We start from the raw sequence: 56125 nt of genomic DNA, 5'->3' as shown, positions 1-56125 counted from the left end.
CAGAGCGTGGTGGTCATTCCTCATTCTTACCATCCGCACCAGACACGGCCCACCGCATTGAGCGGAATCTCCACACCACGCCAATCAATCGCGCGACTACCTGGGCCAGCTGCCCGACCCAGATGCCGGCGAGCCCCCATCCGAATGCGCCAGCGGCCAGGATGATCGGCAGCGCCACACCAAGCAGCGAAAACAGCGTGAGGTTGCGCAAGAACGCGGCGTCGGCGGCACCGAGGAGCACGCCGTCGAGAGCGAAGACCGCCCCTCCAACCAGGATCATCCCGATGAGCAGGAACCAGGGCACCCGGAGCGTATCTACGACTTCCGGGTCGGACGTGAAAATGCTCTGGATCGGCACAGCGAATACCGCGAACACGGCAGACAGCGCCACCGCGAAGATCATGGAGTATTTCAGCGCCTGTAGCCCAACGGCGCGCGCCTGCTGCGCTCCCCCGCGGCCCAGCGCGGAACCGGTCAGGGTCTGCGCCGCGATGGCCAGCGAGTCCAGCACGAGCGTGAGGAAGTTCCACAGCTGCAGCATGAGCTGGTGCGCCGCCAGCGCCACCACCCCGATCCGACCCGCGACAGACGCGGCGGCCAAAAGCGAAACCTGGAAGGACAACGAGCGCAAGATCAAATCCCGCCCTAGCACCAGTTGGCGCTTGATCACGCTCCACCGTGGCGTCCAGCTGCCGCCATACCTGGCGTTTTCTCGCACCAGCACCACCACAAACAGCGCGGAGGTGATGCCCATGCCGATCACGTTCGAGACAGCCGAGCCGACCAGGCCGTAGCGCCCCACCAAGATCGGCAGCAGTATCGCGCCGGGGACCAGCCCGCACAATGTCAGGTAAAACGGTAGCTTCGTGTTCTGCACCCCGCGCATCCAGCCGTTGCCGGCCATGATCATCAGCGTCATCGGCACCGCGATGACCGCCACGCGCATCCATTGCGCCGCACGCACGCTCGTGTCGTAATCGTTGGCGAGTGCTTGGGCGAGGGGTTGCGTGAACAGCCCGACAATGAGCGCCAGCAGCGTGCCGACGCCTAAAGCCACCCATGTGGCTTGCACACCCTCAGCCACCGCTTTGTCGCGCCGCCCAGCGCCAAAAAATCGCGAGCTGCGCGCGGTGGTGCCGTAGGACAAAAACGTCAGCTGCGTCGTCACCGTCGATTGGATCGCGGCACCCGCGGCGAGTGCGGCGAGTTGGGCGGTGCCGAGGCGGCCCACCACTGCGGTGTCCAACAGCAGGTAGAGCGGGTTCGCCGCCAAAACACCGAGGGCAGGCAGGGCGAGCATCAGGATCTCGCGGCCCATCGAACGTTGTTTTGCTGGTTGCCAGTTACTCATCGGGCTCCGGGAAAGCGTCGAGAAGCTTGCGGATGACCTCGTTGCGGGTGCCGGTGGCGGAGTAGCCTGCGGCCGCCCAGTGGCCGCCGCCGCCGAGCTGCTGCGCGACGGCGGAAACGTCCACCACCACCGAGCGAAGCGACATCGCCCAGTGTTTCGGCGCCTGTTCTTTGAGCACCACGCCGACATCGGTGCTTTCTAGCGAGCGGGCGTAATCGATGATGGACTCCACCGCCGTCTGGCTCATGCGCGAGTGGATCCCCGCGGGGATCGTCAACACCGCAACGGACAGGCCCTTCGTGGGCACAATCTGGGTTTTCGCCAGCACCTCGCCCATCAGCTGCATGTCCACCGGCCCCATGGTGTCCATCAGGTCGAGCGCGATCTGACGGGTGTCCAGCCCGTACTCCATGAGCTCAGCCGCGAAGACATGCATGCGCGGTGTGCCCCAGCGGAAGCTGCCCGTGTCCGTGACTAGTCCCGCGTACAGGCCGTAGGCGATGTCCGGGTCCAGCTCCACGTCGAGGTAGCCCAGCAGTTCGCGGACCATCACCGTGGTGGATTCGCTCTCCGCAATGACGTTCATGCCGCCGAAGCCGGGGTTGGTGTTGTGGTGGTCGATCACGATGACCCGCGAGGGGTCGTCCATGATCGCCGGCATGAGCGAGCCGGTGCGGTCCGCAGAGGCGCAGTCCACGGTGACCACGAGGCCGTCGTCAGGCAATGGCTCACCATAAACTATGCGGTCCACGCCCGGGATGGTGCGCATGTTCGCCGAGTGCGGCAGCGGCTGGCCGATGTAGACCTGCACGTCCTTGCCCAGCTTCTCCAGACCAAACGCCAGCGCACAGGCGGAACCGATCGCGTCCGCGTCAGGCTTGATATGCGCGACCACCGAAATCTTCCCGGCTGCGCGCACACGGGAGGCGGCGGCCTTGAACTGCGCCGCCGCCTCCGGGAGGTATACCGGTGGCGTGTTAGACATCGTCACCTGTGCGCTTGTAGGGGTCGCTCTCGCCCGCCGGCTTTGCGTTCGCGCGCAGTTTCGCCAGCTCCTCATCGCGGGCGCGGGCCCGGTTGAGCAGCTCCTCCATGTGAGCGGAGGACTCTGGGACGGTGTCGCGCTCAAAGGAGATCGTCGGGGTAAAGCGCACGCTGAGCTGGTCGCCCACGATCTTGCGGATCTGCCCGCGGGCGCGGTGCAGCGCCTCGGCGGCCTGGTCGTAGTCGGGTTCGTCGTTGATGTCGCGGCCGCGCACCGTGTAGTAGATGGTTGCGTCGTGCAGGTCGCCGGTGACGCGGGTGTCGGTGACAGTGATCAGCTCCAGGCGCGGATCTTTGACTTCACGTTCGATCGCGGATGCGACGATCGTCTGAATCTGCTTTGCCAGGCGCTGTGCGCGAGGGTTGTCAGCCATGCTCAACTCCTTTGTCCGAAACTTTCAATAGTGTAACCCCCGCCCTGCGCAGGTTCGCGCGGAGCGGGGGTTGGCGTCGCTAAGCAATTGCTTTGCGACGGTGGTCACGCGGCAGAGCTAGTCGCGCGGGACCTCGACCATCTCGTAGGTCTGGATGATGTCGCCCACCTGGATATCCGGGTAGGACAGCACCATGCCGCACTCGTAGCCCTTGGCCACCTCGTTGACATCGTCCTTCTCGCGGCGCAGCGACTCGATGGTCGCGTCCGGGGTGATGACGTTGCCGTCGCGGACCAGGCGCAGCTTCGCGCCACGCTTGACCTTGCCTTCGGTGACCATGCAGCCGGCGATAAGGCCGACAGCGGAGGCCTTGAAGATCTGGCGGATCTCCGCCTCGCCCAGGTCGCGCTCCTCGTAGATCGGCTTGAGCATGCCCTTGAGAGCGTTCTCGACTTCCTCGATGGCCTGGTAGATCACCGAGTAGTAGCGGATTTCCACACCCTCGGCGTTGGCCTCCTCGGTGGCCTTGCCGTCGGCACGGACGTTGAAGCCGACGATGATCGCGTCCGACGCCGCTGCGAGAGTGACGTTGGTCTGGGTCACGGCACCGACGCCACGGTCGATGATGTTGACCTGCACCTCGTCGTCGACCTCGATCTTGAGCAGGGCCTCCTCCAGGGCTTCCACCGAACCGGCGTTGTCGCCCTTGAGGATGAGGTTGAGCTGGTTGCGTTCCTTGAGCGCCTGATCCAGGTTCTCCAGGGAGACACGCTTCTTCCGGCGGGCCTGCATCGCCGCACGCTGGCGGGCGTCGCGCTGCGCCGCGATCTGGCGGGCAACGCGGTCGTCCTCGACCACGAGCAGGTTGTCGCCCGGGCCGGGAACACCGTTGAGGCCCTGGACCTGGACCGGACGGGACGGGCCCGCCTCTTCCACGTCGTCGCCCCACTCGTCGACCATGCGGCGCACGCGGCCGAAGTTGCCGCCGACGACGATGGAGTCGCCGACACGCAGCGTGCCGCGCTGCACGATGACGGTGGACACCGGACCGCGGCCACGGTCCAGGTGGGACTCGATGGCCACACCCTGGGCATCCATGTCCGGGTTCGCCGTCAGCTCGAGAGCAGCGTCCGCGGTGAGCAGCACTGCCTCGAGCAGGTCGTCGATGCCGGTGCCCTGCTTCGCGGAGATGTCGATGAACATCGTGTCGCCGCCGTACTCTTCCGGCACCAGGCCGTACTCAGTGAGCTGGCCGCGGATCTTGTCCGGCTGAGCCTCCGGCTTATCCACCTTGTTCACCGCAACCACGATCGGCAGCTCCGCCGCCTTGGCGTGGTTGATCGCCTCGACCGTCTGCGGCATCACGCCGTCGTCCGCCGCCACGACCAGGATGGCCAAGTCCGTGGACTTGGCGCCGCGGGCACGCATGGCGGTAAACGCCTCGTGGCCCGGGGTATCCAGGAACGTGATCTTGCGAGGCTGGTCTTCCAAGGTGACCTCGGTCTGGTACGCGCCGATGCCCTGGGTAATGCCGCCGGCCTCGCCGCGACCCACGTTCGCTTTGCGGATCGAGTCCAGAAGACGGGTCTTACCGTGGTCGACGTGGCCCATGACGGAAACCACTGGCGGGCGGTGCTCAAGCGCCTCTTCGCCGCCTTCGTCCTCGCCGAACTGCAGGTCGAAGGACTCGAGCAGCTCGCGGTCCTCGTCCTCAGGCGAGACGATCTGCACCTCGTAGTTGATCTCGGCGCCGAGCAGCTGCAGCGTGTCCTCGGACACGGACTGCGTCGCCGTCACCATCTCACCCAGGTTAAACAGCGCCTGCACCAGCGACGACGCATCGGTGTTGATCTTCTCCGCCAGGTCGGACAGGGTCGCACCTTGGCGCAGGCGGACGGTCTTGCCGCCGCCGTCGGGAAGACGAACGCCACCGATGACGTTCGGCTTGTGCATCTCCTCGTATTCAGCCCTCTTCTGGCCCTTGGACTTGCGGCGCTTGCCGGGTGCACCACCCGGACGGCCGAATGCGCCTGCGGTGCCGCCGCGACGGCCGCCGCGACCGCGGAAACCGCCACCCGGTCCACCGAAGCGTGGGCCACCCGGGCCGCCGCCACGGCCACGACCGCCACCGCGACCACGGCCACCCGGGGCGGCCGCCTTCGACGGCATCTGTGTCGGGGACGGACCTGCAGGCATGTCCGCCGGGGATGGACGGGAGCCGCCGCCCTGACGTGCGCCGCCAGGACGCGGGCCGCCCTGGCCCTGGCCGGGACGGCCGCCACCCGGACGGCCACCACCCGGACGCGGCGGACGCTGACCGCCGCCGGAGTTGGACGAGAACGGATTGTTCGCTACACGCGGACGGCCCGGCTTCGGCACCGGACGCGGCATAGCGCCCGGGGTCGGCGCGCCGCCCTTCGCGCCCGGCTTCGGTGCACCAGGCTTGGGCGCACCGGGCTTCGGTGCACCGGGTTTAGCTGCACCGGGCTTGGCGGCCGCGGGCTTGGGCGCACCCGGTTTCGGGGCACCCGGCTTCGCAGCCGCAGGCTTCGGCGCACCAGGCTTCGGGGCACCCGGCTTCGCAGCCGCGGGCTTGGGCGCACCGGGCTTCGGGGTACCAGCCCCCGGAGCCGGCTTATCGCCCGCCGGCTTCGCCTGCGCAGCTGCGCCGGGCTTCGGGGAGGCAGGCTTCGGAGCCGCTGCCTTCGCACGGTTCTGGCCCGGCTTCTTCAGCGGCGGCTTCTTCGGCGCAGACTCGGCCTTCTTCTCGTCGGCAGCGTCGTCGCCGCCGGCCTGCTTGGCGTAGTGCGCCTTCATCTTCTTCACGACGGGCGGCTCGATAGTCGACGACGCCGTCTTTACAAACTCGCCCTGCTCCTTGAGCGTGGCAAGCAGTTCCTTACTTGTTACGCCGAGCTGTTTCGCCAACTCATGAACGCGTAGCTTTCCGGACACGTATCTCCTCTTCGTTGTTGCTAGGAGCAGTGCCCTTCCGGCTACCTGCCCCTAGACGTGGTCAGTGACATTCATCGCTGATGCTGCTTCATCGTTGCGTACTCATCAGTGTTCAGTCTTTCCTTTTTCGTCTGGGTCGTTTACCTCGTCGCAATTGCTTTGCGACGACGCAAGGTACGTACGTACATGACCTAGGTCCACCGCAGTGGACAGACGGAGCGCCCGCCCGAAGGCACGGCGTTGTTCCGCCAGCTCGACCGCATCCATAGAGGGCGTGATCCACGCTCCCCGACCAGGAAGTTTCCTGCCCGGGTCTGCGAGCACCCGCCCTGGCACGTCCGGATCGGCAACGACCCGCAGCAGCTGGGTATCCGGCTGCGCGGTGCGGGTAGCGATGCAGGTTCGGGTGCGGATCGGCTGCTTACGAGCAACACCCATCCGCGTCCCTTCCTTTCTCGCACGATCGTCGTCGCCGCACCTGAACGTGCGGACACAAAAGCCGTATAACACTGTACGCCAAAACCCGCTGGATCTATATTTCCAGCGGGTTTCCTGGTTACAGCGGTGTAATTCCCTACAAACTACTCGGCCGCGTCCGCGTCGGAGCGGATGTCGATCTTCCAACCCGTCAGACGCGCCGCGAGGCGAGCGTTCTGGCCTTCCTTGCCGATAGCCAGCGACAGCTGGTAATCCGGCACCGTCACGCGGGCCGCCTGCGCCTCGAGGTCCAACACCTCGACGGAGACCACCTTCGACGGGGCCAGGGAATTGCCGACGTACTTGGCGGGGTCCTCATCCCAGTCGATGATGTCGATCTTCTCACCGCCGAGTTCGGACATGATGTTGGTCACTCGCGCGCCACGGGGGCCGATGCAGGCACCCTTGGCGTTGACGCCCTTGACGGTTGCGCGCACCGCAACCTTGGAGCGGTGGCCCGCCTCGCGGGCGATGCCGACAATCTCCACGGAGCCGTCCGCGACCTCCGGCACCTCGAGCGCGAACAGACCGCGCACAAGTTCCGGGTGCGTGCGCGACAGGTTCACCTGCACACGCTTGTCGCCCTTGTTCACGCCCACGACGTAGGCCTTGATGCGGTCACCGTGCTTGAGCTTTTCACCCGGGATCTTCTCCGCCGGCAGCAGGATGCCGTCCTGCGGGTCCGCTTCGGTGCCCAGCTGGACGATGTTCAGACCGCGAGCCTCCGCCTGCGCGTCGCGCTGCACGATGCCGGAAACCACCTGGCCCTCGAAGCCGGAGTACTCGTCGTAGACGCGGCCAGCTTCTGCCTGGCGCAGGCGGCCCTTGATGGCGTCGCGCACGGCGACGGAGCCGATGCGCGAAAAGTTCACCGGGGTGTCGTCGTACTCGGAGACAACCTCCCCTTCGGCATCCAGTTCGCTGACAATCACGGCCACATCGCCGGTTTCAGTGTCGATGTCGACGCGCGCCTTAGTGCTGTCCTCCCCCTTGGCAGCGACGTCATCCTCCTTGAACTCGCGGTAGGAAAACAGCAGCGCGTTCGCGATGGTCGCCAGCAAATCCTCCATGGCGATCCCCTGCTGTTCCTCGATCGCCTTCAGCGCGTTCAAGTCAATATTCACTTGTGTTCCTTTCCTTCCGCCGCAGCGGCCTCAAGCTCTTCAAACGCCCGATCCGCCAGCTCCGTTTCGGCTGCCGGCGGGGCATTGAACTCAATTTCTACCACTGCTCCCGACAATTCAGAAACCGGCGAAACGCGAACCTCCTCCCCCTTTTTCGTCGCACGTACCAGCGCCACCTGAGTCTCCTCCGCGTTTATCGGCCCCACACGCCACTTCTCCCCGCCCACCTTGACCTTGCGGCCGCGGTTGCGGCGGAAGTGCCGCGCCTCAGTCAACGGCAGGTCCACGCCCGGGGTTGTCAGCTCCAGGGTGTATCCCGCGCCGAAGCTGACCTCACCGCGTTCCTCGGCGTCGTCGAAAAGCGTAGAGAGCTCCTTGGACACCTCCTCAAGGTCGTCGAGCGTCGGGTGCTCGTCCGAATCCAGCGCTATGACCACCTGCGACTTCTTGCCCGCCTTGACCGTGCGGATCTTCTCAATGTCCATGCCGTAGGTGCGCGCAACCGGTTCAACCATGCGCTCGATTGCCTCGTTCGTGGGAAAAGCCATGCCGACCAACCTAGCGTGTAACGTGCAGCGCGTGAAGAAACTCCTCCTGCTGCCCGCCGCCGCACTCTTGCTCACCAGTTGCACCGTGATGGACGTCGTGGGGCCGCGCGCGAACGGCGAGATCATGTCGCTAGCGAAGCAGGCCTCCGCCGACTGGGTTTTCGGGGACCCTGCGCAGGAGCAGTGGCGCGAGATGCGCAAGAAGCAGAGCGAGGAGCTGAAGAACGAGGCGCTTCGTTTGTGCGGGCTGGACGCGCAGGGGCAAACGCCCGCGTCGTGCGACGTCGGCTACGGCGACACCGACCTGCCCGCCGAAGGTAATGCGGAGGCGGTGCTCGAGCACACCGTTGCCGCCGCCGACAAGGTTCCGGATGAGTCGGTCGACCTTATCGTCGCCCAGGCTATCGACGCACTCACGCTCTCCCCCGTCGACCTCGAGCCTGTCACCGAGACTGTGTCGGACGCCGCGGATACGGAAACGGCCCGCGACATGCTCGCCCGGGAGAACGCCGTCTACTACGGGCTGGGTCTCGCGCTCTCCTACGCCGACTCTGACCTCCGCGAGCGCATCGGCGTGCTGCGCGAGGCGTCCCACGAGCGCACCGCGGCACTGACCCGCGTGCTGGATGTCGCCGACGGCGAGGCGTTGGTTCCCGCCGCCGGCTACGAGTTCGCCGAGGGCTACACCGAGCCCACGAACGCAGAGGAAGCCGCCCAGCTGGTCAAAACCATGCAGAGCGACCTGGTCAAACAATGGCGCTACGCCGCCGCCCACGCTGAGTCCGCGGTCTGGCGCGAGGACGCCATCAGGCTGGCCGCCCACGGCCAGCGGGTCTAGCCGAGGCGCTCGGCGACGAGCTCCTGGACCTTCTCCACGATCTCGTCGGCCGGGACCTCCAGCGTCTCGCCGCCGCGGATGCGCAGCTCGACAATGCCGTCGGCGAACGCGCGGCCGAGGATGACAATGAACGGCATGCCGAGCAGTTCGGCGTCCTTGAACTTCACGCCCGGGGACACCTTCGGTCGGTCGTCGAAAAGCACCTCGAGCCCGGCGTCAGACAGCTCGGCGGCGATGCGGTCGCCCGCCTCAAGGGCTGCGGCGTCCTTGTTCGCCACCGCGACGTGCACCTGGAACGGGGCAATCTCCACCGGCCAGACCAGACCCTTGTCGTCGTGGCGCTGCTCCGCAACCACGGCGAGCATGCGGGAAATGCCGATGCCGTAGGAGCCCATGGTGGGCACGGCGCGCTTGCCGTTTTCGTCCAGGATCTGCACGTCCATTGCCTCGGTGTACTTGCGGCCGAGCTGGAAGATGTGGCCCAGCTCGATGCCGCGGGCGAGCTCGACGGTGCCGTTGCCGGACGGCGACGGGTCACCGGCCTTGATCTCGGCGGCCTCGATGTAGCCGTCGACGGTGAAGTCGCGGCCGGCGACCAGGCCAACCACGTGCCGCTGCGGAGCGTCTGCGCCGGTGATCCAGGCGGTGCCGTCCACCACGCGCGGGTCCGCCAGCAGCCGCACGCCATTGGCAGCAAGCGCGCGGGGGCCGACGTAACCCTTGACCAAAAAGTCGCTCTTGGCAAAGTCCTCGTCGCTGGCCAGCTCGAAGGTCGCCGGCTCAAGCGATGCTTCGAGGCGCTTCTCGTCCAGCTCGCGGTCGCCCGGGATCAGCACACCGACCAGCTGCGGCCCCACCGGCTCGCCGTTGTCATCTACCTGACGCGGGTCGTTGACCTTCACCATCATGCACTTGAGGGTGTCGGCGGCTTCGGCGGAGCGGCCGTCGACAAGCACGCCTGCATCCTGCGCCCACTCCACGAGCGCCGCGATGGTCTCGGACGCCGGGGTGTCGTGCTCGACCGCCTCCGGCAGGCCCTCAATCGAGCGCGGCTCGGACGCGACCGTGGTCACGGCCTCGACATTCGCGGCGTAATCGCCCGCGGTGGAGACGACGAAGGTGTCCTCGCCGTTGTCGGAGTACGCGAGGAACTCCTCGGACGCGGAACCGCCCATGGCGCCAGAGGTTGCCTTGCAGATCTCGTAGCGCAGGCCCACGCGGTCGAAGATGCGCTGGTAGGCCGCGCGGTGGTTGGCGTAGGACTGGTCCAGGCCCTCGTCCGACATGTCGAAGGAGTAGCTGTCCTTCATCACAAACTCGCGTCCGCGCAGGATGCCGGCGCGGGGACGCGCCTCGTCGCGGTACTTCGTCTGGATCTGGTACAGCGTGACCGGGAAGTCCTTGTAGGAGGAGTACAGGTCCTTCACCGCGGTGGTGAACATCTCCTCGTGCGTGGGACCGAGGAGCATGTCAGCGCCCTTGCGGTCCTTCAGGCGGAACAGGTCGTCGCCGTATTCGGTCCAGCGGTTGGTGGCCTCGTACGGCTCGCGCGGCAGCAGCGCCGGGAAGAGCAGCTCCTGGCCGCCCATCGCGTCCATCTCCTCGCGCACAACGCCTTCGATCTTGCGCAGCGCGCGCAGGCCCAGCGGCAGCCAGGAGTACACACCCGGCGCGGCGCGGCGCACATAGCCTGCGCGTACCAGCAGTTTGTGGCTGGGCACCTCGGCGTCGGCGGGATCTTCGCGCAGCGTGCGCAGGAACAGCGTGGACAGGCGTGTAATCATGGTTTGGCAGTTTACCGCTAGGGTTTTGCGCATGCTGATCGTGCTCCCGCCTTCTGAGACCAAAGCGCCCGGCGGCACCGACGCGGCCATGTCGCTGTCGTTTCCTTCCCTCGACGCCGTGCGCACATCGCTTATCGACGTCCTCACGGCCACCGACGTAGACACCCAAATGTCCGAGCTGAAAGTCCCCGCCGGCAAGCGCGCGGAGGCCGAGGAGAACTTGAGTTTGCGCACCGCGCCGGTGATGCCGGCGACCGAGCGCTACACCGGGGTGCTCTACGACGCCCTCGACGCATCGACCCTGTCTGATGCAGCCCTGGCACGCCTGGCCGTGGGCTCCGCGCTGTTCGGGGTGGTGCGCGCGGGCGACCTGATCCCCCGCTACCGGGTTTCCGGCGGCTCCAAGGTCGGCGGGAAGACGATGAAGGCGTGGTGGGGCACCCTGGTCAGCGATGCGCTCAGTGAACAGGGATTCGTGGTGGACATGCGCTCCGGCGCCTACCAGCAGCTCGGGCCGGTGCCGGGAGCGCTGACGGTGCGCGTGGAGCAGGCCGACACGGGCAAGGTGGTCAGCCACTTCAACAAGCAGTACAAGGGCGAGCTGGCCCGCGCGCTGGCGCCTCACGACGCCACGTGCGCCGACGACATCGTCGACATCGCTTCCGCCGCCGGCTTCGACGTTGCGCTCGACGGCACCCTGCTCACTATGCGTGTGTAGGTTGAGCTCCATGCCATCCCACTACCGTCGCTACGGCCTGGCGGCGCTGATCTACGCCGCCGGGTTCGCCTACATCCTGCTGCGCTGGGACGCGATCCCCGACCCGGTGCCGATACACATCGGCCCCACCGGAGAGGCGGACGGCTTCGCGCCGAAGACGCTGCTCAGCACGACGCTGCTAATGATCGTCGGTGTCGTGTTATCAGCGGTGATGCCGCTGTTTCTGCCGCCGAGATCGCTTGCCCGGCACACCGTCGACGTCCCGGCCGACGGCGCGTTGCCGTTTTCGGAGACGGTGGCCCGGCGCGTCGAGAAGCTTTGCGACGCCTCCGCAGTCATCGTCTCCAAAATAGTCCTCGCGATGGCCGCACTATTCGCGGTGATGAACATTGCCATGGTCGTGCCGGACGTGAGTCTGCCGTTCTGGCTGGAGATCGCGCTCTGGATCGGCTTCACCGTCTACGTAGTGGTGATCGCGGTGCGGATGACCTCTGCGAAGGACGGCATCGAACCGGACGCTGAGGAGCAGTCGCGCAACGAGCAGCTGCGCTACCAGGGCGGGATGGGCACCTACTCGGCGCCGAACGACCCGATGGTCGCCGCGGCGCTGCCGTCGAACCCGGGCAAGATAGCGGTGAATACAGCGCACGCGCCTGGCAAGCGCTACGTGCGGCGGGTGGTGGTCGGCATAGCTTTGATCCCCATAGTGTGCGTGGCGCTGTCTTTTGCGGTGTAGCTCGGTCCTGCGCTAACTCGCCGCCTTCTCAACCAACTCCGCTAACGCGAGAAGCCGGCGCACATCAGCCACAAACTCATCTTCTCTGAACAACAAATCGACCGGCGATGGACGCAGTAGCTTGACGCCCGCCTTCAGCAGGTTCTTTTCACGGCGTCGTTCTTTCCGCAGCGTCTCGTCGGTGGGATTGAACGTCACTCCGTCGTATTTGTAGTCGCCGTCTATCTCCGTCACGAACATCCCGCGACGAAGATCCACCTCATAGCCGGCAAACATGCCGTTGACGATCCAGTGCTCCGCCACCCGCTCGATCAGAATCGCTCTTCCGTAGGACTCGAACGGCGAGCGCGAGTTGTCCACCGCGAACCTCACTACTTTCCGCAGCGTGTCAATGCCTCGTACCCTGCCAAGCTTCTCCATCTCGGCCTCGACCGTGTCTCTGTCCGCGTAGAACTTCAGTATCCAGTCCATGGCGACGAGCCCTTCCCGGAAACCATGTCGCAGCGCGATTTCGAACGCCGTGGTCAGTTCATCCGTGGCACGCAGTGTGTCGAAGCGCCGGATTGTCGCTGGCCGTTTCCTTGCCCGGTGATAGACCGTGTTCGCTGGATGCTGCTTCTTCGGCGGCGCTTTGCCGTTTGGCAGGAGTAGTTCCACTGGCTCGTTGACCTCGGTCGTCACCACCCACATATCCAACGCCCTTGCAGCTGATCGCCCGGCCAACGCTGCTTTCCTGGCGGCTTTCCCCGCAGCGACAGCCTGGATCCACCGCCTCTCAAAGAACGCGAGCCCCGAGAAGTCGGCCCGCGACATGCAGTGCTTCGATGACAGAATCACTGCACCTGCGTTGTCGTTGTCTTTATCCCGATGGCGCAGCTTGCGCACAATCTCTGCTTGTCTCCCCCGATCCATGCCGCGATCCTGACAGAGATTCACGCAAAATGAAATGACTCTCGCTCATCTGTGGATAACTCGCCGCCATCGTTATCCACAGCTCAGGTACTTGGGAACCTCCCCAGGCAAAAGACGATATCGGCATTTACCGTCCCTGCCCGACCGCGACCAGGGCTTTTACCGCCGCGTCGGACCTAAATGCCGATATCGGCGTTAACACCGCCCCGTGACCCCCGCCCCACAGGTACCGTCGCACCCATGACCGCCTCCTCCACCATCGACACCGCCCGCGCCCTTATCGCCGACGCCTCGCACATCGAGGTCTTCACCGGCGCCGGCATGAGCGCCGACAGCGGCATCGCCACCTACCGCGACGCCCAGACCGGCCTGTGGGAGAACGTGGACCCGCAGGACATGGCGTCCATCGACGCGTGGCACGACGATCCCGACACCATGTTCGCCTGGTACCTCTGGCGCGCCCACCTCGCGCAGCAGGCGGAGCCGAACGCGGGCCACGTCGCCGTCGCCAAGTCACCAAAAACCACGGTGACCACCCAAAACATCGACAATCTCCACGAGCGCGCGGGCAGCAAAGACATCGTCCACCTGCACGGTTCGCTATTCGATTTTCGCTGCTCGCTTTGCGACGAGAACTTCGCCCAGCCCATCGACCTCCCCAAAGAACCCGTGGCTGCGATTACTCCCCCGTCCTGCCCGGAATGCGGCGGACCAGTGCGCCCAGGCGTGGTCTGGTTCGGCGAGGCACTGCCGGAGGCCGAGTGGAAGGAAGCGGAGCGCCGCATGCGCACCGCTGACGCGCTGGTGATCGTGGGCACCTCCGGGGTGGTCTACCCCGCCGCCGGCCTACCGCTGATGGCGCACGCCCGCGAGATTCCCATCATCGAGGTCACCCCCATGCGCACGGACCTGTCGCACCTGGCCGACGTGGTCATCGAGGACACCGCCGCAAACGCGCTGCCCGCCCTGCTGCCCTAGCGGCTGGCGCGGAGCACCGTGAAGGTCCTATCGCGCGCGACCTGCTCCACGGACGTGAAGCGGCGCTCCACCTCGCCGCGGTAGCGCAGGTGGGAATTGTGTACCAGGTACAGCGCCCCGCCGGGGGCGAGCAGACGCGCGGAGGCGTCGAGGAGGTGCTGCACGAGCGTCGCATCGACGGTGGTGCCGTCGTGGAACGGCGGGTTCAGCGCGATTGTGTCGAAGGACGCGTCCGGCAGCCGGGATCCAGCGTCGTCCCACGTCGTCTCCAACCCGATGGCGCGGGCGGAGAGCACCGCATCGGCATCCGCGTCCGTGGCAACGCCGCCCAAGCCCCGGGTGACTGAACCGTTGCCGCAGCCCAGGTCGAGCAGGCTGCCGGGCTCGGCGGGCAGGCAGGAGCGAAGCAGCTCCCCGCCCCGGTCCGGCTTAGCGCCGGAGAAGACTCCGCCGACGGCGACGAGGCCGTCGTAAAGCTTTGGCTCATACGACACCTCACGGGGGCCGGAGGCGACAAGGCAGCGGAACTTGCCGCGGCCGAGCGAGGCAGCAACGTCGTCGAACGACTCCGCCAACGTCGCGTTCATGCTGCGTGCGAGGTGCTTGTTGTTCGCGCCGAGCACGACACGCACGTCATCGAAGCCTGCGCCCGCGATAGAGCGCGCGAGGTAATCCAGCCGCGCCAGGGACTTCGGCATCTCGCCGACCGCAACGGCAGACCCCGTCGCCCCGGCCAGGTACTCGTCCAAGCGCACGTCGCCGGCTACCTCAGCCCCGAGCGACCGGGCCTGCTGGCTACGTGTGTAGTCCGCGTCGCAGAACACCACCGGCGCGCCCGCAGCGACCGCCGCGCGGGTCAGGTCCAGGGTCGGATCGTGGCAGATGAGCACGGTCCTTTGACCACCCTCAGCCGCGCCGAACGCGACATCCCAGATCAAGCTATCCAGCGTGCGCAAGGCCTGCGACCTCCCCCACCACGTACACGGCCGGCGCGGCGACGCCCTCGGCTTCCACCACGTCGGCCAAGCTCGCCGCGGTGGCAAAATACACGCGCTGCGCGTCCGTCTCCCCCTCCTGGATCACGGCGGCGGGAGTGTCCCCGGACAACCCGGCCTCCACCAGCGCCGCCGTGATCTCCCGCACGTTGCGCACGCCCATGACCACCACGATCGTCCCGCCGACGCGGGCCAGCGCACCCCAGTCCACCAGCGACTTCTCGTGGCCGGGCGGCAGGTGCCCGGAGACCACCGTGAACGCGTGGGTGACCCCGCGCTGGGTCACCGGCACCGACGCCGCAGCCGGCACGGACACCGCAGAGGTCACGCCCGGCACCACCGAGCACTCCAGCCCGGCCGCCGCGCACGCCTGCAGCTCCTCGAAGCCGCGGCCGAACACGTACGGGTCGCCGCCTTTGAGCCGCACGACGTGCTTGCCGGTGCGCGCGTAGGCAACCAGCATCTCGTTGATGCGCTCCTGCGCCACCTGCTTCGCGTACGGCAACTTCGCCACGTCCACGACTTCCTTGCCGGTCAGGTCCAAGAAATTCTCCAGCTCAGCGGAGGGGCCGAGGTGGTCGGCGAGGATGACGTCGGCAGCCTCGAGTGCGCGCAGTCCGCGGATGGTCAGCAGGTCCCACGCGCCTGGGCCGCCGCCTACGAGTGTGATGTGGCCGGTAGTCATAGCCAATCAGTTTAGGGTGGAGCCATGAATCAACCCCAGCTCGCCCACACGCTCGCAGATGCCCTGCCGGAGCTCGCGCACACAGAGCCCGGCACGGAGTTTGAGAACCCGCAGCTTGTCGCGCTCAACGAGCCGCTTGCGGAGGAGCTCGGCCTCGACGTCGCGTGGCTGAAATCTGACGACGGCCTGAAATTCCTCTCCGGCGGCACAGGCGGCCACGCCATGGCATACGCGGCGCACCAATTCGGCCAGTTCGTGCCATTGCTTGGCGACGGCCGCGCCCTGCTCCTCGGTGACACCGCCGGGTATGAGATCCAGCTCAAGGGCTCAGGTCTGACCGCGTTTTCGCGCCCGGGCACGGACGGGGTGGGCGCGATCGGGCCGATGCTGCGCGAGCACCTCGTCTCCACGTTCATGCACGCGGTCGGCGTGCCCACCACCCGGTCGCTGGCCGTGCTGTCCACCGGCGGCACTGTGATCCGTCAAAACGGCGCGGTCCCAGGCGGCATTGTGGTTCGCGTGGCCAAGAGCCACCTGCGTGTGGGCACGGTGCAGTACGCGGCGACGAAATCGGAGGAGCTGACCCAAAAGGTCGTCGCTGCCGCGGGCTTCTCAGACGCCGAGGAGATGCTGCGCACCGTCACCGGCCGCCAATTCGACCTGGTGGCGCACTGGATGCGCCTGGGTTTCGTCCACGGGGTGATGAACACCGACAACGTGGCGCTGTCGGGCGAGACCCTCGATTACGGCCCGTGTGCGTTCACCGAGCGTTTCGACGGCACCGCGAGCTTCTCCTCCATCGACCGGCAGGGCCGCTACGCGTTTGGCAACCAGCCCAACATCATCGCCTGGAACATGGCGCGGCTGGCGGAGGCGCTCTACCCGCTGCTCGGCGCGGAGAAGGTCGACGCCTACGTCAAGACTGTCCAGCCAGCCTGGGACGAGGCCTGGGCGAAGTGGATCGGCGGCGACCACGACGGGCTCAACGCCGCCGCCGACATCACCACCTACAACCGCGAGCACGGCATGAACGGCGCGCCAGGGCCGATCTTCATCCCCCGCAATCACATGCTGCAGGAGGCTATCGACGCCGCCGAGCTCCGCGGCGACTACACCGCGTACAACGAGCTACTCGCCGCGGTGAGTGATCCGTACAACGAAAAGGCCGGGCCCGAATGGATGGCCCGGCCTGAGGGACAGCTGCCCTACGTCACCTTCTGCGGAACGTAAACACCGCTCCCCCTGTAGCGCAACGCAGTCGCGCTACAGCGCGTTTTCGCCCGTGTCCAGCCCCAGCGTCTTCTGCGTCCACGCCCACTGCTCGTCGTAGGCGTCCTTGTCGCGCTTGAGCGACTTGCCGTAGGTGGGGAACATCTCGTGCAGCTTGTCGGCCCAGTCGATCATGTGCTCGCCGAAGCAGCGCTCCAGCAGCTCGATCATGGCGGCCGGGGTGATGGATGCACCCGGGGATGCGCCGAGCACGCCGGCGATGGTGCCGTTCTGGTCGTTGACCAGGGCGGTGCCGAACTCCAGGGTGCCGAAGCGCGGGAACGCGGCCGGCTTGATCACCTGCACGCGCTGGCCGGCGACCACGACTTCCCAGTCCTTGCCGTCTGCTGCCGGGTAGTACTCGTGCAGCATGTCCACCTTGCCGTCGAAGTCGCGGAAGACTTCCTGCACCAGGTACTTCACCAGCGCGATGTTGGTCGCGCCGACGCCCAGGTAGGACGGGATGTTGTCCAGGCGGATGGACTTGAACAGGTCCAGGTAGGTGCCTTCCTTGAGGAACTTCGGGCTCCAGCCGCCGTAGGGGCCGAACAGGAGGGATTCCTTGCCGTCCACGACGCGCAGATCCAGGTGCGGCACGGACATCGGCGGGGCGCCGACCTTGGCCTTGCCGTAGACCTTGGCCTTGTGCTGCTGCACCAGTTCCTGGTTGTCGGTCTTGAGCCACATACCGGAGATCGGGAAGCCGGCGTAGCCGTGGACCTCGGGCACGCCGGCCTTGCGCAGCAGGTCGAGTGCGTAGCCGCCGGCGCCGACGAAGACGAAGCGGGCGCGCACAACCTGCTTGTCGCCGGTGTGGACGTTTTTGACGGTGACCTTCCAGAAGTTGCCTTCGCGCTTGATGTTGGTCACTTCGCGGCCGTAGCGGATCTCGGTGCCGTTGTTCTTGGCGGCGTCGAGGAACTGCTCGGTCAGGGAGCCGTAGTTGATGTCGGTGCCGGCGTCGGTCCAGGAGATGGCCACCGGCTCGGCGTCGAAGTCGCGGCCCTGAGACATCAGCGGCAGCTTCTCCGCGAAGGTCTCGCGGTCGTCCGCGAACTGCATGTTGGGGAACATGTGGTTTGCAGAGAGCTTGTCGTAGCGCTTGCGCAGGTAGTTGATCTGGTCTTCGCCCTGGGCGAACGACACGTGCGGCACGGGGTTGATGAAGGCGCGCGGGTCGGTCAGCACACCGTTTTCCACCTGGTAGGACCAGAACTGGCGCGACAGCTGGAACTTCTCGTTGATGTTCATCGCCTTGGAGACATCAATGCGGCCCTTCTTCTCGGGCGTGTAGTTCAGCTCGCACAGCGCAGAGTGGCCGGTGCCGGCGTTGTTGAACGGGTAGGAGGACTCCTCGGCAGGCCCGTCAAGCCGCTCGAAAATCATCTGGGACCAGTCGGGTTCCAGCTCGTGCAGCATCGAGCACAGTGTGGCGCTCATGATGCCGGCGCCGACGTGCAGGATGTCCACCTCGTCCGCGTACTTCTTACCACCGTTGTCAGACATGCGTAGTCATCCTTTGATGTTTATCGACTTTTGGGAGTGGTGACTATATTACGTCCCCTTCATTGCCAAGGTGCAAAGGCTTGTCGACGACCACAGGTCCGAACCGTCCGCAGAAAAGTATCATCGGCCGCATGAACAAGCTTGATTGGCAACCTGACCCGCTTGGCGACGGATTCGAGCAGGCAGTGCTCCCCCAAGGCAAGGACCCGGACAGCCGAACTCGCGTGGATGCGGTGCTGGTGCGGGATGTACGCGCGTCGCAAAGCACAACGCCCCAGAAGCCCGCCGTGCTGTGGGTGCACGGCATGTCCGACTACTTCTTCCAGGCCCACGTCGCCGACGAGTTCACCCGGCACGGGTACCCGTTTTACGCGCTGGACCTGCGGCGCTGCGGGCGCGCGCTGAAGAAGGGCCAGCGCGCGCACTTCACACTTTCCATGAGCCGGTATTTCCCCGAGCTCACCCAGGCGCTGGAGATTCTTGCGGCGGAGCACGGCTCGGTGGTGGTGCTGGCGCATTCCACCGGCGGGCTGATTGTGCCGCTGTGGGCGGACCAGCTGCGCCGCGAGCAGCCCGCGGAGCATCAAAAGCTCGCCGGGGTGGTCCTGAACAGCCCGTGGCTGGACATGCAGTTTCCGAAGTGGCAGGTGGCAGTGCTTAAACCGCTCCTCAACGTCTTCGGGACGATGTTCCCCTCGCTGCCGCTGTTGCAGCGCGGTGAGGGCACGTACGGCAAGTCCATCCATAGGGACTTCCACGGCGAGTGGGAGTTCAACACCGAATGGAAGCCGATTGACGGGCACCGCAAGTACCTGGGATGGATCCGCGCGGTGATCAAGGGGCAGGAACAGATCCACGCCGGACACGTTGATACTGGTGTGCCGACGCTGACGCTGTGCTCGTCGCATTCGTACCTTGGCGAGGACTACTCCCCCGCCGCGGACACCGCCGACACGGTGCTCGACGTCGACCAGATCCAGCGCTGGGCACCGACGCTTTCTAACAACGCAAGCGTGCAGGTCGTCGACGGCGCACGGCACGACGTGTTCCTCTCCGAACGCCACGCCCGAGAGGCCGCGTTCAAGGCCGTTTTCAAGTGGTTAGACGGCCAGGATTTTGCCCAGTAACGTCAATACGCAACACACACATATATATAGAGGAGAAAACCATGCCCGCTCACGACAGCAATTTGCAGGACGCCACACGCTACGACCTGATCATTGTGGGAACGGGTTCGGGCAACTCTATCCTCACTCCCGACTTCGACGACAAGAACGTCGCGATTGTGGAGAAAGGCGCGTTCGGGGGCACGTGCTTAAACGTCGGCTGCATCCCCACCAAGATGTACGTGCTTGCCGCGGAGCAGGCGTACGCGGCGCGCGAGGCCGGAAAGCTCGGCATCGATCTTGAGTACAAGGGCGCAGACTGGCCCGGGATCGTCGAGCGCGTCTTCGACAACCGCATCGACCTGATTGCCAAAGGCGGTGAGGATTACCGCCGCAACGGCTGCCCCAACGTCACCGTCTACGACGTGGAGGCGTCCTTCGTCGGCCCGAAGACGCTGAAGACTGGCCGCGGCGGGACCGAAGAGCTCATCACCGCCGATACGATCATCCTCGCCGCCGGCGCCCGCGCGTTCATCCCTGACTGGGCGCACGACGTCACCTTCCACACCAACGAGGACATCATGCGGCTTAAGCGCCAGCCGAAGTCGCTGACCATCGTCGGCGGCGGCTTCATCGCCATGGAGTTTGCGCACGTCTTTGACGCCCTGGGCACCGAGGTGACCATCATCAGCCGCTCGCAGCTGCTTCGACAGCTGGATCCGGACCTCGCAGAGCCGTTCAACAAGCTCGCCGCCGAGCGCTACACCGTCCACATGGGCCGCACGGTCACTTCCGCCGCCGAGGACAGCGAGGGTGTCACGCTCACGCTTGACGACGGCACCACGGTCACCACCGAATCCCTCCTCATCGCCACGGGCCGTATCCCCAACAGCGACACACTCAATGTCGCCGCCGCTGGCATTGAAACGCACGAAAACGGACGCGTCGCCGTCGACAAGTTCGGCCGCACCTCCGTGGACGGCGTGTGGTCGCTCGGAGACCTTTCCTCCCCGTACCAACTCAAGCACGTGGCGAACGCGGAGCAGCGCGCGGTGACGCACAACGTACTTCAAGCTTGGGCCGGCGAAAGTGGCTCGGCCATGGTGCCGATGCCGCACGATCACGTCCCGTCGGCGATCTTCACCCACCCGCAGATCGCCACAGTGGGAATGACCGAACAGCAAGCTGTGGACGCCGGCTTCGACGTCACTGTGAAGGTGCAGAACTACGGCGACGTGGCCTACGGGTGGGGTCTGGAGGACTCTACCGGCGTGGTGAAGCTGGTGGCCGACCGGAAGACCGGCCAGCTTTTGGGCGCGCATTACATGGGCCCGCAAGCCTCCACGCTGATCCAGCAAATGATCACTGTGCTCGCATATGGGCTGGACTTGCGGGACTTCCCGCGCTCCCAGTACTGGATCCACCCGTCCCTGGCAGAGGTGACCGAAAACGCGATCCTCGGCCTCGACCTGACATTCAAAGAAGTCTAAACCTCTGCTTCACCCCTCTTTCGGGGGAACAGCTGAATAGACACGACCTTTTCGACACATCTGCCGAAAAGAGCACGTGAGAGATATTTGAATTGCCCCAACCTTTTCAGCTAATGCCAAGCTTTCCAACCTTTGGTTGAACTTTTGAAAAAATTTAGGCGCCAACTTGCATACCGCTGGAAGTGTTCGGCTATTGTCAGTGCAGACACCGGGACCGAGCCCACCGGGCTTGCTATCGGTCCTAGGAGCTCAATGCCCCTGGGATTCTTTGAATTCCACCCGGACGTCGTGCAAGAACTATCAGAGAAGGATTTCGTTTCATGCGTAATTTCCGTAAGGCAGCCCTCGCCGGCGCAACCGCCGTCGCTGTGGCATTCGGCTCCACCGCAGTCGCAACCGCCGAGACCACTGAGGACAGCACCGCGGCAGAGAACACCTACGTCGCACCGTCCCGTCCGGTTGAGGCCAAGGACGGCAAGGACGGCGTAGAGCCGGCTTCCTCCCAGAAGATCACCCACTCCGAGTGGCTCCAGTTCCGCGACGAGAACGGCAACCTGCGCGGCACCGACGGTCAGGCAATCTTCGGTGAGAAGGACAACTTCGACGCACAGCCGCGTTACGCCAAGCTTGCGTACGGCGCGACCATCTTCACCGCTGTCTCCGCACTCGTCGGCCTCATCGTTGGCCCGCTGTACAACTTCTTCGTTCACGGCGAATTCAACTTCTAAGACCGCGGACTTCCGCAAACCAATTCCACTCACATTTCGAAAGAAGGAAAACGATGCGTAACTTCCGCACCGCTGCAGTTGCTTCCGCAACCGCTCTGACCGTCCTCGCTGGCGGCACCGCAATCGCGTCCGCTGAGGATGCTCAGAACGAGACCACCTCCAAGGACAAGGCCGTCGTCTTCGTCGGCAAGCAGGAGGGTGACAAGGACTTCGGTAAGGTCGTCAGCGACGGCACCAAGGGCCTGTTCGACGGCAAGGGTTCTTCCCAGTACTTTGATGACAAGGACAAGGAGTTCTACCCGACCGACGCTTTCGGCAACAAGACCAACAAGGAAGACGTTCCGCAGTGGGCTCGCTACTGGATCGACGGCTCCATCGTCGCTGCCATCGGCGCCCTGGTTGGCCTCGTCATCGCTGGCTTCAACTTCGCCTTCTACAACGGCTGGATCCAGCACCCGCTCTCCCGCTAAGCAATAGCGCTTGAGCTAGGAGGTTGAAACCCCGTCGCTGTTTGCGACGGGGTTTCGTTCTGTCTACGGGTGGACCGTAGACGTAAAGCGGGCCCGCACTGAAATGTTCCGTGCGGGCCCGTTTCAGATTCTTATGCGGTCTACTCCCCCAGCATATGCTGCCCGGCGGCGACGTCCGCGTCCGGGATGGTGAGGATTTCGTTGCCGTCGTCGGTGATCACGATGGTGTGCTCGAACTGGGCGGTGTACTCGCCGTCGACGTTCTGCACTGTCCAGCCGTCGTCCCACACTCGGTACGGCAGCTCGCCCAGGTTGATCATCGGTTCGATCGTCAGCGTCATGCCTGGCTCGAGGACGTCCGTGTAGGCGTCGGAATCGTAGTGCAGCACCACGAGCCCGTTGTGGAAGGTAGTGCCCACGCCGTGGCCGGTGAAGTCGGTGACCACGTTGTAGCCGAAGCGCTTGGCGTATGACTCGATCACGCGCCCGATCACGTTGATCTGGCGGCCGGGCTTCGCTGCCTTAATGCCGCGCATCATCGCCTGGTAAGTGCGGTCAACCAGGTCCTTGTGCTCCTGCGCCACCTCGCCTGCGAAGAAGGTGGCGTTGGTGTCGCCGTGCACGCCGTTTTTGTAGGCGGTGACGTCGATGTTGACGATGTCGCCCTCCTGGATCACCGTCGTGTCCGGGATGCCGTGGCAGACAATTTCGTTCAGGGAGATGCACGAGGACTTCGGGTACCCGCGGTAGCCCAGCGTGGACGGGTAGGCGCCGTGCTCGACCAGGTAGTCGTGGACGATGCCGTCAATCTCGTCTGTGGTTTTCCCGGGGGCTACAGCCGCACCTGCAAGCGCCAGTGCGTTCGCGGCGATCTTCGAGGCCTCGCGCATCGCCTCGATGGTCTCCGGGGTCTGGATGATCGGCTCGCCGACGTTCTCCTGAACCTCGTCCTTCCACGCGTACTCTGGGCGCTCAATGCTCTTTGGCACCTTGCGCTCTGGGGTGGGTTTTCCTGGGGTGAGTAGGCCTCGATTATTCATGTCCTCAATGGTAGACCTGTGGTCAAACGCGCCCACGCAGCCCTCCAGGAGGCTTACTAGCTTCCCGAGTCCAGGTTCAGCAGCATCCGGTCCGATAGCGCCACAGCGGCCTCGGAACCGCCGCCGAGGACTACGAGGGTGGCAAAGGCGATGTCGTCGTCTGCCCGGTAGCCGGTGAACCACGAGTGCGAGCCTTCATTGATTTCGGCCTCGCCGGTCTTGCCGCGGATATCCCCGCCCGCGGTGAACGCGCTCGCCGTGCCGCCCGGCCCAGTCACCGCCGCCATCATCTGGCGCAGCTCCTCAGCTGCCTGCGGATCCATCGGTGGTGCATCTTCGCTGAGCTTCGTTTCCTCGCCCTCCACCAGGTACGGCACAGGAAGAGAGCCACGGGCGGCCGCCGCGGAGACCAGCGCCATGCCGAACGGGCTGGCCAAGTCCAATCCCTGGCCGTAGCCGGCTTCGGTGCGGTCCAGCGGTTCCTCACCCTCCGGGATGGAGCCGGTAATCGTTTCCACCCCGGGGATCTCCATGTCCACGCCCAAGCCGAACTGCTTGCCGATATCCTGCAGCTCCCCCGGCGCCAGCTTCGTGGAAATGTCCGCGAAGGTGGTGTTGCAAGAGCGGGCGAACGCGGTTTCCAGCGGGACGGTGCCCATGCCAAAGCCGGCGTAGTTAGTCACGGTGCGGCCGAAAATGTTCATGGTGCCAGGGCACGGGACAGGTGAACCCGGTATTAACCCCTGCTTAGTTAGCCCGGCAAAGGCGGTGAGGATCTTAAACGTCGAGCCCGGCGGGTACTGGCCCATCGTGGCCAGGTTGCCTCCGGCGTCAGCGGCCGGAGTCTGCGCGATAGCCAAAATCCCGCCGGTGGAGGGCCGAATAGCCACAATCATGGCCTGCTGGCCCGCAACCGGCTCCAGCGCCATCTCCGCGGCGCGTTGGACGCGGTGGTCCAGGCTGATGTGAACCGCAGGCGCTGGGGCGGCGTCCTGACGCTTGATCTCCTCGTAGGAGGCGCCATTTTCGTTGACCACGTCGACGCTCCAGCCGGTATCGCCCTGCAGATCGTCACGCACCAGCTCGCCCACACGCGCCATGATGTCGGGGGCGAACTCCGGCTGCGCGTTGACCATTGCGGCCTCCTCGTTGAGCCGCACACCGGGCTCGCCGGCAAGCGCGGACTCGAACGCGTCGCGCGCGGGCGCGGGCACCACAGCAACGGAGTAGATGCCGGAGGCGTCCTGCAGCTCTTTAGCTACTTCCTCCGCGTCACGCAGGGGCGCGCCGCGATCCACCTCGTGGGCCTTCGCTAGCGCCGCGCTGATACCCGCGGCTGCTGCCCCGGCGCTGCGCATCTCATCGGTGTCCACCAACACGCGGTAGGCGGTGCCGGGCTTCAGCAACTCCACCCCGTCGGAGGAGACCACACTGGCCTGCGACGGCGCCACCGCGCGCAGTTCCAAATGCTGGTTCGCACCCAGCCGCGGGTGCAGCATGGACGGCTGCCAGCGCACGTTCCACGTGTCGCCGCTTTGCGTCAGCGTCATCTGCGCCTGGTACGTCAGATCACGATCGCGGGGCAGGTCCCAGCGCAGTTCGTAAGTGGCGGTGGCCAGGTTGTCGTCCTGGTTGACGTCGATAAGCGATGCGCTCAGGCTCTCCGCCTGCAAACCGCCCCACGTCTCATTCAGCGAGGTTTCGGCGGCGGAGGCGTTGTCAATCAGCGCCGAATTCACCTCGCGCTTTTCCAGCGCGCTGAGGAAATCGGAGGCGGCAGGTTCGGCGTCGTTGGGGCGCGGGGTGCAACTGCTTATCGACGCCGCCAGCGCCACCACCGCAATCCCCGCGACACGGCGACGCAGCATGTTAGCGAGTGACCTTGACCTCGGCCTTAGCGCCGGCGACCTCCTCGAGGCCTTCCTCCTCGGCGATGCGGTGCGCGTAATCAATGAGCGTTTCCACGATCTTGGACTCCGGCACCGTCTCCACAACCTCGCCCTTGACAAAGATCTGGCCCTTACCGTTGCCGGACGCCACACCAAGGTCGGCGTCGCGCGCCTCGCCCGGGCCGTTGACAACGCAGCCCATCACGGCCACGCGCAGCGGGAACTCCATGCCGTCCAGGCCGGCGGTGACCTCCTCAGCGAGCTTGTACACGTCAACCTGGGCGCGACCACACGACGGGCAGGAGACGATCTCCAGCTTGCGCGGGCGCAGGTTCATCGCCTGCAAAATCTGGTCCCCGACCTTGATCTCCTCCACCGGGTCCGCGGACAGGGACACGCGGATGGTGTCGCCGATGCCCTGCGACAAAAGCGCGCCGAAGGCAACAGAGGACTTGATCGTGCCCATGAACTTCGGGCCGGCCTCGGTCACGCCGAGATGCAGCGGGTAGTCGGTCTTCTCCGCGAGCTGGCGGTAGGCCTCCACCATCAGCACCGGGTCGGAGTGCTTCACGGAGATCGCGATGTCGCCGTAGCCGTGCTCCTCGAACAGGCCCGCCTCGTAGATCGCGGACTCCACCAGCGCCTCCGGGGTAGCCTTGCCGTACTTTTCCAGCAGACGCGGGTCCAAGGAGCCGCCGTTGACGCCGATGCGGATCGGGATGCCCGCGTCACCGGCTGCCTTGGCAACCTCCTTGACGCGGCCGTCGAACTCCTTGATGTTGCCCGGGTTCACGCGCACGGCGGCACACCCGGCGTCGATGGCGGCGAAGATGTACTTCGGCTGGAAGTGGATGTCCGCGATCACCGGGATCGGCGACTTCGCGGCAATGGCCGGCAGGGCGTCCGCGTCCACGGTCTTCGGACAAGCCACTCGCACGATGTCGCAGCCCGCGGTGGTCAGCTGCGCGATCTGCTGCAGTGTGGCGTTGATGTCGTGCGTCTTCGTCGTGGTCATGGACTGCACAGAAATCGGGTGATCCGAACCGACACCGACATCGCCCACCATCAGCTGACGGGTTGTGCGGCGCGGAGCCAAAGTCGGTGCCGGGCCTTCGGGCATGCCTAATCCGATGGGGGTGTTCATGGTGGCTAACTCTAGCACCGTCAGCCAAAAATTCGGACGGGGTTGACCACGTCCGCGGCCATCACCAACACACCGACGCCGAGCAGCAGCGCCGCCATGGCATACGTCAAGGGCATGAGCTTTTCGTAGTTCGCGGGAGCGCCCGGGCCGAGGCCACGGAGGCGTCGTAAAGCATCGCGAATCTTTTCGTACAGCACCACCGCAATGTGCCCGCCGTCCAGCGGCGGCAGCGGCACAAGGTTGAACAGGGCGAGGAAGAAGTTCAAGCTGGCCAGCATCATCCAAAACGCGGACCACATATCCTGCTCCACCAGCTCGCCGCCGGTGCGCGAGGCGCCGATGACACTGACCGGGCCTTCGATGTCGCGCTCCGCGCCGAAAATGGAGGCTACAACGCCGGGGATTTTCGCCGGGAACGACGCGATGCCGTCCACCGTCGCGCGCAGCATCTGGCCGGTGAAGTGCAAGGTCGCAGGCACCGCTTCCGCCGGGCCGTACTGCTTGACCGCGTCGGGCACAGGCGCGGGGGCGATGCCCACCGCACCCTGGGTGACGCGCTCGCCGGTGGCCGGGTCGATGCGCTCGACGGCGGCGACAGGCACGTCGAGGGTGACGGTCTCACCGCCGCGGAGCACCTCGAGGCTCACCGTTTCGCCTGGCTGCTTCGCGACGGCATCGCGCAACTGCTCGAACTGCTCAATCTCCTGCCCGTTAAGCGCCACCAGGGTGTCGCCTGCTTGGACACCAGCCTCGCCCGCCGGGCCCGCGCCGGAGCACTCCCCCAGCGTCTCCGCGTCCACCTGGTCGGCCACGCACACCGTCTTGCCCACGCGCGGGGTGAAGTCCGCGTCCGGGTTCGGGATGCCGGAAAAGATGGCGACAAAGTAGATGATCACCACGCCGATGAGCAGGTTCATCGCAATGCCGCCGGCGAGCACCGCGATGCGCTGCCACGCCGGCTTGTTCACCATCGCGTGCGGCTCCTCCTCGGGCGTGAGGGGATCCATCGCAGTCATACCCGCGATGTCGCAGAACCCGCCGAACGGCAGCGCGGCAAGGCCGTACTCGGTGTGGCCCTTCGTGGTCGACCACACCGTGGGCCCGAAACCAATGAAATAGCGCCGCACGCGCATGCCGAAGGCGCGGGCCGTGAACATGTGCCCGGCCTCGTGCAGCGCAATTGACGCGGCGATCGCAAGCGCGAACGCCAGAATGCCTAGCGCACCCACAAAACCCCTTGCGCGCTACGCGCTGGCGATGCGCTCGACAACAGCCTCCGCGCGCTCGCGGGCGCGGGACTCGGTGCGCAGGACCGCGTTGACGTCGGCAGGCGCCTCCGCGAAATCGCCGGCGCCGTTGAGGACCTCGGTGATGATGTCCACGATGTGCGGGAACTTAATGCGGCCCTCGACGAACGCGTCGACGGCAACCTCGTTGGCCGCGTTGTAAATCGCCGGGTACGGCTCACCCTTCGCCGCGGCCTCGCGGGCCAGCTTCACCGCCGGGAACGCTTCCTCATCCAGCGGCTCGAAGGTCCACTCGTAGGACTTGGAGAAGTCCAGGGCGGGCTGCGCGTCCGGGATGCGGTTGGGCCAGTTCAACGCGTGGGAGATCGGCAGCATCATCGACGGCGGGGACGCCTGGGCGATGGTCGCACCGTCGGTGAACGTCACCATGGAGTGGACGATGGACTGCGCGTGGACGGTCACATCGATATCGTCCGGGTCCACGTCGAAAAGCAGCGCTGCCTCAATGAGCTCGAGGCCCTTGTTCACCATCGTCGCGGAATTCAGCGAGTTCATCGAACCCATGGACCACGTCGGGTGGTTCACGGCCTGCTCGTAGGTGACGTCCATGAGCTCCTCGCGGGACTTGCCGCGGAACGGGCCGCCGGAGGCGGTGAGCACGAAGCGGGCCACCTCCCCGCGGTCGCCGGAGCGCAGCGCCTGGGCCATCGCGGAGTGCTCAGAGTCCACCGGGATAATCTGTCCGGGTTTCGCAGCCTCGAGCACGAAGCGGCCGCCAGCGACGAGCGACTCCTTGTTCGCCAGCGCCAGCGTCGCGCCCGACTTCAGCGCCGCGAGGGTTGCGGGCAGGCCAGCGGAACCAACAAGCGCGTTGAGCACCAAGTCCGCCTTCTGCGACTCCACGAGCGCCGCCGCGCAGTTATCGCCGGTGATGACGAAGCCGCCGAGCGCCTTCGAAACCTTCTTGGCCCCGTCCAGATCGCGCACGGCAACCTGGTCGGCACTGAGGCCGAATTCGCGGGCTTGCTCAATAGCCCGGTCAGGGTTGGTTCCGCCGGTGACGATGCCGACCACGTTGAACTGGTCTCTATGTTCGCGGATGATTTCAATCGCCTGAGAACCGATAGAACCTGTCGAGCCCAAGATGATTACATTCTTCACGCGCCCATTGTGACACGAAACAGCACATTCTGGCACTGTGCGGGCCTAATCCCGTGGACTGTGGTGCGAAAGTTTGAACACATTGGGGGTTGGAAGTCCCCTCTGCCCCACCCAGTGTGCGATGATAGGCGCTGAAAGTTTTACCAATCTTGGCAACCGCTAACCAGGCTTTGAAGGAGCATTCCAGTGGCCCACGCGAAGGACAACGCACCCCAGGTGTACAACGGTGTTTCTGAGGCGGACGTTCCGTCTGCCCGTTTCGGCTGGAGCGCGTTCACTGACCGCACCATCCAGATCGCCGGCTGGATCTCCGTCCTGTTCCTCATCGCCTACAACTTTGGCAACCACCAGGGCCACGTGGAGACCATCTGGCTCATCGCCCTCGCAGTGCTGATCGCGCTCGGCCTGATCCTGCACGCCACCAAGCCGAAGCTGAACCAGGTCCGCACCGTCACCTCCCACAACAAGCCGGTGGGCCACCAGGAGCCGGACTGGATCTACGACCAGGCCACCCTCTCCGGCGACGTGTACGAGAACCTCTCCGACTCCCAGCTGCGCGCCCTGAACATCGAGCCGGGCCGCGTCGCCCACCTGCGCCCGGCACGCGGCCAGGAGCGCGTGGTCGAGCGCACCGCTGCCCGCCCGGTCGACGCGGCGCACCAGCGCGAGGACGTTGAGGTCATCACCGTCGAATCCCGCGGCAAGCACGAACGCATCTAAGTTTCTCGACGCCACCGTCACCGCCAGCCCCGCCGCTGGCGGTTTTTTCGTGCCTGGTCGCCTGCGACGGTTCCCTCCACACGGCAAACCCTGTGAGCCAAACCCTGGGATCGGCCAATTTTTGCGGGCGATCCCAAGGTTTGCCTCCCAAGGTTTGTGTTACTGCCCTCCCCCGTCCCTGCCTGGATCCGCAGACCCAGAGCAAGAAACCCTGAGTATGGCCGGATTTTGGGCATACTCAGGGTTTGTCGCTCAGGGCTTGTGTGCGGCAGGGCTTGTGCGCGGCGCGGGCTGCCGTGCGTCAGAAGCTATGCGGCTAGCTGGCGTCCTCGTCGGCGGCGAGCTGGCCGCAGGCCGCGGCGATTTCCTGCCCCTTGGTGTCGCGCACGGTGCACGGCACGCCCTGGGCTGCCACGCGGCGGACGAACTCGTCCTGGCGGGCCTTCGGCGAGGCGTCCCACTTCGAGCCCGGCGTGGGGTTGAGCGGGATCACGTTGACGTGCACGCGTGAACCCAGCGCCGAGTGCAGCTTCTTGCCCAGCAGGTCCGCGCGCCAGTCGTGGTCATTCATGTCGCGGATCAGCGCGTACTCGATGGACACGCGGCGGCCAGTCTGGTCCGCGTAGTAGCGGGCGGCGTCCAGCACTTCGGACACTTCGAAGCGGTTGTTGACGGGGACGAGTTCGTCGCGGAGCTCGTCGTCAGGCGTATGCAAACTGACAGCCAGGGTGCAGGACAGGCCCTCGTCCGCGAGCATGCGGATCTGCGGGGCGAGCCCCACCGTGGACACGGTGACGTTGCGCTGGGAGATGCCGAAACCGTCCGGGGACGGCTGGGTGATCTGGCGCACCGCGTTGACCACGCGCTTGTAGTTGGCCAGTGGCTCCCCCATGCCCATGAACACGATGTTGGACAGGCGTGAGCCCTCCGCGGCCATCATCGCCGCGGCGGCGCGGACCTGGTCGACGATCTCCGCCACGGACAGGTTGCGGTCCAGCCCGCCCTGGCCGGTGGCGCAGAACGGGCAGGCCATGCCGCAGCCAGCCTGCGAGGAGATGCACAGGGTTGCGCGGCCCGGGTAGCGCATGAGGACGGATTCCAGCAGAATGCCGTCGTGGAGCCGCCACAGCGTCTTCGTGGTGTCGCCCTCATCGGTCTCCACCGTGCGCACCGGCGTCAAAAGCGTGGGGAACAGCGCGTCCTTGACGGTTTGGCGCTGTGCCTCGGGCAGGTCCGTCATGGTCAGCGGGTCGGCCTCAAACTTGCCGTAGTAGTGGCGCGCGATCTGGTCGGCGCGGAACTTGGGCAGGCCGAGTTCCTTGAGCGCGTCGATGCGCTCGTCTTTGCTCAAGTCCGCGAAGTGCTTCGGCGGCATGCCGCGCTTCGGGGCGAGCAGCTGGATCTGGGGGAAATCGCTCATAGTGCGCCCCATCTTGGCACGTCGCGCCACGAATTTCGAATCTGGCGCGGGCGCAAACCTACGGGTTCATCAACGTGATGGTAGTCAGCAAGATGTAGGTCGCCGCCGCAGCGGGCAGCATGCCGTCGAGGCGGTCCATGATGCCGCCGTGGCCCGGCAGCAGGTTGGACATGTCCTTGATGCCCAGCTCGCGCTTGAATTGGCTTTCCACCAAATCGCCCATGGTCGCGCAGATGACCAGCGCGATGCCGAGCACGATGCCCATCCACCACGGGCCGTGGATGAGGAAGTGCACCACCAGAACGCCGGTGATGATGCCGGCGGTCATGGAGCCAGCGAAGCCCTCCCAGGACTTGTTCGGGCTGACGGCCGGGGCCATCGGGTGGGAGCCGAACATCACGCCTGCGGCGTATCCTCCGACGTCGTTGGCCACCACGCACAGCATGAACGCCACGATGTAGGCGGAGCCGTCCACCCCGGCTTCGGTGATCCGGGAGATCATGGCGGCGAAGGTTCCGAACAGCGGGATCCACGCGAGCACGAAGATCGCGACTGCGGTGTCGCGCAGGTAGTTCTCGGGCTGGTGGTGCCTGCCCTGGTGGAACATGCCCCAGAACATCACCACCAGCACGGTGAAGGCGAATCCGGAGACCAGGCCTGTGGTGCCGTAAGGCGCGGACAGCCAGAGCATGGCCTGGCCGAGGATGATCATCAGCGTGCGCGGCTGGACATAGCCGGCCTCGCGCAGACGTGTCATCACTTCCCACATGGCCAGCGCCACGGCGACGGCGACCAGCGGGTACCAGGCGACAGGCCCGATCCACACCGCCGCGATCACCAGCGCGCCGAGCACCACGCCGGTGGCGATGGCCGCCGGCAGGTTGCGCCCCGCCTTGTTCTTCGGCTTCGGGGCGCGGCTGGGCCAGCGGCTCGGGGTGGCCTCGGGTGCTTCCGGGGCATCGCTCACGGCTGCACCCATTTCGGTGCCTTCAGGGACCTCAGCGGGCCCGGTGGTTTCCGTCTGCGCCTTCGACACGTCGGCTTAGACCTCCAGCAGCTCGTTTTCCTTGCGCTGGACAACCTCGTCGATCTGCCCGACGTAGCCCTGGGTGGTCTTATCCAGGGCCTTCTCGGCGGTCAACACCTCGTCCTCGCCGGCGTCGCCGTCCTTCTGGATCTTCTTCAGCGCTTCCATGCCCTGGCGGCGCACGTTGCGGATGGCGATCTTGCCGTCCTCGCCCTTCTGCTTAGCTTGCTTGACCAGCTCCTTGCGGCGCTCCTCGGTCAGCTGCGGGACGGACACGCGGATGACCTGGCCGTCGTCAGTCGGGTTCACGCCGAGGTCGGAGTTGCGGATGGCGTTCTCGATCTCGCCCATCGTGGACATGTCGTACGGCTTGATCAGAAGCATGCGCGGCTCCGGCACCGAGATGGTGGCCATCTGGTTGATCGGGGTGGGCGCGCCGTAGAAGTCGGCCATCACGCCGTTGAACATGGCCGGGTTCGCGCGGCCGGTGCGGATGGTGGCCAGCTCGTTTCGGGTGTGCTCAACGGAGGCGGTCATGCGCTCTTCGGCGTCCAGCAAAACGTCATCAATCATGGTTTTACCCCTATCGTTTCTCGGGTTTGCGTCCCCCTTAACCTACCAGCGCCTGCCGCGTGCCTAGACTGTCGCCATGCCGCACCCAGCCTTCACGTTCGTCGCGCCGCCCGGCGCCGCGCTCGCAGGCCCGCTCGGCGGGCGACTTTCCGGCTGGAGCGTTCCGATCAAAGACGGCACCGACGTCGCAGGCATGCCCACCACGCACGGCAACCCCGCGCGCGCAACGGACCCGCTTGCGCAGATGCTTATCGACGCCGGAGCGCGCGTCGCCGCCAAAACCCTGACCTCCGAGCTGGGCGCCACCTGTTACGCGGAGCGCCCTGGCGTGGCCGTGCTGGAATCGCCCGCCTTCCCCGGTTGCACGCCCGGCGGGTCCTCCGCGGGCGCCGCAGTCGTGGTGGCGGACGGCACGGTGCGCGCCGCCCACGGCACCGACGCCGGCGGCTCGATCCGCGTGCCAGCCGCGGCCTGCGGGGTGGTGGGGCTGAAACTGGCCAGCCACGACCTGTCCGCCCACGGGTTTTTCACCCGCAACGTCGCCGACTTGCTCACGCTCACCGGTTGGACGCCGCCCGCACGAAGGAGGCTGCGCATCGGTGTGCTCACCCGAGGCGTGTTCGCGGACTCTGAGGTGTCGGAGGGGCGCGGAGCTGACGTCGAGAAGCTTGCTACTGCCCTTGGACGCGCCCACGATGTGGTGGAGATTTCTCCCTACGACGAGTCGCGCGAGACGTACGCGCACTTCAGCACCACAATCAAGCGCTCGTTCAAGGACGTGGACCCGCTGGATAGCGGCTACATCGCCTGGCTCAAAGAGGAGGCGCAGCGCCTAGGGCCAGAGCAGATCGCCTCGGCGCAAGCGCACACGCGCGCACTCCCCGCGCTGCTCGCGGCGCAGTGGGGCGTGGACGTGGTGCTCTCCCCCACAATCGCGTTCGATCCGCCCCCGCTCGGCTATTTCCCCGCGCTCCACCCCGAAGAGAGTTTCCACGCGCAAACCGAGTGGTCGCCGTGGTGCTCTGTGTTTAATATGCTGCGCACCCCCGCAATCGCGCTCGCGGGGGTGCACCTGGGCAGCCTGAAACTCAGCGGCCCAGAGTTGCTCGGCCTCGCGGCGCAGGCCGAGCTGTTGCGCACTTAGGCCACCAGCGTGCCCACCTGCTCGCCAGAGACGGCGCGCGCGATGTTGCCCTCCTGCAGCAGGTTGAACACCAGGATCGGCATATTGTTGTCCATGCAGAGGCTGAACGCGGTGGCGTCGGCGACCTTCAGCCCGTTCTCGATGACCTCGCGCGGGGAGATCTCGGAGTACAGCTTCGCGTCCGGGTTCTCGCGCGGGTCGGAGTCGTACACGCCGTCGACGGCCTTGGCCATCAGCAGCACCTCGCAGCCGATCTCCAGCGCGCGCTGAGCGGCGGTGGTGTCCGTGGAGAAGTACGGCATGCCCATGCCGGCGCCGAAGATAACCACGCGTCCCTTCTCCAAGTGGCGGGCGGCGCGCAGCGGCAGGTACGGCTCCGCGATCTGCGCCATGTTGATGGAAGTCTGCACGCGGCAGTCCACGCCCATCTGCTGCAGGAAGTCCTGCAGCGCCAGGCAGTTCATCACCGTGCCCAGCATGCCCATGTAGTCGGAGCGCGCGCGGTCCATGCCGCGCTGCTGCAGCTCGGCGCCGCGGAAGAAGTTGCCGCCGCCGATGACCACTGCGACCTCGGTGCCTGCGCGCGCCACGTCCGCGATCTGCCGTGCAACGGATTCGACCACGTCCGGGTCGATGCCGACCTTGCCCCCGCCGAACATTTCACCGCCCAACTTCAGCATCACTCGCTTGAAACCTGTGCGGCTGGGATTGAGGTCAGTCACCGAAATTCGCTCCTTTTGCGCGGCGGGATGTGCAGATGTTCGCAGACGATTCTAGACGTGCTTTCGCGCGGGCACCGAAACGCGTGTTTCGGGCACTTTGCTTGACGACGAAGCCCCGCACACGCCACCGGCCCAACTGGGCGGAAGCGGTGCGGGGCTTGGCTGTGACGCGGCTCTAAGACAGCAGCGTAAGCCTGTAGCTTATGCCTGGCCGACCTCGAAGCGGACGAAGTCGAGCACCTCGATGCCGTTCTCCTCGGCGAACTGCTTGACGGTCTTCTTGGAGTCCGCCAGGGACGGCTGATCCAGCAGAACAACGTCCTTGAAGAAGCCGCCCATGCGGCCCTCGACGATCTTGGCGATGGCAGCTTCCGGCTTGCCCTCGTTGCGGGTGATCTCTTCCTGGACCGCGCGCTCCTTCTCGACGACGTCGGCCGGGACGGACTCCTGGTTGAGGTAGCGAGCCTTCATCGCGGCGATCTGCAGCGCGACCTGGTGTGCGGCCTCAGCGTTGTCGCCGGTGTAGGACACGAGCACGCCGACTGCCGGCGGAAGGTCTGCGGCCTTCTGGTGCAGGTACTTCGCCACCTGCTCGCCCTCGATGGTGGCAGCACGGCGCAGCTCGAGCTTCTCGCCGATCTTGGCGGAAAGGCCTTCCAGGACATCGTGGGCGGTCTGGCCGTTCACGTCTGCGTTCGCCAGCTCCTCCTGGGAGTTCGCCTTCACGGCAGCGGCAGCGTCAGCGATCTGGGCTGCGATGTCCTTGAACTCCTGGTTCTTGGCCACGAAGTCGGTCTCGGAGTTGATCTCGACGATGGTGTTGCCGGAGACGGCGACCAGGCCCTCGAGGGCGTTGCGCTCTGCGCGCTTGCCCACGTCCTTGGCGCCCTTGATGCGGAGGTTCTCGACGGCCTTATCGAAGTCGCCGCCGGTCTCCTCGAGCGCCTTCTTGCAGTCGAGCATGCCGGAGCCGGTGGTCTCGCGGAGCTTCTTGACGTCAGCAGCAGTGTAGTTCGCCATAGTGGGCGATCCTCCTCGTGAAAGTGTTGCTAAAAGTGTTCAAACCGTTTCAAGCGTAGCCGACAGTACTCGCTGTGGCACGGCTTGGAGCGGGGCGCACACAAAACACCCCGCGCCCGCACTGTCCCGGGCATGAAAGCCGGCGGGCGTGAGCGGAACGCGGGGTGCGCGTGCAGGTGGCGTGAGCCGAAAAGCTTACGCCTGGGTTGCAGACTCGTCGCCGGACTCGTTCGCCTTGGTCTCAGCCTGCTCAGCTGCGCGGACAGCGTGCGGCTGCTCAACCTCGGCGACCTCCTGCGGAGCCGCGGACTCAGCTGCGACGGCAGCCTTCGCTGCGTCCGCTGCGGAAACTTCCTCGGAAGCTGCAGCCTGAGCAGCTGCCTCGGCAGCCTCAGCCTGACGCTTCGCGTCGTTGTCGCCTGCAGCGTCGCGTGCGGAAGCGAGCTGGCGCTCCTCGCGCTGCTGCTTACCGGCGATGACAGCCTCGCCCACGATGTGGGTGAGCAGCTTCACGGCACCGATGGCGTCGTCGTTGCCCGGGATCGGGAAGTCGACAACGTCCGGGTCGCAGTTGGTGTCCAGGATGGCAACCACCGGGATGCGCAGCTTCTGCGCCTCGTTGACGGCGATGTGCTCCTTGTTGGTGTCCACGATCCACAGTGCGGACGGTGCCTTGGTCATGTCGGCGATGCCGCCCAGCACACGCTCGAGCTTGACGCGCTCGCGGGTGAGCATGAGGACTTCCTTCTTGCCGCGGCCTGCGTAGCCGTCCTCGGCTGCGTCCATGGCCTGCAGTTCCTTCATGCGGCCGATGCGCTTGGACACGGTCTGGAAGTTGGTGAGCATGCCGCCCAGCCAGCGGTGCGTCACGTACGGCATGCCGACGCGCTGCGCCTCTTCCTGGATCGGCTCCTGTGCCTGCTTCTTGGTGCCGACGAACAGGATGGTGCCGCCGTGTGCGACGGTCTCCTTGACAAACTCGTAGGCCTCATCGATGTAGGTCAGCGTCTGCTGCAGGTCGATGATGTAGATGCCGTTACGGTCGGTGAAGATGAAGCGGCGCATCTTCGGGTTCCAGCGACGCGTCTGGTGGCCGAAGTGCACACCGGCGTCGAGGAGTTCACGCATGGTTACAACTGCCATGGTTTTGTCTCCTTCGGAGAAAGTAGTTCGGTTACATTGCTTGTCTCACGTGCGGGTTTTTATCCCGCACCCTGGCACCGTGCTCGCCCTGCACCCTGTGAGAGGGACCGTCGCTGAGCAGGCATTATCCGGCGCGCGTAGTCAGCCCATAAAAGCTGCCCGTGCAACACTACCCGCCCGCGCCCGCAAAACCTAATCTCAACAGCGCCTTCTGTGGATAACGTCGCGGCGGACGGCGGGTTATCCACAGATTTCCGCCACGGGTCTAGTGTTCTTGCCCTCGGCGTGCTCGTATTCACGCATGCGCCTATCGACGATCCTCCGGTCCACCACCGCCCTCATTCTCGCCACCGCCACCTGCGCCGCCCCGGCCGTCGCCTGGGTGGATCCCGCCGCCGGCACCCCGTATCCGGCAGCGGTGTCTCGGCCCGCGGACATCCCGGAGCAGAACTGGAAACCCGGCCACCGCGGGGTTGACTTGCCGCTGGGTCTGGGTGCCGACGTGCTCGCCGCAGGCGACGGCGTCGTCGCCTTCGTGGGCGTGGTGGCCGGCACGCCGGTGGTTTCCGTTGACCACGCCGGCGGGATCCGCACCACGTATCAGCCGGTGCGCTCCCCGCTCGTGGTCGGCGACACGGTGCGCGAAGGCGAGCCGATTGGCACCCTCGCGCACGCACCCGCGGGGTTTTCCGGTTCCCACGACGGATTGCACTGGGGTGCGCTTACGGGCAAGGACGCCTACATCGACCCGCTCACGCTGCTAGAGGCGCCTCGGATCCGGCTCAAACCCTTAGACGGCTCCTCTACGCGCGCGGGTGCGCCTGGTCGTAGACGCGCTTGAGCCGCTGCGCGGAGACGTGGGTGTAGATCTGCGTGGTTTGCAGGCTGGTGTGGCCGAGCATTTCCTGGACCACGCGCAGGTCCGCCCCGCCTTCGAGCATGTGGGTGGCGGTGGTGTGGCGCAGCGTGTGGGGGCTGACGTGCTCCACCCCGGCGCGCTGCCCGGCGCGCTCGACGATGCGGCGCACCTGGCGCTGGTCGATACGCCCGCCGCGGGAGCCGACGAACATCGCCTGCGTGTCGCCCGCGAGTTCTGCGCGGCCGAACTCCAGCCACTCGGACACGGCCGCCGCAGCTTCGTCGCCGAACGGCACGACGCGTTGCTTGTTGCCCTTGCCGGTGACGTGAGCGAGACCGCGGGCCAAGTCCACGTCGCCGAGGTTGAGGCCCGTCAGCTCCCCGACGCGGATGCCGGTGGCGTAGAGCAGCTCGAGCATGGCGCGGTCGCGCAGATACTCGGCCCGGTGGGCGTCGTCGGCCGTGCCCGCCTCCACGAGCTCCCCGGCGCGCTCGCCTTTGACCACCGTGGGCAGCGGGCGGTTGACCTTGGGGGCCTTCAGCCGTGCCGCGGCGTCGGTGGTGATGTAGCCCTGGCGGTAGGCCCAGGTGGAAAAGGCGCGGGCGGCAGCGGTGCGGCGCGCGAGCGTGGCGCGGCTCTTGCCAGCGCTCATCGCGTCCGCCAGCCAGCGCCGCAGCGCGTCGAGGGTGAACGCCTCAAAAGTGTCCGCGTAGCCCTTAAGTCCGTTCAGGTCCGCGACGTAGCCCTTGACCGTGTTCGGGGAACGGCCGAGGACAAGTTCGGCGTAGTCGGCGAAGTCCGCCACCGCCGCCTGCACTTGTCCCAGCTGTTCACTCATGTCACGGCAGTGTACTCGCTTTTCTTACTCGGGCTGCTCCACCCGCGACCAGAGCCGCTTGTCGCGCTCCACCAGCCCGCGCTTGGACAGGTCCATCAGGATGTGCACCGTCAGCGCGATGGAGAGCCCCGAATCCGCCGCCACGGCCTCGGCTTCCCGGCCGGTGCGGCCGGCGGGCGGCAATGCGTCGTAAATGCGCAGCTCGTTGCGGGAGAGCTGCTGGGTCACGCTCGGTGGGTACTGCATCTCCATCTGTTCCTCGGCGCTGTACTCGCCGACGGCGGAGAGCTGCTCGTGGATCTGGCCGGCGTTGAGCACCATCTCAGCCTCGTTGTTCTGGATGGCCAGGTTCGCGCCGAGGGACTGGGCGTCCGTGACCGGCCCCGGCACCGCCATTGCCGTTCGGTTGAACACGTTGACCCACTTCAGGGTGTTCAAGGCCCCGGAGCGAAACGGTGCTTCCACTAGCACGGTGCCAAGCGTGAGTGCAGCCACGAGGCGGTTTCTGGTGAGGAAGCGGTGCCTGTCCGGCGTGACAGAGGGCGGATATTCAGTGACTAAAGCACCTCCCGTGGCCTCCACCCGCTCGAAGAGCGCCTTGTTGGAGCGCGGGTAGTGCTCGCCGGGCCCGCAGGCCGCCACCGCCACGGTCGGGGTGTTCACGTCCATGGCTGTTGTGTGGGCGACCGTATCGATGCCCAGCGCGCCGCCGGAGACCACCGTGTAGTTATGCCCGCCCAGGCCGGCGACCAAATCCTTTGTCGCCATGTGTCCGTACTTGGTGGCGTGGCGGGTGCCCACCACGCCCACGGACTGGGCGAACAGCCCTGGCAGGTTGGTGTTTCCCGCAACCCACAGCGCGTGCGGCGCGATACCGTCCGGCTGGTGGCTGGCCTTGCTCGCCGCCCCCGTCTGCTGGCGGCCGAACGAGCACGCAATCGCCTCCGCTGGCCAGTGCGGCGACTCCGGGGTGAGCAGCGTGTAGCCGAGTTCCGCCGCGAACTCGAGGTCTGCGGCTGGGCGGTCCCAGGTGAATCGGTTCTCGGTCTGCGACAGCAGGCCGCCGATCCAGGTGGCACGGGTGCGCACGCCCTCGGCGATCTCGTCTGCGGTCTTGCCCATCTGAAGCAGCGCTTGGATGTGATGCGACGGCCCCTCCACCACTCGCGAGAGATAGGCCCAGGATTCCAGGGAAGACATCTACGCCACCTCCGCGCGCTGCAGCTGGTGCTCGCGCATCTCTACCGCGCGGTAGGTGTGGTGGATGTCCGGCTGGTCCATCTCTTCTAGGTCCGCGAGCGTCCAGGCCAGCTTCAAGCATTTATCCACCCCGCGCTGCGTGATCTTGCCGTGGATCAGCTCCGCCTGCAGCATCGCCATCGCCGCCTCCTTGGCGGGAAAATGCCTGCGAATCAAGGTCGCCGGCACGCGCCCGTTGACGTCCTCGTCGCAGCCCGCCTTCGCCCACCGGGCCGCGGCGCGCTCGCGGGCGGCCGCCACGCGTTGGGCGATGCTTCTCGACGGCTCCGCATCCCTCGGACTGAGCACCGCCGCGTCGCCAGAGGTGGTCACAAACACGTCCAGCCGGTCCTTCAACGGGCCGGAGACGTTGCTCAAGTGCCGTGCCCGCTGCGGGGACTTGCACGAGCACTGCCCCTTGATCCGCTGGCACGCACACGGGTTCGCCGCGAGCACCAGCTGGAAATCCGCCGGGTAGACCACTTCCCTTCTCGCGCGCGTCAGCCGCACCTCGCGTTTTTCCAGCGGGATGCGCAGCGCGTCGAGTACCGGCGCCGGGATCTCGGAGGCTTCGTCCAAAAACAGCACCCCGCGGTGCGCTTGGCTGACCACGCCTGGGGTCGGGGTGCCGCCTCCCCCGCCGATCAGCGCCGCACGCGTCAGCGAGGGGTGCGGGGCGATGAACGGGCGCGTTGTCACTACCCCGCCTCCGGAGACCCCCGCCGCGGAATGGATGGCTGTGACCTCGACCATCTCCTGCACATCCATTGACGGCAGGATCGACGGGATCCGCTCCGCCAGCATGGATTTTCCCGAGCCCGGCGGGCCGATCATCATCACGTGGTGCCCGCCGGCCGCGGCCACCTCGAGCGCCTCGCGCTCCTCGGACATCCCGGCCAGGTCCTGGAAATCCGGCACCGCACGCTGCGGCGCGGCTGCTTCTGGCGCTGTGGCGGGCTCCAACTCCGCCTCGCCGGTGATCCACTGCCACACCTGCGCAAGCGAATCCGCCACCAGCACCTCCCGGCGGTCCAGCAGCGCAGCCTCCGCGGCGTTGGCCCTGGGCACGACGACGGTGCGGATTGGGTCTGCCGCGTCGAATGCTGCGATGAGCATCGGCAGCACGCCTTCGGCCCGTCGCAAAGTTCCGTCCAGCGCAAGCTCCCCGCAGAACATGGTGGATGCGAGCCTGCGCTCCACCCGCGGGTCCAGGCTGCCCAGCACCGCCAGCGCTATGGGTAGGTCGAAGTGCGATCCGGCCTTGGGCAGGTGCGCGGGCGAGAGCGACACCATGATCTTCGTGCGCGGCCACGGCAGGGAAGAATTCGAAATCGCGGTGCGGATACGCTCGCGCGACTCTTTGACCGCCGCGTCTCCCAGGCCCACCATGTGCATGCCGGGCAAACCGGGGCCAACGTTGGCCTCCACCGTGACCAGGCGGGCGGTGACCCCCTCCACGGTCGCGCTCATCGTGCTAGCAAGCGCCATCTTCCACCCCCGGGAACCGGCGCAAGATGTAATCCTCGCCGTCGAAGACCACCTCGACCACGTCGAAGCGCATCGGGCAGTACTGGCCCTGCACGTGCTTGTCCAGCCACTGCGCCGCGCACCGGCGCATGGTGTTGAGCTTCTTCGTGGTCACCGCCTCCGCGGCACCGAACGCGGTGCCGCGGCGGGACTTCACCTCCACGAAGACGACGGTACCGTCCTCGTCCTCAACAACGGCGTCGATTTCGCCCGCCCGCATGCGTTGCCGGTGGCCCAAGAGGGTGTAGCCCTCGTCCTCGTACCACCTGATGGCGGCGTGCTCGCCTGCCCTGCCCAGCTCCCACTGGTCCTGATAATTCACCTGCACGGTGCCTCCCCATTTCATAGAGTTCCCAAATGTCGGTCCTCTATCAGACGTGGACGGCCCCGCCGCGGTTCCATGGCGCGGGCAGTTTTGTAAAACTCGGCGACAGCACCGGTATTTGGCCAGGTGAATGTCTGACGCAAAGCGCGGCACGCCGAGTTTTACAAACGGCTTACCGCAGCCCTACTCCGGGAAGGTCAGATCGGGTTTGTCCAGCTCCTCGATGTTGACGTCCTTGTAGGTGATCACGCGCACGTAGCGCACAAAACGCACCGCGCGGTACATGTCCCACACCCACGCGTCCGACATCAGCACCTCGTAGTAGACGTCGCCGCCGTCGGTGTGCGGGATGAGCTTGACGCCGTTGGCCAGGTAGAACCGGCGCTCCGTTTCCACCACGTAGGAGAACTGGCTGGCCACGTCCCGGTACTCGCGGTAGAGGGAAAGCTCGACGTCAGCCTCGTAGTTGTCAAGATCCTCGGCGCTCATGCCTGCCCCTTCTTGCTGGACTGCCAATAGAAGTCGTCAGCGTCCCTGACGTTCGCATAACTATAACGGTGCTCGGGGCTCGCGCCGTGGCGGCGCACCGCGTCCATGTGCACCTTCGTGGAATAGCCCTTGTGGCCCTCCAGCCCGTACTGGGGAAACTTCTGTGCCATCTCGCACACCAGCCGGTCCCGGCTCACCTTCGCAAGCACGCTCGCCGCGGCGATGCAGCGGGCGGTGTAATCGCCTCCCACCACCGGCAGTTGGGGTGAGGGCAGGCCGGGGACGCGGAATGCGTCGATAAGCACATAGCCCGGCTGCACTGAAAGCCCCGCAACGGCGCGGCGCGCGCCGTCAATGTTGGCATGCTGGATACCGCGCCGGTCAATATCACGGGCGGGAATGTGCACCACGGAATACGCCACCGCGACGTCTTTGACAGCGTCGAACAGCACATCGCGCTTGCGGGCGGTGAGCTTCTTGGAGTCCGTCAACTCCTCCAGCGCAGGCTGAGGTTGCGTCGGCAGCACGCACGCGGCGATGGTGATGGGGCCGAAACAGGCGCCCCGGCCAGCCTCGTCCACTCCCGCCACCGGGCCGAAGCCCGCCTTGTCCAGGGCGACCTCGTAGGTGCGCAGCTGCTTCAAGCGCCGCACGGGCCTACTGCTGGATGTCCGGGTCGCTCACGCCCTGCATGCGGTTGACCGGGAAGACCACGGCCTTGACCTTGCCGCGGATGTTCTCCTCAGGGATGGTGCCCTGGAACTGGTCGCCCATGTGCGCGCGCGAGTCCAGGGAGTTGGTGCGGTTGTCGCCCATCATGAAGTAGTTGCCCTCCGGCACAGTCACCGGACCGAAGAAGGGACCGCCGCACGCGTCCGAGCCCGTGGATTCATCCACCGGGTAGAAGTTTGGCTGCAAGGTGTAGGACTGGTCGATCGGCTTGCCGTCCACCATGATCGCCGGGTCCCCCGCCTGGCAGGACACGGTCTGACCGCCGGTGGCGATGATGCGCTTAACCAGGGTGTTCTCGTCCTTCGGTACCAGGCCTACCCAGGAACCGACCTCCTGCATGCCGCGCACAACCGGGTTGGAGGAACGGTTGGAATCGAAGCCGGTGTTCCATGAGTCGGTGCCGGCGAAGACAATCACGTCGCCCGGCTCCGGGTCGGAGAAGTAGTAGCTGACCTTCTCCACGAAGATGCGGTCGCCGGAGCCGGATTCGCCGTGCAAGGTCGGCTCCATGGAGGCGGACGGGATGACGTAGAGGCGGCCGATGAACGTCTGGATCACAAACATGATCAGCAGCGTCAGCACGACCACGACCGGGATCTCCACGTACCAGGGAAGCTCCTTTTTCTCCTCTGGCTCGTCCGCGGCCGGGCGTTGCGCCACCGGGGCTGCCTCATAACGCGGCTCGGCGGCGTACGGGTTGTGGGGCTGTGCAGGCTTCGGTGCGGAAGGCTCGCCTGCGGGTCCGTTCACGTTGGTCACCCGGGATACGTTAGCACCGCGGGCGCCGTCGACAAGCAAAGTGCCCCGCCCGAGCTGACTCGGACGGGGCACTTTAACGCGCTGAAACTAGCGGCGCTCCTTGATGCGGGCAGCCTTGCCGCGCAGGTTGCGCATGTAGTACAGCTTGGCGCGGCGGACGTCGCCCTTGCGCACAACCTCGATCTTCTCGATGTTCGGGGAGTGCACCGGGAAGGTACGCTCAACCGCGATACCGAAGGAAACCTTGCGCACGGTGAAGGTCTCGCGGATGCCGTCGCCCTGGCGGCGGACCACAAAGCCGGTGAAGACCTGGGTACGGGTCACAGAACCCTCGATAACCTTGACGTGGACGTCGAGGGTGTCGCCCGGGCGGAAGTCCGGGATGTCGTCGCGCAGCTGGCCTGCGTCAACAAGATCAATGATGCCGTTGCTCATGAAAGCAATCCTTTACGTGTTCGGACAGAGGACCCTGGCGGCACTTCCCCTTCTGGGGCGCTCGGCCGGTTCATGTCGATTACAAGAACCTGCAGCATTTTACATATGCGCCGGTCACTTACCAAATCCGGCGCGTTTCAACGCGTCGGCCATCGAGCCGGATGCTTCTCGACGTCCCTCCGGTGCTCCCCGCTTCCGGCCCCTGCCCGAATTCTTGCCCGGCTTTTTGTGCTGCTTCTTCTGGGCCGGCTGGCCCGGCTCGTCGTCGAGCCGCAAGCTCAGGCCGATGCGGTTGCGGGCGACGTCGACGTCCATGACCTTGACTTTGACCACCTCGCCGGAGCGCACCACCTCGTGCGGGTCCGAGACGAACGAGTGGCTCATGGCGGAGACGTGGACCAGGCCGTCCTGGTGCACGCCCACGTCCACGAAGGCGCCGAAGGCGGCGACGTTGGTCACCGTGCCCTCCAGGATCATGCCGGGTGTGAGGTCCTTGACCTCGTTGACGCCTTCCTTGAACTCGGCGGTCCTAAACTCCGGGCGCGGGTCTCGGCCGGGCTTGTCCAGCTCCGCGAGGATGTCGGTGACGGTGGGCACGCCGAACTGCTCGTCGGCGAAATCGGCCGGCGCAAGCTTGGTCAGCACCGCCGTGTTGCCGATGAGCTGCTCGGTACTCAAGCCGGTGGCCTGGGCGACGCGCTCGACCACCGGGTAGGCCTCCGGGTGCACCGCGGAGCCGTCGAGCGGATTAGCCCCGCCCTGGATACGCAGGAAGCCAGCGGCCTGCTCGAACGCCTTCGGCCCCAGGCGCGGCACCTTGCCCAACTCCTTGCGGGTGGTGAACCGGCCGTTCTCGTCGCGGTAGGCCACGATGTTCTTCGCCACCGTGCCCGATAGGCCGGCCACGCGCTCAAGCAGCGGCGCCGAGGCGGTGTTGACGTCGACGCCGACGGAGTTCACCGCGTCCTCCACCACCGCGTCCAGCGTCTGGGCGAGCGCGGTCTGGTTCACGTCGTGCTGGTACTGGCCCACGCCGATGGACTTCGGGTCCACCTTGACCAGCTCCGCCAGCGGGTCCTGCAGGCGTCGCGCGATGGAGACCGCCGAGCGCAGGGAGACGTCCATGTCCGGGAACTCTTCCGCCGCGATCTGGCTGGCGGAGTACACCGACGCGCCGGACTCGGAGACCACCACCGGGGTCGGCCGCTTTCCACCCGCCTGGGCGATCAGGTCCGCCACCTCACCCGCGAGTTTTTCTGACTCGCGCGAGGCAGTGCCGTTGCCCACGGCGATGAGCTCCACGCCGTGCTGCGCGGCCAGCGACGCCAACTCCGCGCGGGAGGCGTCCCAGCGGTTCTGCGGCTGGTGCGGGTAGACAATCGTGGTGGCCAGCACCTTGCCGGTCTCGTCCACCACGGCGCACTTCACGCCGTTGCGGTAGCCCGGGTCCAGCGCCAGCGTGGCGCGCTGGCCGGCGGGCGCGGCGAGCAGCACGTCGCGCAGGTTGGTCTTGAACACCTGCAGCGCGCCCTCCTCCGCCTTCTCCTTCAGCCGCATGCGGGTATCCAGGTTCGCAGAGACCTGCAGCTTGGTGCGCCAGCCCCAGCGCACTGCCTTGGCCAACCACTCGGAGTCTTTGACCGGCAGGTCGAAGCGCTCCGCGATCATGCCCTCGTACACGGCCTCCTCGCCCGGGTCCATGTCCAGGGTGAGCACGCCCTCGGCCTCGCCGCGCAGCAGCGCCAGGATGCGGTGGCTGGGCAGTTTCTCAAAGGGCTCGGAGAACTCGAAGTAGTCCGCGAACTTCGCACCCTCGGTTTCCTTGCCCTCCACCACGGCGGAGCGCATGGTGCCTTGAGAGTACACGCGGTCGCGCACCTCGCCGACTAAGTCCGCGTCGGTGGCGAAGCGGTCCACCAGGATCGCGCGGGCACCTTCGAGCGCGGCCTTCGCGTCCGGGAAGCCCTCCGAGATGTGGGCCTTTGCCAGGGTTTCGGGGGTTGCCGAAGGGTCGTCGATAAGCTGCTGCTCCAACGCCTCCAGCCCGGCCTCGCGCGCGATGTCCGCCTTGGTCTTGCGGCGCTTCTTGTACGGCAGGTAGAGGTCCTCCACGCGCGCCTTCGTGTCGGCGTTAAGGATCGCCTGTTTCAGCTCGTCGGTGAGTTTGCCCTGCTCCTCGATGCTTTCCAGCACGGCAGTTTTGCGCTCGGCGAGCTCCAGCAGGTACGTGTTGCGCTCCTCGATGTGGCGCAGCTGCGCGTCGTCGAGGCCGCCCGTGGCCTCCTTGCGGTAGCGGGCGATGAACGGGACGGTGTTGCCCTCCGCGAGCAGTTTCAGCGCCTGCTCGACCTGGTTGTCCCGCACATTGATTTCGTTCGCGATGGTGGCTGCGATTGATGTCATTCGGGCGAGTCTAGTCGCGCCTGTGTTGCGCCAGTTTTACAGCAGCACCTGCGCCAGCAGCGAACCCACCACACACGAGGTAAACACCGAAATCGCGCCCGGGATGAGGAAGGAGTGGTTGATCACGAACTTGCCAATCCGCGTGGTGCCTGTGCGGTCGAAGCCGATGCAGGCCAGGTCGGACGGGTAGGTCGGCAGGATCCAGTAGCCGTAGGCCGCGCCGTAGAAGCCGACGATGATCTTCGGGTCGATGCCCAGCGCCAGGCCGATCGGGGCGATTGCGACCAGCGCGGCGGCCTGCGAGTTGACCAGCTTGGACACGATGAGCAGCACGATCGCATACGCCCACGGCGCGGCCTCCACAACAGATCCCAGGCTGGACTCGAGTTGGTCGATATGCGCCGCGAAGAACGTGTCCGCCATCCAGGCCACACCGAAGACGGAGAACACCGCCGTCATGCCGGCCTTGAACACCGGAGTCGAGGCGATCTTCTTGTGGTCCACCTTGCAAAACAGCAGGATGATCGCGCCGGCGAACAGCATCACCATCTGGATGGCCAGGTTCATCGACAGCGGCTTCATGCCGCCCTCGCCGTCGTCGAAGGCGGGGCGCAACCCCTCGAACGCGCCAAGCACCACCACGAAGGCGATGGCGCCGAGGAAGACCCAGACGGCGTTGCGGGCAGATCGCGGGAAGACCTCGTCCAAAAGCGAGTGGCTGGACTGGTTAATGGACTCTGCAAACGCCGGGTCCTGCATGCGCTCCTGGAACACCGGGTCCTTATCCAGGTCCTTGCCGCGGCGCAGCGACCACAGCGCGGCCAGGATGACGCCGGACAGCGACGCCGGGATGGCGACCATGAGGATCTGCGGGATGGAGTACGCCTTATCAATCACACCGGCGTTTTCCGCCAGGATCGACGCGAGCGAGACCGTTGCCACCGACACCGGCGAGGCGGTGATGCCCATCTGCGCGGACGTGGACGCCACGGCCATGGGCCGCTCCGGGCGGATGCCCTTTTTCACCGCGATGTCCTCGATGATCGGGAACATGGTGTAGACCACGTGTCCCGTGCCGCACAGCACGGTGAGGAACCAGGTGGTCAGCGGGGCGAGGATGGTGATTCGCTCCGGGTGGGCGCGCAGCAGTTTCTCCGCCTGCTGCATCATCACCTCAAGGCCGCGCGATTGCTGCAGCGTGGCTGCGCAGCCGATCACGGCGATGATGGTGAGCATCACGCCGACGGGCGGTTCGCCCGGCTCGAGGCCGAAGACGAACACCATAAGCATGAGCCCGATGCCGGAGATCAGGCCGAGACCGAGCCCGCCGTAGCGGGTGCCCAGCAGCAGGGCGCCGAGGATGATCAGGATTTGCAGGACGATGGCGACCGCGGATGTTGGGTCAAGCACTGACGCGAGCATGGGTGTCCTTTCGTACGCGTGTAACGCACCCAAGTCTATTGCCAGATTGGTCAGACCTTTAAATTTTCATTGGGTGATATTGCCCACCAGATAGGTTAAACCTCTTTAGCCTCGCCAGACTGATACGCCCCAGGTGGAAGCGCCTTTTCCACCGCCAGCGTAGCCTCCTCGAGCGCAAGCGCGGTGCGCCCGGCGACGGTGAGCGTGGTCCCCTCGAGCGTGATCTCGGGGTCGCGGTACCCGGCCTTCTTCAAGGCTCTGCGCAATTGCTTTACGACGATCCGCTCCGCCCCGTCCACCCTCACCATCGTGAGCACGTCACGTGCGTCCAACATGAACCGGTCGTCCTCGCTCAGATGAGTCTGCTCCAGCAGCTCGGGGCGAACCTCGCGGGTGCGTTTCAAAGACTGCTCCCTGCGCCACGCCTCCACCTTGGCGTGGTCGCCGGAGGTGAGCACCGCCGGCGCCTCAAGCCCGCGCCACACACGCGGCTTGGTGTAGCTCGGCCCCTCGAGCAGGCCGTCGGAGAAGCTGTCGTCCTCATGGCTTTCCGTGTTGCCCAGCACGCCCGGGATCAGGCGCGTGACCGCCTCCGCGATGACCAGGACGGCAACCTCGCCGCCGATGAGCACATAGTCGCCGATGGACACCTCGCGCACGCGGTAGCGCTCCTCCGCGTCTTCGAAGACGCGCTGGTCGATGCCCTCGTAGCGCCCGCAGGCAAAGACGATGTGCTCCTCGCGCGACCATGCCTGCGCGTCCTGCTGCGTGAAGGGTTTGCCCGCCGGGGTGGGCACGAGCAGCAGCGGCTTGCTGCTATCCTCGCCGCCTTCGTACGGCCGGGGCGCGACCTCGTGCACGTCGTCGTGGCGTAGCTTGTCGTTGCGGTGCGCGGCCGCGGTGTCGAGGGATGTTCCGGGGCGGCCTTTGGCAACGTCGTCAAGCGCAGGCCCCCACACCTCCGGCTTCATCACCATGCCCGGTCCCCCACCCAGTGGCGGGGCGTCCACGGACTTGTGGTTGCCGGTGGCCCAGTCACGCAGGTCGTGCACGCCCACCGACAGGATCCCCTGCTCGATCGCCTTGCCCAGCAGCGCGTGGCGCAGCGGGTCGAGGTACTCGGGGAAGATGGTGACGACGTCGAGGCGCAGCTTAGACATCAAGCAGGCCCTCGGGCGGGGTGATGGTGAGGTAGCCCGCCTCCGTGTCGAGCTCCGGGACGAAGTCCATCACGAACGGGACCATGACGTCCTTGCCCTTGTAGTCGATCTCCAGGATCTTCCGGTTCGGCGCGTCCATCACGCCCGTGACCTCGCCGACCTCTTCGCCCTCGTGGCGCACCTTCAGGCCAATGAGCTCGTGGTTGTAGTACTCGTCCGAGTCCTCCTCGCGCTCGAGCGGCTCGGCGAAAAACTTCATGCCGCGCAAGCTGTCGGCGGCTGTGCGGTCCGGCACTTCCTCGAAGCTGACCAGCAGGCGCTTCTGGTGCGGGCGCACCGTCTTCACGGTCAGCTCCCGCTCCTTGCCCGCCTGGCGGCCGGTGAGCACCGCGCCGAGGACGATGTGCTCCTCCGACTCGTCCGCCAGCAACTCGACGGCAACCTCACCTTTCACACCGTGGGACTTGACCACACGGCCGATCTGCAGCTCCATGGAAGCCAAGACTATCAGCGGTGAATGCGGCAACTTCGCCGCCTCAAGCGGAAAGCTGCGACGCAGCCCAACTGTTGAGCTGGAGCGTAATCTGTGTCACTATGCCGGTCACGTAACCGTCGACAAGCAATTGCTTCAGTCGATTCCTAAGGACGCAACATGACCTACTTCGAGCAATTTGCCAAAGAAGTGTCGGAAAAGGACCATTTGATGCGCGTCAAATGGTGGCGCCCCGGCATGACCTTGGAAGAAGCCTACGAGACAATTCGTGCCCTCCCGATTGATCCACAACACGAGATCGAGAATCCAAGGCAGCCAGAACAAGGGGGGTGGAACCAATTCAGAGGTGACACGTTCATCCAGATTCGCCTGCGCGAGCTGTTCGAGGGATACGCAATAGAGCACGGCGATCCGTACTTCATTGGGTTGATGGGCCAGGCCGGATTTGAGCGCAATTTTCTTCTCTGGCACGACACCGAACTCCGAGAAAGCTGATTTGGCCGCTCTTCTCGCTCGCGGGCACCCAAGAAGTCAGTTTCACCACCATGGAGAAGTATTACTGGTCAGGCTGGGCGAAGTCGCTTGTTGCGCTGGTGGACGAAGGTCTGCTGGACCGCGACCGGCTGCTCGACGAAATGCTCACGGCGCTGAACCGCGGTTTCCCGGCGTACCGCGTTCGCTGGTTTACCCAGCATTACGAGGATTTCGCGCCGACCGAGGAAGAAACCACGAAGCGCCAGCACCTGCTCATCGCTGCTATGGGTTCGGGGGTCGGCTCTACGACCACGTTCGCAGTCAAGCAGCTTTCCCGCCTGTCGGAGCTGGATGCGGACGGGTTTGTTGCCGCCGGCGCCCCCGCCCTGAGCGGGTCGAAGACGACGGCAATCACGGCGCTGAAAATGCTGGAGAAGATCGCGACCGAGCGCGAAGATCTGGCCGCGGGAATCGCTGATGCCGCGCAAACCGGCCTCTACCACGCAAAGGACGACGTCGTACGCCGCAGCGCCGCGCTCCTACGCACGTTGGGCAAAGAGGAGCTCATTGACGCCGCCCGCGACGTCCTGTCCCCTGTCATGGCGCTCGAATTGCTGGGCCCCCGGGACGCCAGCCCGGAAGTCCCCGCGGAGACTTCCGCACCGTTAGCGCAGCCCGCTGAAGCGCGACCTGTCGCCCCGTGGACGGACGAGGACGCTTTGTTTCACACCCGCGAGTTGCTCGCCGCACCAGACGCGGTGGGCTTTGCGTTGCTCGTTGCGTGGCTGGCGGAAACTGGGCCGCGCGCGCTGGAGATCCTCAAACCGGTGCTGCCGAACGACGACCCGTCGTCTACTCTCCCCGATGTGCGCTGGCTATTGGTGCAATGCCGCAGCACACCTGCCGAGGTAGAAGAAGCCAACGCGTTTCGGCTGACGGTTGATATGAGGAGGGAATCGCTCCTGCGGGTCGTTGCCATCGTGCATGGGCTCGCACCCACGCGCACCTTACTTTCGACGCCGACGGACACCTTCGGGCGCGTGGACAACAAGGAATTCGCCCGCCGCCTCGCCACATATTCAGCCCCCGAAGACGTCTGGCCCGACGATGCCCTCCTCGCCCACCTGCGATTAGTGGACTTTCAGGAAGACAGCACCGGACGTGTGCCCCTACAGGGAGTGCGAGTTGGGTGCGACTGCGTCCTGTGGACCCCGCCCGAAGACCGATGCCCCGGATGCGGTGAAGGCGGCGTATGGCTCCGCACCTCACAAGGGTGGAAACACCAAAGCACACAGCTCGAAGAGAAGCTGCCATTTCTGGCTTCCGCCCCGTTCGGCGTGACCTACTCCCCTGCTGGGCGCGCCATCGTCGCCCCGAGCTGCTTGGATGCCTACACCCTCGATATGGAGGACGACCTTGATGGAGGGATGTCGAACTACCCAGAGAAGCAGGACCCCGACATTGTCGACGTTCTTACTTGGCACCCAGGCGAGTGGTCGCCGCACACCGCCCGGTTCTTGGGCAAGGCCATGGCGCACAAAGACACTGAGGTTCGCGCAATTGCCACTGAGCTTGTGGCAACCTCGCTCCCACGAGCCATCGGGGCGGACACCGCCGCTCACGAGTGGTCGAAGCTAGGAGACGTCATTCTTGGCCGATGGGCCGCCTCGCTCGCGGACGCTTCAACGCTTAACCCAACCTACGTCTGTGATCTCCTTGCACAGCTACTGCCACAGTTGGATCACAAGACACGCGACCTCGGCAAACTCATTGAGCTGTACCGAAACGTGCGGCTAGAAACTGGTGAATCGGAACTCGGCGCGGAGCTGCGCGAGTGGCTTGCAACCTTCAGCGGGAAATCAAAAGCAGCACTGGCAGCGTCGGCGTTGCTCAAGGAGGCATAGGTGCACTACGCATACACTCACCCATCCGCCCTGACTGACCAGAGCCTGCAGCTGGCCACCAGCGGCGGCACGCTCGACCGAGTGGACGAACCGCACTTTTTCAGCGGTTTCGTGGAAAACCCCCACATCGTCGCGCGCGGGGTGCTCGCCGTCGCGGACTACGCCGCGAAACGCTTCTACACACCAGTGGACACCGCGGCTATCGCCGCGCTGGACCCGGTGATCACCTCTACTCCGGAAGGTCTGCGGTTCGAATCTTTCTCAGGCTGCTGCAGCGCCTACGCCCGCTTAGACGTCACCGACCTCGATGCGCAGTCACAACAGTCAGGCGTCACCAACGTGGACATCAACCTCCCGCTGCGTGAGGCTCTTACGGCAATCACACCGGGCTCGCCACTCCACCTCACTATTGCCGACGACGCCCTCCACGTCACGACGATGGACACCGCACTGGACGAGAAAAAGGTCGACCTGCCGCTGCGGTGGGTGAAAGGACTCGCAGAGTCGCAGCACATCAGCGCAGCCATGACGAAGCAACTGGAGCTCACGGGGCCGGAAACGACGAAGTTCATCACGTCGCTGCCCGGAACATCTTCACCAAAATCCGCGATGTGGGCCACGCCCGCATTGCGGAGTCTGCGCCTGGCGTCGAAGCCGTCGAATGGCGCGGTCTGCTTAGCCGGGCCGGAACGGTTGAAACCACTCATCCCCCTCCTGCCGTACGTGACCAAGTTGACGGCCTACAGCACCGAGAGCGACGCGACTTCCCAACCAAAGTCATCCGCATGGGTGTTTGAGCTTTCCGGCGCGCGATTCACAGTAGTAATCAGCCCGGCAAAAACCCGCGGGTTTTCCGGCGAAGGCGCACTGTTAATGTCCCTGAACAACCCGCACGCGGCGGATGATGCTGATCTTGTCTCAACAGTTTTGGCGTTCGATCCCCGCATTGACGTCCGCCGCCTCGCGGCGGAGACCGGGCTCACTCCCGACCGCGTTAAGGACGCGCTCCAAGTCCTCGCGTCAACCGGCCAGGTTGGCTACGACCTCACCCTGGGCGCATATTTCCACCGCCCGCTGCCGCTCGACCCTGATGTGGTGGGCAAACTCAACCCCCGCCTCGCCAACACCGAGGAGCTCTTGGCCCGCAACGCTGTCTCCCCGCTCGCCGGTCGGGACGACGGGTTCACGGTGCGCTCCGGCTCCAACAATTACACAGTGAGTCTCGACCACGACACTTACGCATTCGCATGCACTTGTTTCTGGTTTGCAAAACACAAGGACTCTCGGGGTCCGTGCAAGCACGTGCTGGCGGCGCAGGCGTTTCGGGAAACCGCGCGCGTGGAGCTGTAGAAAAGCAAAAATGCCCAGCGAAACCGCTGGGCATTATTCGCGTGAGGTGAGAAAGACTTAGTTCTCCTCAGCCGGAGCGTCCTCGGAAGCCTCGGACTCAGCCTCAGCGTTCTCGCCCTCAGCCTCAGCAGCCTCAGCCTCAGCGGCAGCGGCGGCCTCAGCGGCCTCCTTCGCCTCAGCCTCTTCCTTGGCCTTCTTGCGCTTCTCGGTGATGGCCTCGGCGGTCGGGCCGTTCTTGGCCTCCTCGAGCGCCTGGTTGAACAGGTCGAGCTTGGACGGCTTCTCCTCGGCCACCTTCAGGGTGCCCTCGGCGCCGTCGAGGCCCTTGTGCTTCTGCCAGTCGCCGGTCACCTTCAGCAGTGCGAGCACCGGCTCGGTCGGCTGCGCGCCGACACCCAGCCAGTACTGAGCGCGCTCGGAATCAATGCGGATGAGCGACGGCTCTTCCTTCGGGTGGTAGATGCCGATGTTCTCGATGACGGCACCGTCGCGACGGGTGCGGGCGTCAGCGATGACGACGCGGTACTGCGCGTTGCGAATCTTGCCAACGCGCTGCAGCTTGATCTTTACAGCCATGGTGTACTTCCTTTTAGGTCACTGGGCAGTGCAGACACTCGCCACTTATCGACGAGCCGGTTCAACCCTTCTTATTTACCCTGCGCGTGCCTGGCCGGGCGACCTCCCCCGCTTAGAGCGAGGGGCAAGACGGATCCGGCGCGTACGCAGTTATGGACTTGTCGTGCCTGGCGCACAAACGCGCCGGACAACCCGAGAGAGTTTACGCGCGTTTGGGCCAGGTTCCAAAACACGCGTCCGGTTTTGCCCTGCCAAAGCTGAAGGAGATCTGCGCGAGTCTGGTTCGGTCCCGCGCGTCGGGGGCGGTATTGTCCTTAACCGCTTGTGACGATAGTCGGCACAGCGCAGCAAGACACACGACAATACGGGTTGGAGAGACGGTTGAGTACGACGGCAGGGCACGCACCACGGCCGACGAAGGGCTCCACCGCCTACCGCGTCGACCTAGACGGGCTGCGAGGCTTCGCCATCGCGCTCGTGGTGATCTTCCACGTGTTCGTGGGCCGCGTCTCTGGCGGCGTGGATGTTTTCCTGCTGCTGTCCGGCTACTTCTTTCTCGGCGGCCAGCTGCGCTACGCGCTGCGCCCCAACCCGAACTTGAATCCGTGGTGGCCACTGTGGCGCACCATCCGCAGGCTGGTCCCGGCGCTGGCGCTGGTGGTGGTTGTAGTCGTCGGCCTTGTCATGGCGTTCACCCCGGAACTGATGGGCGTGGAACTTTCCCGCCAGGTCACCGCCTCGATGCTGTACTTCCAAAACTGGGAGCTGATGTCGCAGAACGCGGACTACGCCGCGGCCAGCCAGGAGACCTCTCCCCTGCAGCATCTCTGGTCCATGTCCGTGCAGGGGCAGTTCTACGTCTTCGGCATTCTGCTGGGCTGGGTCGTCGCCGTGGCAGTCACGAAGCTGCGGGCAAAACCTGAGCACGCCCGCCGCGCCGCCATTGCGCTGCTTGCGGTGATCACCGTGGCGTCGTTCGCCTGGGCCGCGCGCTTCGGGCTGGAAGGCACCGGCGAGAACTACTACTCCACGTTCTCCCGCGCGTGGGAGCTCTCCCTCGGCGCACTGCTAGCGTTCGTGCCGGCGAACCGGTTCCTGCCACAGGCCACCGCGTGGCTCACCGCGCTGTTGGGCGTGGCGCTCATCGCCATCACGGGCTTTATCGTGCCCACCTCGCTGGCGTTCCCCGGCCCCGTCGCCCTGATCCCGCTCACCGGCGCGGCGCTGGTGATCCTCTCTGGCAACGCCAACGGCGTGTCCAAGGTGCTTGCCTCCGCCCCGATGACCTGGCTGGGTAGCGTGGCCTACTCGCTGTACCTGTGGCACTGGCCGCTACTGATCATCGTCACCGTCATCGGCGGCTACGACACCCCGCCTGCCTGGCTGGGCGCACTTGTCATCCTGGTGTCGCTGTGCCTGGCGCACGTCACGCACACACTCGTGGAGGATCCGCTGCGCCAGCACCGCCCGCGCCCGCGCGGCGACGATGACCCGGTGGCGGCCGCGAGAGCGTCGCTACGCACCTTGCCCGGTGCCGCACGTGCGGTGGGCGGCGTCCTGGCCGCAGCGCTGTTCGCTGTCGCCCTGGCCGTGCAACCGTACTGGGACAACCGCGTCGACAGCGCGGAAAAGGTGCTCGACCCGGTCAACTACCCCGGTGCCCGCGCTATCCAGGGCGTGCAGGTGCCGGATGTGAAACCGCAGCCGGACCCGAACCTCATCGCAGGCGTGTTCCCGCCCATCGGGCTCGACGACTGCATGATCTTCCTCCCCGAAGCCCCCGACGCCATGCCGGGCCCGCAATGCACCTACGGCGACCTCGAGGCGGACACCACGATCGTGCTCGCTGGCGGCTCCCACATCGAGCCGTTCATCGTCCCCCTGGACAAACTGGGCAAGGAGCACCACTTCAAGGTCGCCACCTTCGTGCGCCAGGAATGCCCGCTGGTTATCGGCGGGCCTCTGGATCCGGCCAACGACATCGTCTCCCCCGAGTGCGCCGAGTGGGGCGAAAACGCGATGCAGGAAATCATCAACCTGCAGCCCGACATGCTCATCTCCACGTCCACCCGCCCCGCGGGCCACGCCGGCGACGGCCGCGTCTCCGCCGACTACGTGCCTAACGCCTACGCCAACCTCTGGCAGCGCCTGGCTGAGCTGGGCATCCCGTTCGTCGGTCTTCGCGACAACCCGTGGATGTTCACCCCCACCGGCGAACCCATGGACCCGAACCTGTGCATTGTCGCGGGCCACTCCGAGCACGCCTGCTCCATGGCGGCGGACATGGTCTACGCCCCCGAGGACCCGGCCGCGTACTTCCTCGACGGCGGCTACGCGCAGTGGGAGATCGACACCGCCGGCTGGTACTGCGTCGACGGCCTCTGCCCGCCGCAGATCGGCAACGTGTACATCTACCGCGACCAGAACCACATCTCCAACGCGTACGCCGAGTCGCTGACCCCGGTGCTGTGGGAGCGCCTCGCGCCGATCTTCGAGGAGCTTTCGCTTCTCAACGCCCCTCCGGCCACCCCGTAGGAGGGCTGCCTCCGCTCGGCCCGCCCCGTTCCGTGGGTTTCCCCGCCTGCTGGCCACCCATCGACCGCCCCGTTCCGCGGATCCAGCTAGTAGGAGCTCGATATTCGCCATTTTTCGGCGAATAGCTGGGTCCTACTAGCTGGATCCTCGTCGGAGACCTTGCCGGAACGCCGGGTCCCCGGCCCGCCCGGCAGAACCAGAGCAAGAAACCCCTAGTACGGCCGAAAACTGGCGGCGGGATCAAGCGGTTAATGCGCCACGTTTGAA

General features: G+C 65.7%; 53 protein-coding genes (1 of these 53 cut by a window edge). 16 read left to right on the top strand and 37 right to left on the bottom strand.

Annotated elements, in window-relative coordinates; genetic code table 11:
• From HMPREF3151_RS05175 to rimP, 8 genes are all read right to left on the bottom strand, one after another.
• Positions 1-17: the beginning of a metallophosphoesterase family protein gene (locus HMPREF3151_RS05175; protein WP_070474147.1), read on the bottom strand. Its footprint begins 784 nt before the window's first position; the window shows 17 of its 801 coding nt (coding positions 1-17); it begins with the start codon at positions 15-17; its stop codon lies off the left edge, out of view.
• Positions 14-1351 (bottom strand): MATE family efflux transporter, encoded by a 1338-nt coding sequence (locus HMPREF3151_RS05170; RefSeq protein WP_083290199.1) that lies wholly within the window; start codon positions 1349-1351, stop codon positions 14-16. The genes HMPREF3151_RS05175 and HMPREF3151_RS05170 overlap by 4 nt, the downstream gene beginning before the upstream one ends.
• Complete coding sequence (locus tag HMPREF3151_RS05165) at positions 1344-2336, bottom strand: DHH family phosphoesterase (protein ID WP_070474143.1); 993 nt, start codon at positions 2334-2336, stop codon at positions 1344-1346. The genes HMPREF3151_RS05170 and HMPREF3151_RS05165 overlap by 8 nt, the downstream gene beginning before the upstream one ends.
• Entirely contained in the window at positions 2329-2769 is a 441-nt protein-coding gene (gene rbfA, locus HMPREF3151_RS05160) for a 30S ribosome-binding factor RbfA (protein ID WP_070474140.1), read from the bottom strand. Before rbfA ends, HMPREF3151_RS05165 begins: the two co-directional genes overlap by 8 nt.
• Before the next feature lie 117 nt (positions 2770-2886).
• Positions 2887-5724 carry a translation initiation factor IF-2 gene (infB, locus tag HMPREF3151_RS05155; protein WP_070474139.1) on the bottom strand — a complete coding sequence of 946 codons (2838 nt, stop codon included), beginning with the start codon at positions 5722-5724 and terminating at the stop codon, positions 2887-2889.
• A 105-nt stretch (positions 5725-5829) separates the two neighbouring features.
• Positions 5830-6162, bottom strand: coding sequence for a YlxR family protein (locus tag HMPREF3151_RS05150; RefSeq protein ID WP_070474137.1), 333 nt, complete (start codon positions 6160-6162; stop codon positions 5830-5832).
• 143 nt (positions 6163-6305) lie between these two features.
• The gene (nusA, locus tag HMPREF3151_RS05145) at positions 6306-7325 is read right to left on the bottom strand and encodes a transcription termination factor NusA (RefSeq protein WP_070474135.1); all 1020 of its coding nucleotides are present in this window, start codon (positions 7323-7325) and stop codon (positions 6306-6308) included.
• Positions 7322-7873 (bottom strand): ribosome maturation factor RimP, encoded by a 552-nt coding sequence (gene rimP / locus HMPREF3151_RS05140; protein ID WP_070474503.1) that lies wholly within the window; start codon positions 7871-7873, stop codon positions 7322-7324. The genes nusA and rimP overlap by 4 nt, the downstream gene beginning before the upstream one ends.
• Positions 7874-7904: 31 nt before the next feature.
• Here rimP and HMPREF3151_RS05135 point away from each other — a divergent pair, with 31 nt between their 5' ends.
• Positions 7905-8711 (top strand): DUF4439 domain-containing protein, encoded by an 807-nt coding sequence (locus HMPREF3151_RS05135; RefSeq protein ID WP_246815209.1) that lies wholly within the window; start codon positions 7905-7907, stop codon positions 8709-8711.
• On the opposite strand, the gene HMPREF3151_RS05130 is transcribed toward HMPREF3151_RS05135, so the two are convergent.
• Positions 8708-10495: a proline--tRNA ligase gene (locus tag HMPREF3151_RS05130; protein WP_070474133.1), complete on the bottom strand. Its 1788-nt coding sequence runs from the start codon at positions 10493-10495 to the stop codon at positions 8708-8710. The genes HMPREF3151_RS05135 and HMPREF3151_RS05130 overlap by 4 nt on opposite strands.
• Positions 10496-10526: 31 nt before the next feature.
• On the opposite strand from HMPREF3151_RS05130, the gene HMPREF3151_RS05125 reads away from it, so the two are divergent.
• Together HMPREF3151_RS05125 and HMPREF3151_RS05120 are read left to right on the top strand one after the other, a co-directional pair.
• Positions 10527-11213 (top strand): YaaA family protein, encoded by a 687-nt coding sequence (locus HMPREF3151_RS05125; RefSeq protein WP_070474500.1) that lies wholly within the window; start codon positions 10527-10529, stop codon positions 11211-11213.
• A 10-nt stretch (positions 11214-11223) separates the two neighbouring features.
• Positions 11224-11949, top strand: a complete 726-nt coding sequence (locus HMPREF3151_RS05120) for a DUF1648 domain-containing protein (RefSeq protein WP_070474131.1) — start codon at positions 11224-11226, stop codon at positions 11947-11949.
• A 12-nt stretch (positions 11950-11961) separates the two neighbouring features.
• On the opposite strand, the gene HMPREF3151_RS05115 is transcribed toward HMPREF3151_RS05120, so the two are convergent.
• Entirely contained in the window at positions 11962-12834 is an 873-nt protein-coding gene (locus HMPREF3151_RS05115; protein WP_141741334.1) for a hypothetical protein, read from the bottom strand.
• Positions 12835-13101: 267 nt separating this feature from the next.
• Here HMPREF3151_RS05115 and HMPREF3151_RS05110 point away from each other — a divergent pair, with 267 nt between their 5' ends.
• Complete coding sequence (locus HMPREF3151_RS05110) at positions 13102-13839, top strand: NAD-dependent deacylase (RefSeq protein WP_070474127.1); 738 nt, start codon at positions 13102-13104, stop codon at positions 13837-13839.
• Here HMPREF3151_RS05110 and HMPREF3151_RS05105 read toward each other — a convergent pair.
• Both HMPREF3151_RS05105 and cobA read right to left on the bottom strand, forming a co-directional pair.
• Positions 13836-14795, bottom strand: coding sequence for a class I SAM-dependent methyltransferase (locus HMPREF3151_RS05105; RefSeq protein ID WP_070474125.1), 960 nt, complete (start codon positions 14793-14795; stop codon positions 13836-13838). The genes HMPREF3151_RS05110 and HMPREF3151_RS05105 overlap by 4 nt on opposite strands.
• The gene (gene cobA / locus HMPREF3151_RS05100; protein WP_070474123.1) at positions 14779-15519 is read right to left on the bottom strand and encodes a uroporphyrinogen-III C-methyltransferase; all 741 of its coding nucleotides are present in this window, start codon (positions 15517-15519) and stop codon (positions 14779-14781) included. The genes HMPREF3151_RS05105 and cobA overlap by 17 nt, the downstream gene beginning before the upstream one ends.
• A gap of 24 nt (positions 15520-15543) precedes the next feature.
• Here cobA and HMPREF3151_RS05095 point away from each other — a divergent pair, with 24 nt between their 5' ends.
• Positions 15544-16749 carry a protein adenylyltransferase SelO family protein gene (locus HMPREF3151_RS05095; RefSeq protein WP_070474121.1) on the top strand — a complete coding sequence of 402 codons (1206 nt, stop codon included), beginning with the start codon at positions 15544-15546 and terminating at the stop codon, positions 16747-16749.
• A 33-nt stretch (positions 16750-16782) separates the two neighbouring features.
• On the opposite strand, the gene mqo is transcribed toward HMPREF3151_RS05095, so the two are convergent.
• Positions 16783-18294, bottom strand: a complete 1512-nt coding sequence (mqo, locus tag HMPREF3151_RS05090; protein ID WP_070474119.1) for a malate dehydrogenase (quinone) — start codon at positions 18292-18294, stop codon at positions 16783-16785.
• 131 nt (positions 18295-18425) lie between these two features.
• Here mqo and HMPREF3151_RS05085 point away from each other — a divergent pair, with 131 nt between their 5' ends.
• The 4 genes from HMPREF3151_RS05085 to HMPREF3151_RS05070 all read left to right on the top strand — a co-directional run bounded on the left by HMPREF3151_RS05085 (position 18426) and on the right by HMPREF3151_RS05070 (position 22088).
• Positions 18426-19421, top strand: coding sequence for an alpha/beta hydrolase (locus tag HMPREF3151_RS05085; RefSeq protein WP_070474496.1), 996 nt, complete (start codon positions 18426-18428; stop codon positions 19419-19421).
• A 41-nt stretch (positions 19422-19462) separates the two neighbouring features.
• A complete protein-coding gene (mtr, locus tag HMPREF3151_RS05080) occupies positions 19463-20890 on the top strand; it encodes a mycothione reductase (RefSeq protein ID WP_070474116.1) in 1428 nt (475 codons plus the stop codon).
• Positions 20891-21210: 320 nt separating this feature from the next.
• A complete protein-coding gene (locus HMPREF3151_RS05075) occupies positions 21211-21618 on the top strand; it encodes a hypothetical protein (protein ID WP_070474114.1) in 408 nt (135 codons plus the stop codon).
• A gap of 53 nt (positions 21619-21671) precedes the next feature.
• On the top strand, positions 21672-22088 hold the full coding sequence (locus HMPREF3151_RS05070) for a hypothetical protein (RefSeq protein ID WP_070474112.1): 417 nt from the start codon (positions 21672-21674) through the stop codon (positions 22086-22088).
• Positions 22089-22228: 140 nt separating this feature from the next.
• Here HMPREF3151_RS05070 and map read toward each other — a convergent pair whose 3' ends face one another.
• The 5 genes from map to dxr are packed head-to-tail and all read right to left on the bottom strand — an operon-like array spanning position 22229 to position 28569.
• Positions 22229-23128 carry a type I methionyl aminopeptidase gene (map, locus tag HMPREF3151_RS05065; protein WP_070474493.1) on the bottom strand — a complete coding sequence of 300 codons (900 nt, stop codon included), beginning with the start codon at positions 23126-23128 and terminating at the stop codon, positions 22229-22231.
• 56 nt (positions 23129-23184) lie between these two features.
• Positions 23185-24996, bottom strand: a complete 1812-nt coding sequence (locus HMPREF3151_RS05060) for a penicillin-binding transpeptidase domain-containing protein (RefSeq protein WP_070474110.1) — start codon at positions 24994-24996, stop codon at positions 23185-23187.
• Between the two features lies 1 nt (position 24997).
• The gene (ispG, locus tag HMPREF3151_RS05055) at positions 24998-26161 is read right to left on the bottom strand and encodes a flavodoxin-dependent (E)-4-hydroxy-3-methylbut-2-enyl-diphosphate synthase (protein ID WP_070474108.1); all 1164 of its coding nucleotides are present in this window, start codon (positions 26159-26161) and stop codon (positions 24998-25000) included.
• Positions 26162-26181: 20 nt separating this feature from the next.
• Entirely contained in the window at positions 26182-27390 is a 1209-nt protein-coding gene (locus tag HMPREF3151_RS05050; protein WP_070474106.1) for a M50 family metallopeptidase, read from the bottom strand.
• A 15-nt stretch (positions 27391-27405) separates the two neighbouring features.
• On the bottom strand, positions 27406-28569 hold the full coding sequence (dxr, locus tag HMPREF3151_RS05045) for a 1-deoxy-D-xylulose-5-phosphate reductoisomerase (RefSeq protein ID WP_070474104.1): 1164 nt from the start codon (positions 28567-28569) through the stop codon (positions 27406-27408).
• A gap of 180 nt (positions 28570-28749) precedes the next feature.
• On the opposite strand from dxr, the gene HMPREF3151_RS05040 reads away from it, so the two are divergent.
• A complete protein-coding gene (locus tag HMPREF3151_RS05040) occupies positions 28750-29289 on the top strand; it encodes a DUF2631 domain-containing protein (protein WP_141741333.1) in 540 nt (179 codons plus the stop codon).
• 316 nt (positions 29290-29605) lie between these two features.
• Here HMPREF3151_RS05040 and rlmN read toward each other — a convergent pair whose 3' ends face one another.
• From rlmN to frr, 3 genes are all read right to left on the bottom strand, one after another.
• A complete protein-coding gene (rlmN, locus tag HMPREF3151_RS05035) occupies positions 29606-30709 on the bottom strand; it encodes a dual-specificity RNA methyltransferase RlmN (protein WP_070474103.1) in 1104 nt (367 codons plus the stop codon).
• 58 nt (positions 30710-30767) lie between these two features.
• On the bottom strand, positions 30768-31688 hold the full coding sequence (locus HMPREF3151_RS05030; protein WP_083290210.1) for a phosphatidate cytidylyltransferase: 921 nt from the start codon (positions 31686-31688) through the stop codon (positions 30768-30770).
• 63 nt (positions 31689-31751) lie between these two features.
• Entirely contained in the window at positions 31752-32309 is a 558-nt protein-coding gene (frr, locus tag HMPREF3151_RS05025) for a ribosome recycling factor (protein WP_070474101.1), read from the bottom strand.
• 76 nt (positions 32310-32385) lie between these two features.
• Here frr and HMPREF3151_RS05020 point away from each other — a divergent pair, with 76 nt between their 5' ends.
• Positions 32386-33453, top strand: coding sequence for an amidase family protein (locus tag HMPREF3151_RS05020; protein WP_070474099.1), 1068 nt, complete (start codon positions 32386-32388; stop codon positions 33451-33453).
• On the opposite strand, the gene pyrH is transcribed toward HMPREF3151_RS05020, so the two are convergent.
• From pyrH to rpsB, 3 genes are all read right to left on the bottom strand, one after another.
• The gene (gene pyrH, locus HMPREF3151_RS05015; protein WP_070474098.1) at positions 33450-34133 is read right to left on the bottom strand and encodes a UMP kinase; all 684 of its coding nucleotides are present in this window, start codon (positions 34131-34133) and stop codon (positions 33450-33452) included. The two genes, HMPREF3151_RS05020 and pyrH, sit on opposite strands and share 4 nt — an antisense overlap.
• A 243-nt stretch (positions 34134-34376) precedes the next feature.
• Entirely contained in the window at positions 34377-35195 is an 819-nt protein-coding gene (gene tsf / locus HMPREF3151_RS05010; RefSeq protein ID WP_070474096.1) for a translation elongation factor Ts, read from the bottom strand.
• Between the two features lie 195 nt (positions 35196-35390).
• A complete protein-coding gene (rpsB, locus tag HMPREF3151_RS05005) occupies positions 35391-36338 on the bottom strand; it encodes a 30S ribosomal protein S2 (protein ID WP_083290196.1) in 948 nt (315 codons plus the stop codon).
• Between the two features lie 301 nt (positions 36339-36639).
• Here rpsB and HMPREF3151_RS05000 point away from each other — a divergent pair, with 301 nt between their 5' ends.
• Complete coding sequence (locus HMPREF3151_RS05000; RefSeq protein ID WP_070474094.1) at positions 36640-37179, top strand: M23 family metallopeptidase; 540 nt, start codon at positions 36640-36642, stop codon at positions 37177-37179.
• On the opposite strand, the gene HMPREF3151_RS04995 is transcribed toward HMPREF3151_RS05000, so the two are convergent.
• The 12 genes from HMPREF3151_RS04995 to rimM all read right to left on the bottom strand — a co-directional run bounded on the left by HMPREF3151_RS04995 (position 37142) and on the right by rimM (position 49019).
• Complete coding sequence (locus HMPREF3151_RS04995) at positions 37142-38035, bottom strand: tyrosine recombinase XerC (RefSeq protein WP_070474092.1); 894 nt, start codon at positions 38033-38035, stop codon at positions 37142-37144. The genes HMPREF3151_RS05000 and HMPREF3151_RS04995 overlap by 38 nt on opposite strands.
• A 24-nt stretch (positions 38036-38059) precedes the next feature.
• Positions 38060-39235 (bottom strand): DNA-processing protein DprA, encoded by a 1176-nt coding sequence (locus HMPREF3151_RS04990; protein ID WP_070474090.1) that lies wholly within the window; start codon positions 39233-39235, stop codon positions 38060-38062.
• A complete protein-coding gene (locus tag HMPREF3151_RS04985) occupies positions 39236-40762 on the bottom strand; it encodes a YifB family Mg chelatase-like AAA ATPase (protein WP_070474088.1) in 1527 nt (508 codons plus the stop codon).
• Positions 40749-41129: a YraN family protein gene (locus HMPREF3151_RS04980; protein WP_246815207.1), complete on the bottom strand. Its 381-nt coding sequence runs from the start codon at positions 41127-41129 to the stop codon at positions 40749-40751. The genes HMPREF3151_RS04985 and HMPREF3151_RS04980 overlap by 14 nt, the downstream gene beginning before the upstream one ends.
• 180 nt (positions 41130-41309) lie before the next feature.
• Positions 41310-41615 carry a DUF2469 domain-containing protein gene (locus tag HMPREF3151_RS04975; protein ID WP_034998651.1) on the bottom strand — a complete coding sequence of 102 codons (306 nt, stop codon included), beginning with the start codon at positions 41613-41615 and terminating at the stop codon, positions 41310-41312.
• Entirely contained in the window at positions 41612-42268 is a 657-nt protein-coding gene (locus HMPREF3151_RS04970; protein ID WP_070474084.1) for a ribonuclease HII, read from the bottom strand. The genes HMPREF3151_RS04975 and HMPREF3151_RS04970 overlap by 4 nt, the downstream gene beginning before the upstream one ends.
• Positions 42269-42272: 4 nt before the next feature.
• Positions 42273-43007, bottom strand: coding sequence for a signal peptidase I (lepB, locus tag HMPREF3151_RS04965; RefSeq protein WP_070474488.1), 735 nt, complete (start codon positions 43005-43007; stop codon positions 42273-42275).
• A gap of 186 nt (positions 43008-43193) precedes the next feature.
• Positions 43194-43541 (bottom strand): 50S ribosomal protein L19, encoded by a 348-nt coding sequence (gene rplS / locus HMPREF3151_RS04960; protein WP_070474082.1) that lies wholly within the window; start codon positions 43539-43541, stop codon positions 43194-43196.
• A gap of 114 nt (positions 43542-43655) precedes the next feature.
• The gene (locus HMPREF3151_RS04955; protein WP_070474080.1) at positions 43656-45944 is read right to left on the bottom strand and encodes a Tex family protein; all 2289 of its coding nucleotides are present in this window, start codon (positions 45942-45944) and stop codon (positions 43656-43658) included.
• Positions 45945-45980: 36 nt separating this feature from the next.
• Positions 45981-47366 (bottom strand): anaerobic C4-dicarboxylate transporter, encoded by a 1386-nt coding sequence (locus tag HMPREF3151_RS04950; protein WP_070474078.1) that lies wholly within the window; start codon positions 47364-47366, stop codon positions 45981-45983.
• Positions 47367-47461: 95 nt separating this feature from the next.
• Entirely contained in the window at positions 47462-48517 is a 1056-nt protein-coding gene (trmD, locus tag HMPREF3151_RS04945) for a tRNA (guanosine(37)-N1)-methyltransferase TrmD (protein ID WP_070474485.1), read from the bottom strand.
• A 1-nt stretch (position 48518) separates the two neighbouring features.
• A complete protein-coding gene (gene rimM / locus HMPREF3151_RS04940) occupies positions 48519-49019 on the bottom strand; it encodes a ribosome maturation factor RimM (RefSeq protein ID WP_070474077.1) in 501 nt (166 codons plus the stop codon).
• A gap of 159 nt (positions 49020-49178) precedes the next feature.
• Here rimM and HMPREF3151_RS04935 point away from each other — a divergent pair, with 159 nt between their 5' ends.
• Genes HMPREF3151_RS04935 through HMPREF3151_RS04925 form a run of 3 tightly spaced genes read left to right on the top strand, consistent with a single transcriptional unit; the run spans position 49179 to position 52747 of the window.
• Entirely contained in the window at positions 49179-49514 is a 336-nt protein-coding gene (locus HMPREF3151_RS04935) for a hypothetical protein (protein WP_070474075.1), read from the top strand.
• Between the two features lie 50 nt (positions 49515-49564).
• Positions 49565-51397 carry a DUF6493 family protein gene (locus HMPREF3151_RS04930; RefSeq protein ID WP_070474073.1) on the top strand — a complete coding sequence of 611 codons (1833 nt, stop codon included), beginning with the start codon at positions 49565-49567 and terminating at the stop codon, positions 51395-51397.
• Positions 51398-52747 (top strand): SWIM zinc finger family protein, encoded by a 1350-nt coding sequence (locus HMPREF3151_RS04925; RefSeq protein ID WP_070474071.1) that lies wholly within the window; start codon positions 51398-51400, stop codon positions 52745-52747. It abuts the gene before it with no gap.
• A gap of 57 nt (positions 52748-52804) precedes the next feature.
• On the opposite strand, the gene rpsP is transcribed toward HMPREF3151_RS04925, so the two are convergent.
• On the bottom strand, positions 52805-53323 hold the full coding sequence (rpsP, locus tag HMPREF3151_RS04920) for a 30S ribosomal protein S16 (protein ID WP_070474069.1): 519 nt from the start codon (positions 53321-53323) through the stop codon (positions 52805-52807).
• A gap of 381 nt (positions 53324-53704) precedes the next feature.
• On the opposite strand from rpsP, the gene HMPREF3151_RS04915 reads away from it, so the two are divergent.
• Entirely contained in the window at positions 53705-55858 is a 2154-nt protein-coding gene (locus tag HMPREF3151_RS04915) for an acyltransferase family protein (protein ID WP_070474067.1), read from the top strand.
• Positions 55859-56125: the final 267 nt, after the last annotated feature.

Origin of the sequence: Corynebacterium sp. HMSC05H05, from assembly GCF_001807265.1 — a bacterium.
Taxonomy (GTDB): Bacteria; Actinomycetota; Actinomycetes; order Mycobacteriales; family Mycobacteriaceae; genus Corynebacterium.
The sequence above is the reverse complement of the archived record's forward strand: the minus strand, read 5'-3'. Positions and strand labels throughout refer to the sequence as shown.

Excerpts from the sequence above, each read along its gene's own strand:
- HMPREF3151_RS05170 (WP_083290199.1), bottom strand. The coding sequence starts at position 1,351 with ATGAGTAACTGGCAACCAGCAAAACAACGTTCGATGGGCCGCGAGATC.
- HMPREF3151_RS05165 (WP_070474143.1), bottom strand. The coding sequence starts at position 2,336 with ATGTCTAACACGCCACCGGTATACCTCCCGGAGGCGGCGGCGCAGTTC.
- rbfA (WP_070474140.1), bottom strand. The coding sequence starts at position 2,769 with ATGGCTGACAACCCTCGCGCACAGCGCCTGGCAAAGCAGATTCAGACG.
- HMPREF3151_RS05150 (WP_070474137.1), bottom strand. The coding sequence starts at position 6,162 with ATGGGTGTTGCTCGTAAGCAGCCGATCCGCACCCGAACCTGCATCGCT.
- rimP (WP_070474503.1), bottom strand. The coding sequence starts at position 7,873 with ATGGCTTTTCCCACGAACGAGGCAATCGAGCGCATGGTTGAACCGGTT.
- HMPREF3151_RS05130 (WP_070474133.1), bottom strand. The coding sequence starts at position 10,495 with ATGATTACACGCCTGTCCACGCTGTTCCTGCGCACGCTGCGCGAAGAT.
- HMPREF3151_RS05125 (WP_070474500.1), top strand. The coding sequence starts at position 10,527 with ATGCTGATCGTGCTCCCGCCTTCTGAGACCAAAGCGCCCGGCGGCACC.
- HMPREF3151_RS05120 (WP_070474131.1), top strand. The coding sequence starts at position 11,224 with ATGCCATCCCACTACCGTCGCTACGGCCTGGCGGCGCTGATCTACGCC.
- HMPREF3151_RS05110 (WP_070474127.1), top strand. The coding sequence starts at position 13,102 with ATGACCGCCTCCTCCACCATCGACACCGCCCGCGCCCTTATCGCCGAC.
- cobA (WP_070474123.1), bottom strand. The coding sequence starts at position 15,519 with ATGACTACCGGCCACATCACACTCGTAGGCGGCGGCCCAGGCGCGTGG.
- HMPREF3151_RS05095 (WP_070474121.1), top strand. The coding sequence starts at position 15,544 with ATGAATCAACCCCAGCTCGCCCACACGCTCGCAGATGCCCTGCCGGAG.
- mqo (WP_070474119.1), bottom strand. The coding sequence starts at position 18,294 with ATGTCTGACAACGGTGGTAAGAAGTACGCGGACGAGGTGGACATCCTG.
- HMPREF3151_RS05085 (WP_070474496.1), top strand. The coding sequence starts at position 18,426 with ATGAACAAGCTTGATTGGCAACCTGACCCGCTTGGCGACGGATTCGAG.
- mtr (WP_070474116.1), top strand. The coding sequence starts at position 19,463 with ATGCCCGCTCACGACAGCAATTTGCAGGACGCCACACGCTACGACCTG.
- HMPREF3151_RS05075 (WP_070474114.1), top strand. The coding sequence starts at position 21,211 with ATGCGTAATTTCCGTAAGGCAGCCCTCGCCGGCGCAACCGCCGTCGCT.
- HMPREF3151_RS05070 (WP_070474112.1), top strand. The coding sequence starts at position 21,672 with ATGCGTAACTTCCGCACCGCTGCAGTTGCTTCCGCAACCGCTCTGACC.
- map (WP_070474493.1), bottom strand. The coding sequence starts at position 23,128 with ATGAATAATCGAGGCCTACTCACCCCAGGAAAACCCACCCCAGAGCGC.
- HMPREF3151_RS05060 (WP_070474110.1), bottom strand. The coding sequence starts at position 24,996 with ATGCTGCGTCGCCGTGTCGCGGGGATTGCGGTGGTGGCGCTGGCGGCG.
- ispG (WP_070474108.1), bottom strand. The coding sequence starts at position 26,161 with ATGAACACCCCCATCGGATTAGGCATGCCCGAAGGCCCGGCACCGACT.
- rlmN (WP_070474103.1), bottom strand. The coding sequence starts at position 30,709 with ATGAGCGATTTCCCCCAGATCCAGCTGCTCGCCCCGAAGCGCGGCATG.
- HMPREF3151_RS05030 (WP_083290210.1), bottom strand. The coding sequence starts at position 31,688 with ATGGGTGCAGCCGTGAGCGATGCCCCGGAAGCACCCGAGGCCACCCCG.
- frr (WP_070474101.1), bottom strand. The coding sequence starts at position 32,309 with ATGATTGATGACGTTTTGCTGGACGCCGAAGAGCGCATGACCGCCTCC.
- HMPREF3151_RS05020 (WP_070474099.1), top strand. The coding sequence starts at position 32,386 with ATGCCGCACCCAGCCTTCACGTTCGTCGCGCCGCCCGGCGCCGCGCTC.
- pyrH (WP_070474098.1), bottom strand. The coding sequence starts at position 34,133 with ATGCTGAAGTTGGGCGGTGAAATGTTCGGCGGGGGCAAGGTCGGCATC.
- tsf (WP_070474096.1), bottom strand. The coding sequence starts at position 35,195 with ATGGCGAACTACACTGCTGCTGACGTCAAGAAGCTCCGCGAGACCACC.
- rpsB (WP_083290196.1), bottom strand. The coding sequence starts at position 36,338 with ATGGCAGTTGTAACCATGCGTGAACTCCTCGACGCCGGTGTGCACTTC.
- HMPREF3151_RS05000 (WP_070474094.1), top strand. The coding sequence starts at position 36,640 with ATGCGCCTATCGACGATCCTCCGGTCCACCACCGCCCTCATTCTCGCC.
- HMPREF3151_RS04995 (WP_070474092.1), bottom strand. The coding sequence starts at position 38,035 with ATGAGTGAACAGCTGGGACAAGTGCAGGCGGCGGTGGCGGACTTCGCC.
- HMPREF3151_RS04990 (WP_070474090.1), bottom strand. The coding sequence starts at position 39,235 with ATGTCTTCCCTGGAATCCTGGGCCTATCTCTCGCGAGTGGTGGAGGGG.
- HMPREF3151_RS04985 (WP_070474088.1), bottom strand. The coding sequence starts at position 40,762 with ATGGCGCTTGCTAGCACGATGAGCGCGACCGTGGAGGGGGTCACCGCC.
- HMPREF3151_RS04975 (WP_034998651.1), bottom strand. The coding sequence starts at position 41,615 with ATGAGCGCCGAGGATCTTGACAACTACGAGGCTGACGTCGAGCTTTCC.
- rplS (WP_070474082.1), bottom strand. The coding sequence starts at position 43,541 with ATGAGCAACGGCATCATTGATCTTGTTGACGCAGGCCAGCTGCGCGAC.
- HMPREF3151_RS04955 (WP_070474080.1), bottom strand. The coding sequence starts at position 45,944 with ATGACATCAATCGCAGCCACCATCGCGAACGAAATCAATGTGCGGGAC.
- HMPREF3151_RS04950 (WP_070474078.1), bottom strand. The coding sequence starts at position 47,366 with ATGCTCGCGTCAGTGCTTGACCCAACATCCGCGGTCGCCATCGTCCTG.
- rimM (WP_070474077.1), bottom strand. The coding sequence starts at position 49,019 with ATGGAGCTGCAGATCGGCCGTGTGGTCAAGTCCCACGGTGTGAAAGGT.
- HMPREF3151_RS04935 (WP_070474075.1), top strand. The coding sequence starts at position 49,179 with ATGACCTACTTCGAGCAATTTGCCAAAGAAGTGTCGGAAAAGGACCAT.
- HMPREF3151_RS04930 (WP_070474073.1), top strand. The coding sequence starts at position 49,565 with ATGGAGAAGTATTACTGGTCAGGCTGGGCGAAGTCGCTTGTTGCGCTG.
- rpsP (WP_070474069.1), bottom strand. The coding sequence starts at position 53,323 with ATGGCTGTAAAGATCAAGCTGCAGCGCGTTGGCAAGATTCGCAACGCG.